Annotated in this window: 54 protein-coding genes and 2 tRNA genes (2 of these 56 cut by a window edge); 23 read left to right on the plus strand and 33 right to left on the minus strand. The window is 68.9% G+C overall.

The features are described 5' to 3' along the window. On the plus strand, positions 1–1457 hold the 3' portion of the coding sequence (glpK, locus tag KZC52_RS03140; protein WP_247622606.1) for a glycerol kinase GlpK. The gene continues 58 nt to the left of window position 1, outside the view; 1457 of the gene's 1515 nt are visible here — the last part of the coding sequence; its start codon lies beyond the left edge, outside the window; it ends in the stop codon at positions 1455–1457. Positions 1458–1517: 60 nt separating this feature from the next. Here the strand turns inward: glpK and KZC52_RS03145 are convergent, their stop codons facing one another. After that, the gene (locus KZC52_RS03145; protein ID WP_247622607.1) at positions 1518–2399 is read right to left on the minus strand and encodes a LysR family transcriptional regulator; all 882 of its coding nucleotides are present in this window, start codon (positions 2397–2399) and stop codon (positions 1518–1520) included. Positions 2400–2477: 78 nt separating this feature from the next. On the opposite strand from KZC52_RS03145, the gene KZC52_RS03150 reads away from it, so the two are divergent. Beyond that, positions 2478–3443, plus strand: a complete 966-nt coding sequence (locus tag KZC52_RS03150; RefSeq protein ID WP_247622608.1) for an EamA family transporter — start codon at positions 2478–2480, stop codon at positions 3441–3443. Here the strand turns inward: KZC52_RS03150 and ffh are convergent. Together ffh and KZC52_RS03160 are read right to left on the minus strand one after the other, a co-directional pair. After that, the gene (ffh, locus tag KZC52_RS03155; RefSeq protein WP_247622609.1) at positions 3340–4896 is read right to left on the minus strand and encodes a signal recognition particle protein; all 1557 of its coding nucleotides are present in this window, start codon (positions 4894–4896) and stop codon (positions 3340–3342) included. The two genes, KZC52_RS03150 and ffh, sit on opposite strands and share 104 nt — an antisense overlap. Before the next feature lie 61 nt (positions 4897–4957). Then, a complete protein-coding gene (locus KZC52_RS03160; RefSeq protein WP_247622610.1) occupies positions 4958–5545 on the minus strand; it encodes a TetR/AcrR family transcriptional regulator in 588 nt (195 codons plus the stop codon). 96 nt (positions 5546–5641) lie between these two features. Here KZC52_RS03160 and lipB point away from each other — a divergent pair, with 96 nt between their 5' ends. Together lipB and lipA are read left to right on the plus strand one after the other, a co-directional pair. Then, a complete protein-coding gene (lipB, locus tag KZC52_RS03165) occupies positions 5642–6280 on the plus strand; it encodes a lipoyl(octanoyl) transferase LipB (RefSeq protein ID WP_247622611.1) in 639 nt (212 codons plus the stop codon). Then, positions 6277–7266, plus strand: coding sequence for a lipoyl synthase (lipA, locus tag KZC52_RS03170; RefSeq protein ID WP_247622612.1), 990 nt, complete (start codon positions 6277–6279; stop codon positions 7264–7266). Before lipB ends, lipA begins: the two co-directional genes overlap by 4 nt. A gap of 15 nt (positions 7267–7281) precedes the next feature. Here the strand turns inward: lipA and KZC52_RS03175 are convergent, their stop codons facing one another. The 3 genes from KZC52_RS03175 to smc form a co-directional block, all read right to left on the minus strand. Beyond that, positions 7282–7782: a DUF2004 domain-containing protein gene (locus KZC52_RS03175; RefSeq protein WP_247622613.1), complete on the minus strand. Its 501-nt coding sequence runs from the start codon at positions 7780–7782 to the stop codon at positions 7282–7284. Between the two features lie 44 nt (positions 7783–7826). Further along, on the minus strand, positions 7827–8699 hold the full coding sequence (ftsY, locus tag KZC52_RS03180) for a signal recognition particle-docking protein FtsY (protein WP_247622614.1): 873 nt from the start codon (positions 8697–8699) through the stop codon (positions 7827–7829). Positions 8700–8768: 69 nt separating this feature from the next. After that, positions 8769–12314 (minus strand): chromosome segregation protein SMC, encoded by a 3546-nt coding sequence (gene smc / locus KZC52_RS03185; RefSeq protein WP_247622615.1) that lies wholly within the window; start codon positions 12312–12314, stop codon positions 8769–8771. A gap of 511 nt (positions 12315–12825) precedes the next feature. Here smc and KZC52_RS03190 point away from each other — a divergent pair. The 5 genes from KZC52_RS03190 to KZC52_RS03210 all read left to right on the plus strand — a co-directional run bounded on the left by KZC52_RS03190 (position 12826) and on the right by KZC52_RS03210 (position 16547). Beyond that, positions 12826–13101, plus strand: a complete 276-nt coding sequence (locus tag KZC52_RS03190; protein WP_247622616.1) for a hypothetical protein — start codon at positions 12826–12828, stop codon at positions 13099–13101. A gap of 13 nt (positions 13102–13114) precedes the next feature. Next, positions 13115–14203, plus strand: coding sequence for a GNAT family N-acetyltransferase (locus KZC52_RS03195; RefSeq protein WP_247622617.1), 1089 nt, complete (start codon positions 13115–13117; stop codon positions 14201–14203). Then, positions 14200–15276 (plus strand): GNAT family N-acetyltransferase, encoded by a 1077-nt coding sequence (locus tag KZC52_RS03200; RefSeq protein ID WP_247622618.1) that lies wholly within the window; start codon positions 14200–14202, stop codon positions 15274–15276. Before KZC52_RS03195 ends, KZC52_RS03200 begins: the two co-directional genes overlap by 4 nt. Before the next feature lie 36 nt (positions 15277–15312). Continuing rightward, complete coding sequence (locus KZC52_RS03205) at positions 15313–15984, plus strand: DMP19 family protein (RefSeq protein ID WP_247622619.1); 672 nt, start codon at positions 15313–15315, stop codon at positions 15982–15984. A 239-nt stretch (positions 15985–16223) separates the two neighbouring features. Next, positions 16224–16547 (plus strand): immunity 22 family protein, encoded by a 324-nt coding sequence (locus KZC52_RS03210; protein WP_247622620.1) that lies wholly within the window; start codon positions 16224–16226, stop codon positions 16545–16547. Between the two features lie 31 nt (positions 16548–16578). Here the strand turns inward: KZC52_RS03210 and KZC52_RS03215 are convergent, their stop codons facing one another. From KZC52_RS03215 to KZC52_RS03245, 7 genes are all read right to left on the minus strand, one after another. Beyond that, on the minus strand, positions 16579–17229 hold the full coding sequence (locus KZC52_RS03215; protein WP_247622621.1) for a hypothetical protein: 651 nt from the start codon (positions 17227–17229) through the stop codon (positions 16579–16581). Between the two features lie 228 nt (positions 17230–17457). Next, positions 17458–18321 carry a bifunctional DNA-formamidopyrimidine glycosylase/DNA-(apurinic or apyrimidinic site) lyase gene (mutM, locus tag KZC52_RS03220; protein WP_247622622.1) on the minus strand — a complete coding sequence of 288 codons (864 nt, stop codon included), beginning with the start codon at positions 18319–18321 and terminating at the stop codon, positions 17458–17460. After that, positions 18314–19006, minus strand: coding sequence for a ribonuclease III (gene rnc, locus KZC52_RS03225; RefSeq protein ID WP_282185349.1), 693 nt, complete (start codon positions 19004–19006; stop codon positions 18314–18316). The genes mutM and rnc overlap by 8 nt, the downstream gene beginning before the upstream one ends. 13 nt (positions 19007–19019) lie before the next feature. Beyond that, positions 19020–19229, minus strand: a complete 210-nt coding sequence (gene rpmF, locus KZC52_RS03230) for a 50S ribosomal protein L32 (protein WP_247622624.1) — start codon at positions 19227–19229, stop codon at positions 19020–19022. A 2-nt stretch (positions 19230–19231) separates the two neighbouring features. Next, positions 19232–19780, minus strand: a complete 549-nt coding sequence (locus tag KZC52_RS03235; protein ID WP_247624698.1) for a YceD family protein — start codon at positions 19778–19780, stop codon at positions 19232–19234. Between the two features lie 63 nt (positions 19781–19843). Continuing rightward, positions 19844–20341 carry a pantetheine-phosphate adenylyltransferase gene (gene coaD, locus KZC52_RS03240; RefSeq protein ID WP_247622625.1) on the minus strand — a complete coding sequence of 166 codons (498 nt, stop codon included), beginning with the start codon at positions 20339–20341 and terminating at the stop codon, positions 19844–19846. A gap of 54 nt (positions 20342–20395) precedes the next feature. Next, positions 20396–22570, minus strand: coding sequence for an ATP-dependent DNA helicase RecG (locus tag KZC52_RS03245; protein ID WP_247622626.1), 2175 nt, complete (start codon positions 22568–22570; stop codon positions 20396–20398). Positions 22571–22631: 61 nt separating this feature from the next. On the opposite strand from KZC52_RS03245, the gene rsmD reads away from it, so the two are divergent. After that, complete coding sequence (rsmD, locus tag KZC52_RS03250) at positions 22632–23237, plus strand: 16S rRNA (guanine(966)-N(2))-methyltransferase RsmD (protein ID WP_247622627.1); 606 nt, start codon at positions 22632–22634, stop codon at positions 23235–23237. On the opposite strand, the gene thiL is transcribed toward rsmD, so the two are convergent. After that, a complete protein-coding gene (gene thiL / locus KZC52_RS03255; protein WP_247622628.1) occupies positions 23207–24202 on the minus strand; it encodes a thiamine-phosphate kinase in 996 nt (331 codons plus the stop codon). The genes rsmD and thiL overlap by 31 nt on opposite strands. A gap of 23 nt (positions 24203–24225) precedes the next feature. Here thiL and KZC52_RS03260 point away from each other — a divergent pair, with 23 nt between their 5' ends. After that, positions 24226–24711 (plus strand): DUF3515 family protein, encoded by a 486-nt coding sequence (locus tag KZC52_RS03260; RefSeq protein WP_247622629.1) that lies wholly within the window; start codon positions 24226–24228, stop codon positions 24709–24711. A gap of 23 nt (positions 24712–24734) precedes the next feature. Next, positions 24735–25364, plus strand: coding sequence for a hypothetical protein (locus KZC52_RS03265; protein ID WP_247622630.1), 630 nt, complete (start codon positions 24735–24737; stop codon positions 25362–25364). 18 nt (positions 25365–25382) lie between these two features. On the opposite strand, the gene KZC52_RS03270 is transcribed toward KZC52_RS03265, so the two are convergent. The 6 genes from KZC52_RS03270 to leuC all read right to left on the minus strand — a co-directional run bounded on the left by KZC52_RS03270 (position 25383) and on the right by leuC (position 31726). Beyond that, positions 25383–26465: a D-alanine--D-alanine ligase family protein gene (locus KZC52_RS03270; RefSeq protein ID WP_247622631.1), complete on the minus strand. Its 1083-nt coding sequence runs from the start codon at positions 26463–26465 to the stop codon at positions 25383–25385. Further along, entirely contained in the window at positions 26371–27504 is a 1134-nt protein-coding gene (locus KZC52_RS03275; RefSeq protein ID WP_247622632.1) for an NAD(P)H-dependent glycerol-3-phosphate dehydrogenase, read from the minus strand. The genes KZC52_RS03270 and KZC52_RS03275 overlap by 95 nt, the downstream gene beginning before the upstream one ends. Beyond that, the gene (locus KZC52_RS03280) at positions 27494–28249 is read right to left on the minus strand and encodes a lysophospholipid acyltransferase family protein (protein ID WP_247622633.1); all 756 of its coding nucleotides are present in this window, start codon (positions 28247–28249) and stop codon (positions 27494–27496) included. Before KZC52_RS03280 ends, KZC52_RS03275 begins: the two co-directional genes overlap by 11 nt. 5 nt (positions 28250–28254) lie before the next feature. Continuing rightward, positions 28255–29622 carry a UDP-N-acetylglucosamine 1-carboxyvinyltransferase gene (gene murA / locus KZC52_RS03285; RefSeq protein WP_247622634.1) on the minus strand — a complete coding sequence of 456 codons (1368 nt, stop codon included), beginning with the start codon at positions 29620–29622 and terminating at the stop codon, positions 28255–28257. 65 nt (positions 29623–29687) lie between these two features. Next, positions 29688–30284 carry a 3-isopropylmalate dehydratase small subunit gene (gene leuD, locus KZC52_RS03290; protein ID WP_247622635.1) on the minus strand — a complete coding sequence of 199 codons (597 nt, stop codon included), beginning with the start codon at positions 30282–30284 and terminating at the stop codon, positions 29688–29690. A 2-nt stretch (positions 30285–30286) separates the two neighbouring features. Then, complete coding sequence (gene leuC, locus KZC52_RS03295) at positions 30287–31726, minus strand: 3-isopropylmalate dehydratase large subunit (protein WP_247622636.1); 1440 nt, start codon at positions 31724–31726, stop codon at positions 30287–30289. A gap of 187 nt (positions 31727–31913) precedes the next feature. Between leuC and KZC52_RS03300 the strand changes: the two genes are divergently transcribed. Both KZC52_RS03300 and KZC52_RS03305 read left to right on the plus strand, forming a co-directional pair. After that, the gene (locus KZC52_RS03300; RefSeq protein WP_247622637.1) at positions 31914–33209 is read left to right on the plus strand and encodes an O-acetylhomoserine aminocarboxypropyltransferase/cysteine synthase family protein; all 1296 of its coding nucleotides are present in this window, start codon (positions 31914–31916) and stop codon (positions 33207–33209) included. Further along, positions 33206–34519 (plus strand): LLM class flavin-dependent oxidoreductase, encoded by a 1314-nt coding sequence (locus KZC52_RS03305; RefSeq protein WP_247622638.1) that lies wholly within the window; start codon positions 33206–33208, stop codon positions 34517–34519. The genes KZC52_RS03300 and KZC52_RS03305 overlap by 4 nt, the downstream gene beginning before the upstream one ends. A gap of 17 nt (positions 34520–34536) precedes the next feature. On the opposite strand, the gene KZC52_RS03310 is transcribed toward KZC52_RS03305, so the two are convergent. Further along, positions 34537–35034 carry a DUF427 domain-containing protein gene (locus KZC52_RS03310; RefSeq protein ID WP_247622639.1) on the minus strand — a complete coding sequence of 166 codons (498 nt, stop codon included), beginning with the start codon at positions 35032–35034 and terminating at the stop codon, positions 34537–34539. A 53-nt stretch (positions 35035–35087) separates the two neighbouring features. Between KZC52_RS03310 and KZC52_RS03315 the strand changes: the two genes are divergently transcribed. Continuing rightward, on the plus strand, positions 35088–35684 hold the full coding sequence (locus KZC52_RS03315; protein ID WP_247622640.1) for an LON peptidase substrate-binding domain-containing protein: 597 nt from the start codon (positions 35088–35090) through the stop codon (positions 35682–35684). Positions 35685–35712: 28 nt separating this feature from the next. Here the strand turns inward: KZC52_RS03315 and KZC52_RS03320 are convergent, their stop codons facing one another. Continuing rightward, positions 35713–36717, minus strand: coding sequence for a TerC/Alx family metal homeostasis membrane protein (locus KZC52_RS03320; RefSeq protein WP_247622641.1), 1005 nt, complete (start codon positions 36715–36717; stop codon positions 35713–35715). Between the two features lie 241 nt (positions 36718–36958). Between KZC52_RS03320 and KZC52_RS03325 the strand changes: the two genes are divergently transcribed. From KZC52_RS03325 to KZC52_RS03335, 3 genes are all read left to right on the plus strand, one after another. Next, the gene (locus KZC52_RS03325) at positions 36959–37516 is read left to right on the plus strand and encodes an RNA polymerase sigma factor (RefSeq protein ID WP_247622642.1); all 558 of its coding nucleotides are present in this window, start codon (positions 36959–36961) and stop codon (positions 37514–37516) included. After that, positions 37513–38637 carry a DUF4349 domain-containing protein gene (locus KZC52_RS03330; protein WP_247622643.1) on the plus strand — a complete coding sequence of 375 codons (1125 nt, stop codon included), beginning with the start codon at positions 37513–37515 and terminating at the stop codon, positions 38635–38637. The genes KZC52_RS03325 and KZC52_RS03330 overlap by 4 nt, the downstream gene beginning before the upstream one ends. A 117-nt stretch (positions 38638–38754) precedes the next feature. Further along, entirely contained in the window at positions 38755–40071 is a 1317-nt protein-coding gene (locus tag KZC52_RS03335; protein WP_247622644.1) for an acyltransferase family protein, read from the plus strand. A gap of 59 nt (positions 40072–40130) precedes the next feature. Here KZC52_RS03335 and KZC52_RS03340 read toward each other — a convergent pair. Further along, a tRNA-Glu gene (locus tag KZC52_RS03340) sits at positions 40131–40203 on the minus strand. Positions 40204–40357: 154 nt separating this feature from the next. Between KZC52_RS03340 and KZC52_RS03345 the strand changes: the two genes are divergently transcribed. Next, positions 40358–40996, plus strand: a complete 639-nt coding sequence (locus KZC52_RS03345; protein WP_247622645.1) for an MBL fold metallo-hydrolase — start codon at positions 40358–40360, stop codon at positions 40994–40996. Further along, positions 40996–41526 carry a GNAT family N-acetyltransferase gene (locus tag KZC52_RS03350; protein ID WP_247622646.1) on the plus strand — a complete coding sequence of 177 codons (531 nt, stop codon included), beginning with the start codon at positions 40996–40998 and terminating at the stop codon, positions 41524–41526. Before KZC52_RS03345 ends, KZC52_RS03350 begins: the two co-directional genes overlap by 1 nt. Here KZC52_RS03350 and pepN read toward each other — a convergent pair. After that, positions 41523–44015 (minus strand): aminopeptidase N, encoded by a 2493-nt coding sequence (pepN, locus tag KZC52_RS03355; RefSeq protein WP_247622647.1) that lies wholly within the window; start codon positions 44013–44015, stop codon positions 41523–41525. The two genes, KZC52_RS03350 and pepN, sit on opposite strands and share 4 nt — an antisense overlap. Positions 44016–44120: 105 nt before the next feature. Here pepN and KZC52_RS03360 point away from each other — a divergent pair, with 105 nt between their 5' ends. Together KZC52_RS03360 and KZC52_RS03365 are read left to right on the plus strand one after the other, a co-directional pair. Continuing rightward, positions 44121–44552 carry a MarR family winged helix-turn-helix transcriptional regulator gene (locus KZC52_RS03360; protein WP_247622648.1) on the plus strand — a complete coding sequence of 144 codons (432 nt, stop codon included), beginning with the start codon at positions 44121–44123 and terminating at the stop codon, positions 44550–44552. Between the two features lie 55 nt (positions 44553–44607). Next, positions 44608–45465 (plus strand): 3-hydroxyacyl-CoA dehydrogenase, encoded by an 858-nt coding sequence (locus KZC52_RS03365; RefSeq protein ID WP_247622649.1) that lies wholly within the window; start codon positions 44608–44610, stop codon positions 45463–45465. On the opposite strand, the gene KZC52_RS03370 is transcribed toward KZC52_RS03365, so the two are convergent. Then, complete coding sequence (locus KZC52_RS03370) at positions 45466–46443, minus strand: DNA topoisomerase IB (RefSeq protein ID WP_247622650.1); 978 nt, start codon at positions 46441–46443, stop codon at positions 45466–45468. A gap of 138 nt (positions 46444–46581) precedes the next feature. Between KZC52_RS03370 and KZC52_RS03375 the strand changes: the two genes are divergently transcribed. Further along, positions 46582–47586 carry a hypothetical protein gene (locus tag KZC52_RS03375; protein ID WP_247622651.1) on the plus strand — a complete coding sequence of 335 codons (1005 nt, stop codon included), beginning with the start codon at positions 46582–46584 and terminating at the stop codon, positions 47584–47586. 81 nt (positions 47587–47667) lie between these two features. On the opposite strand, the gene KZC52_RS03380 is transcribed toward KZC52_RS03375, so the two are convergent. The 8 genes from KZC52_RS03380 to KZC52_RS03415 all read right to left on the minus strand — a co-directional run. Further along, positions 47668–47739, minus strand: a tRNA-Gln gene (locus KZC52_RS03380). 168 nt (positions 47740–47907) lie between these two features. Then, positions 47908–49413 (minus strand): glutamate--tRNA ligase, encoded by a 1506-nt coding sequence (gene gltX / locus KZC52_RS03385; RefSeq protein WP_247622652.1) that lies wholly within the window; start codon positions 49411–49413, stop codon positions 47908–47910. Between the two features lie 12 nt (positions 49414–49425). After that, positions 49426–50196, minus strand: a complete 771-nt coding sequence (locus KZC52_RS03390; protein WP_247622653.1) for a class I SAM-dependent methyltransferase — start codon at positions 50194–50196, stop codon at positions 49426–49428. Beyond that, positions 50193–51461: an MFS transporter gene (locus tag KZC52_RS03395; RefSeq protein WP_247622654.1), complete on the minus strand. Its 1269-nt coding sequence runs from the start codon at positions 51459–51461 to the stop codon at positions 50193–50195. Before KZC52_RS03395 ends, KZC52_RS03390 begins: the two co-directional genes overlap by 4 nt. Continuing rightward, the gene (locus tag KZC52_RS03400) at positions 51458–52234 is read right to left on the minus strand and encodes a fumarylacetoacetate hydrolase family protein (RefSeq protein WP_247622655.1); all 777 of its coding nucleotides are present in this window, start codon (positions 52232–52234) and stop codon (positions 51458–51460) included. The genes KZC52_RS03395 and KZC52_RS03400 overlap by 4 nt, the downstream gene beginning before the upstream one ends. An 84-nt stretch (positions 52235–52318) precedes the next feature. Continuing rightward, complete coding sequence (locus tag KZC52_RS03405) at positions 52319–53419, minus strand: branched-chain amino acid aminotransferase (RefSeq protein ID WP_247622656.1); 1101 nt, start codon at positions 53417–53419, stop codon at positions 52319–52321. Positions 53420–53480: 61 nt separating this feature from the next. Further along, positions 53481–54524 (minus strand): 3-isopropylmalate dehydrogenase, encoded by a 1044-nt coding sequence (locus tag KZC52_RS03410; protein WP_247622657.1) that lies wholly within the window; start codon positions 54522–54524, stop codon positions 53481–53483. A gap of 67 nt (positions 54525–54591) precedes the next feature. Then, positions 54592–55551: the 3' portion of an MFS transporter gene (locus KZC52_RS03415; protein WP_247622658.1), read on the minus strand. 576 nt of this gene lie beyond the right edge of the window; 960 of the gene's 1536 nt are visible here — the last part of the coding sequence; its start codon lies beyond the right edge, outside the window; its stop codon occupies positions 54592–54594.

The raw sequence follows: 55551 nt of genomic DNA on the forward strand, positions 1-55551 counted from the left end.
TCGACAAGAAGGGCAGCATCATCGCGACGGGCCAGAAGGAGCACGAGCAGATCCTGCCGAAGGCCGGCTGGGTGGAGCACGACGCCTCCGAGATCTGGCGCAACGTGCAGGAGGTCATCGGCCTCGCACTGAGCCGCGCCGACCTCACCCGTCACGACATCGCAGCGGTGGGCATCACCAACCAGCGCGAGACGGCCGTCGTCTGGGACAAGACGACCGGCAAGCCCGCCTACAACGCGATCGTCTGGCAGGACACCCGCACGCAGGACATCGTCGACCGCCTCGCGGCCGACGGCGGAGTCGAGCGCTTCAAGCCGATCGTCGGACTCCCGCTGGCGACGTACTTCTCGGGGACGAAGATCGCGTGGATCCTCGAGAACGTCGAGGGTGCGCGCGCGAAGGCGGAAGCCGGGGACCTCATCTTCGGCACCACCGACAGCTGGGTGCTGTGGAACCTCACCGGCGGCGTCGACGGCGGCGTGCACGTGACCGATGTCACGAACGCCTCGCGCACGATGTTCATGGACCTCGAGACGCTCGAGTGGCGCGACGACATCCTCGAGGCGTTCGGCGTGCCGCGCTCGATGATGCCGGAGATCCGCTCCTCCTCCGAGGTCTACGGTGCGGCGGAGGACTCCTCGCTGCTTCGCGAGACGCCGATCGCCGGCATCCTCGGCGACCAGCAGGCCGCGACGTTCGGACAGGCCGCCTTCCAGACAGGTGAGAGCAAGAACACCTACGGAACCGGCTGCTTCCTCATCTTCAACACCGGCGAGGAGATCGTCCACTCGAAGAACGGTCTGCTCACCACCGTCGGCTACAAGCTCGGCGACGCTCCGACGCACTACGCGCTCGAGGGTTCGATCGCCGTCACCGGATCGCTGATCCAGTGGCTGCGCGACCAGCTCGGCATCATCTCCTCGGCCCCCGAGGTCGAGGAACTGGCCGACAAGGTCGAGGACAACGGCGGCGTGTACATCGTCCCGGCGTTCTCGGGCCTGTTCGCACCGTACTGGCGACCGGATGCGCGTGGCGCGATCGTGGGCCTCACCCGCTACGCGAACAAGAACCACATCGCGCGCGCCGCACTGGAGGCCGTGGCCTTCCAGACCCGCGACGTGCTCGACGCGGTCAACGCGGACGCGGGCGTCGACCTCACGGAGCTCAAGGTCGACGGCGGCATGGTCGCCAATGACGCTCTGATGCAGTTCCAGGCCGATGTCCTGGGTGTGCCGGTGGTGCGACCGGTCGTCGCGGAGACGACCGCCCTCGGCGCCGCCTATGCCGCCGGCCTCGCCGTCGGGTTCTGGAGCGGCCTCGACGAGCTCTCCGCAAACTGGCAGGAAGACCGTCGCTGGGAGCCCTCCATGGAGAGCGACGAGCGCGACCGCCAGCTGCGCCTGTGGCGCAAGGCCGTCACCAAGTCGATGGACTGGGTCGACGAGGACGTCAAGTAACGACCGATCACCGCGAGGGGCGGGTCCGGAGGGAACTCCGGGCCCGCCCCTTCGCCGTTGTCAGACGGATGCCTCCCCATCGAGCACCGTCAGCAACGCACGAGCGACACGCCGAGGCGAGTCGAGATCCCAGGCGACGTACTCCGCTCGCCTCGGGCCGTCGACGACCGGCACCGTGCTCACCCCGGCCATACCCGCGGGAACCGCCCCCGGAGTGAGGAGCGCGACCGCGAGTCCCTCGGCGACCAGGCCGAGCATGACTCCGGCCGTGTCGACTTCGAATGCGACGTCGCGATCGACGCCCGCCGCCCGGAAGGCGGCGTCGCTCTGGGCTCGCCCCGACGTCCCGGCCGGGAAGTCCACGAAGACGTCCTCGGCGAGATCGCCGAGTCTCAGTCGGGTGCGCGCCGCGAGTCGGTGGGCACGCGGGAGCACCGCGACGTGATGATCGACGGCGATCTCCCGGTATCCGACACCGCGGGGCTCGGCGCCCGGTTTCAGCCCGAGAAGCGCGACATCCAGATCGCCGCGCCGGATCTTCGCGACGAGCTCATCGCTGTTGCCCATCTCCAGTTCGACCCGTACGGCGGGGTGTGCGGCTCGGAACGACGCGAGGAGGCGCGGAACGCGGACGGCGACGACCGTCGGGATGATTCCGATCCGAACGGTGCCGTCCAGCTGATCGGGCTCGGCGGCCACCGCATCGATGGCCTGCTGCGCAGAAGCGAGCGCGCTGCGCGCCGGTGGGAGGAAGGCCTCCCCCGCTTCGGTCATCCGGACACCGCGGCTCGACCGGATGAACAGTCGCTGACCCAGCTCCCGCTCGAGGGCGGCGATCTGGTGGCTCAGCGCGGACTGCGTGACGAAGCAACGCTCGGCGGCTCGGGTGAAGCTCCGCGTCGCGGCCACCTCGACGACGTAGCGCATCTGCTGAAGCTCCATCTGAACATGATCTCACGTCATGAACAACATGCTCAGAATGCGTTGGATTCATGTTGGCTGCGTGTCCATGCTGAGAACATGAACCGTCTGCGCATCCTGCTCCTCACCGCCCTCGCACCGATGGCCTGGGGAACGACCTACCTCGTCACGACGGAGATGCTGCCGCCGGGGCATCCGCTCTTCGCCGGACTCCTGCGCTCCCTCCCCGCCGGGGTCCTCGCGATCCTGCTCTCGCGCAGACTCCCCCGCGGCGCCTGGTGGGGAAAGGCGGTGGTGCTCGGCGCGCTCAACATCGGGGCGTTCTTCCCCCTGCTCTTCCTCGCCGCCGAGCGTCTTCCGGGAGGGGTGGCTGCCGCGGTCGCCGGCGCTCAACCGCTGATCGTGCTCGCGCTGGGTGCGCTCGTGCTGCACGAGCGCATCCGTCCGTTCTCCGCGGCCGCGGCACTGGGAGGCACGATGGGCGTCGCACTCATCGTCCTCGGGCCGTCGGCGGGGCTCGACGCGTGGGGAGTCCTCGCGGCGCTCGGCGGCGTGACGGCGACCGGCGCCGGAATGGTCCTGACGAAGCGCTGGGGACGGCCGAAGGGGGTCGGTCCCATCACTTACGCGGGGTGGCAGCTCGGCGCCGGAGGTCTCGTTCTCCTGCCCCTCACGCTCCTGATCGAGGGGACGCCCCCGGCGATCGACGCGACGGCCGCACTCGGCTACACGTGGCTCGCGACGGCGGGCGGCATCTTCGCCTACACCCTGTGGTTCGGCGGCATCCAGAAACTGCCTGTGATCGCGCCCGGACTGCTCGCGTTGCTCTCCCCGGTGGTGGCGACGCTCCTCGGCGTCGTCGTCGCCGGCGAGTCGTTCACCGTCATTCAGGGTGTCGGGATCGCCGTCGTCCTCGCCGCATTGGTCGGCGGGCAGTTCGCGGCGATGCCCGGGCGGGCCGTCAGCTCTTGCCGAACAGCTTCTGGATCTCGGCGAGATCGGCCTCGGTCGGCGCCTTCGCGCCGCCGCCCAGACCGAATCCCGAACCGGTCGGCTGCGCGGTAGCGACGGCTCCGGAGTTCTCGGCCGCACGCTTGGCCGGGTTGCCCGAGCGCGATCCGCTCGACGACTTGCCCTTCTTCCCGCGCTTGGACGATGCGCCGGGGCGTCCCATTCCGGGGACCGGGCCCATGCCGGGGATGTTCGGGGTGCCGCCGCGGGCGACGGTCTTCATCATCTTCGCGGCCTGTTCGAAGCGGGCGACGAGCTGGTTCACGTCGGTGACCGTCATGCCCGAACCCCGAGCGATGCGCAGGCGGCGCGAGCCGTTGAGAACCTTGGGATTGCGGCGCTCGCCCGGCGTCATCGACCGGATGATCGCTTCGGTGCGGTCGATCTCGCGCTCGTCGAAGTCGTCGAGCTGCTGCTTCATCTGGCCCATGCCGGGGAGCATCCCCAGCATCTTCTTCATCGAGCCCATCTTCTTCATCTGCTGAAGCTGCTCGAGGAAGTCTTCGAGGGTGAACTGCTCGGTCGCGAGCTTCTCGGCGACCTTCATCGCCTCTTCTTCGTCGAACGCCTGCTGCGCCTGCTCGATCAGAGTGAGGATGTCACCGAGGTCGAGGATGCGGCTCGCCATGCGATCCGGGTAGAAGGGCTCGAGATCTTCGAGACGCTCACCCGTGGAGGCGAAGATGATCGGGCGACCGGTGATCGACGCGACCGAGAGCGCGGCTCCACCGCGCGCGTCGCCGTCGAGCTTCGAGAGCACGACACCGGTGAAATCGACGCCCTCCTGGAACGCCTTCGCCGTGTTGACGGCATCCTGACCGATCATCGCGTCGATCACGAACAGGACCTCATCGGGCTGGACCGCCGCGCGGATATCGGCCGCCTGCTTCATGAGCTCGGCGTCGACGCCGAGTCGTCCGGCGGTGTCGATGATCACGACGTCGTGCTGCTGGCGGCGCGCGTGCTCGACACCGTCCCGCGAGACCTTGACCGGGTCGCCGACGCCGTTGCCGGGCTCGGGGGCGTAGATGGTGGCGCCGGCCTGCTCGGCGACGACCTGCAGCTGGTTCACGGCGTTCGGGCGCTGAAGGTCCGCGGCGACGAGCAGAGGCGTGTGCCCCTCGCCCTCGAGCTGCTTGGCGAGCTTTCCGGCGAACGTCGTCTTTCCCGAACCCTGGAGGCCGGCGAGCATGATGACGGTCGGAGCGGTCTTCGCGAACTGCAGACGACGCTGCTCTCCGCCGAGGATCTGCACCAGCTCCTCGTTGACGATCTGAACGACCTGCTGGGCGGGGTTCAGCGCCTTGTTGACCTCGTCTCCGAGCGCACGTTCGCGGACCTTCGCCGTGAAGTCCTTGACGACCGTGAGTGCGACGTCGGCGTCGAGGAGTGCGCGGCGGATCTCGCGCACGGTGCCGTCGACATCGCTCGCGGTGAGTTTTCCCTTCGTGCGCAGATTGCGGAAGGTCTCGGTGAGCCGATCGGAGAGCGTGCCAAACGTAGCCATGGTGCTCCGATTCTACGCGAGTCGACCGACGCGGATCGTCGGCTCGGCCCGGCTTCTCGAATCAGCGGGACCAGCGGAGGTCGCCGATGAGGTCGAGCGCATCGCGGAGCACGTTCTCGGGTGCCGCACGACCCGCCCCCTGCTCCGCCCAGACCCGGAGCGACGAGAGCACCGCGGCGGCGTGAGCCGCACCGAGGATATCGGCGCGGATCTCATCGATCCCCGAGGCGCGGGCGGCCTGTGCGATCGCCGCGGCCAGCCGCGCCTGGCGCACGCCCGCGTCGCGCGGAAGCTCGTCCTCGAGGCCCATCGCCGCGACGTTCCGCAGTGCGAGGGCCAGGGGGTCGGGGGCGAACTCCCGCACCGCTGCGAGCAGGATCAGGCGCACGTCCGCGTCGCTCGCGTCACGATCGAGGGCGTCGAGAGCATCGGATGCCTCAGCGATGCGAGCGTCGAGCCCCGACCAGAGCACGTCGCTCTTCGACGCGAAGTAGTTGAAGAAGCTCGACCGGCTCACCCCTGCCCGCTGAGTGATCTCGGCGATGGAGGTCGACTCGTACCCCTGCTCGAGGAAGAGTTCGCAGGCGGCCTCGGCGAGCGTCTCGCGAGACGACGCCTTCGGGCGTCCGGCACGACCGGTGGTCTTCATGCCTTCACGGTACCGCGCCGCGCCGATGCGTCGCGGCGAGCATCGAGAGGCGTATTGTTGGACGCGTTACAACAATGCGCTTCGACGGGAGATCGGATGCTGGACATCGTGACGGCCGGACTCGCTCCGGACCTCGTCCCTTACGCCGAGGGATGGGATCTTCAACGACGGATCCACACGGACGTGGTCGACGGCACCCGCCCCGACACGCTCATCCTGCTCGAGCACGAGGCCGTGTACACCGCCGGCAAGCGCACCGAGCCGCACGAACGCCCCGCGGACGGGACGCCCGTGATCGACGTCGACCGCGGTGGGAAGATCACCTGGCATGGACCGGGGCAGCTCGTCGGATACCCCATCGTCCGACTCGAGGAGCCGCTCGACGTCGTCGCCCACGTGCGCCGCCTAGAGCGTCTGCTGATCGATGTCCTCGGACCGCTCGGCGTGGACGGCTACCAGGTCGAGGGCAGGAGCGGCGTCTGGGTGCGCCGCCCGCTGTCCGAGGACAAGGTCGCCGCTATCGGCGTGCGGGTGCAGCAGGGCGTGACGATGCACGGGTTCGCGCTCAACTGCGACAACTCCCTCGCAGGCTTCCGCGGCATCATCCCGTGCGGCATCACCGATGCCGGCGTCACCACCATCAGCGAGATCGTCGGGGCGGACGTCTCCCCCGCCGACGTCCTCTCCTCCGTGATCCGCACCTTCGCCACCGAGTACTCAGGAGTCACCGCATGACCGCCGTCCCCGAGGGGCGCAAGCTCCTCCGCCTCGAAGTACGAAACGCCGAGACGCCGATCGAACGCAAGCCCGAATGGATCCGCACCAAGGCCAAGATGGGCCCGGAGTACACGGCCCTGCAGTCGCTCGTGAAGAGCGAGGACCTGCACACCGTGTGCCAGGAGGCCGGTTGCCCCAACATCTTCGAGTGCTGGGAGGACCGCGAGGCCACCTTCCTCATCGGGGGCTCGCAATGCACGCGCCGGTGCGACTTCTGCCAGATCGACACCGGCAAGCCCGCCGACTACGACACCGACGAGCCGCGTCGGGTCGCCGAGAGCGTGGTGCGGATGAACCTTCGCTACGCGACGGTGACCAGCGTCGCGCGTGACGATCTGCCGGACACGGGAGCCTGGCTCAACGCGGAGACCGTCCGCAAGATCCACGAGCTCAATCCGAACACCGGCGTCGAGCTGCTGGCCAACGAGCACAACGCCGATCCGGCGTTCCTGGGGCAGATCTTCGATGCGCGCCCCGAGGTCTTCGCGCACAACGTCGAGACCGTGCCGCGCATCTTCAAGCGCATCCGCCCGGCGTTCCGCTACGAGCGCTCGCTCGACGTGATCACACAGGCGCGAGACGCCGGCCTCATCACCAAGTCGAACCTCATCCTGGGCATGGGTGAGGAACCGGAGGAGGTCGTCCAGGCGCTCCAGGATCTGCACGACGCCGGGTGCGACATCATCACCATCACGCAGTACCTGCGCCCGTCGCCGCGTCACCTCCCGGTGGCGCGCTGGGTGAAGCCGGCGGAGTTCGTCGAGTTCAAGGACGAGGCCGAGCGCATCGGGTTCCTCGGTGTCCTGGCCGGGCCCCTCGTGCGTTCGTCGTACCGTGCGGGCCGCCTGTGGGCGCAGTCGATGGTGTCGAAGGGACGGGAGATCCCCGCGCACCTCGCCCACATCGCCGACAGCGCGGATCTGGGATTCGCCCAGGCGGTCTGAGCACAGACCGTCGCGTCAGTCGGCGCTCATCACCGACTGCACGCTGCCGTCGGAACCGAGGTTCACCAGGAGCACGTCGTCGGTGGTGGCGGCGTCGAGCGCGTACTCCAGCACCGCGAACGGCTCGGACCCGCCGTGCTCGTCGGCGAGGATCGTCATGCTCATGAGCCGGAGAGAACGGATGATGTCGACGGCGGCGTCGCCCGAGATGTCGACGAGGACATCGGGGAGGTCGTCACCGTAGGCCTCCTGCTGCTGCAGGATGTACTCGGTCACCTCGCTCGTGCGATCGTCGACCTCCGACAGCATCCCGCGACGTGCCGTGTCGTCGACGTTCTCGAGCCCGGCGATCAACGAGGCTGCGATGTCGAGCGCCTCGGACGACACATCGTCCTGATCGGGCGCGGTCAGGTCGACGGTGACGCTCTGGTCGCCGAGTTCGACCGTCTCCGACCAGAAGATCGATCCGTCCGGCCCTGAGGACAGGAGCCCGAAGTAGTCGTGTTCGATCGCCATACCGCTATGAAACCAGCCTCATGCTCGCGACGGTAGTCCCGTCGTCATCCGACAAGTGATTGCACGAACACGTGCGGGGTGAATCCGGTCAGGTCATCGATGCCCTCACCCTGACCGAGGAGCTTGACGGGGATGCCGGTGCGCTCCTGAACCGCCAGAACGAAACCGCCCTTGGCAGACCCGTCGAGCTTCGTGAGGACGAGTCCCGTGACCCCCGCGTGCTGCAGGAAGGACTCCGCCTGCATCACCCCGTTCTGCCCGGTCGTGGCGTCGAGCACCAGCAGCACCTCGCTGATCGGCGCCTGCTTCTCGACCACACGCCGGATCTTGCCGAGCTCGTCCATCAGGCCGCCCTTGGTGTGCAGCCGGCCCGCGGTGTCGATGATCGCGATCTCGATCCCCTCGCGCTGCGCGTACTCGACGGTCTGGAACGCCACCGATGCGGGGTCCTGGCCCTCCTGCTGAGGCCGCACGATCGCGGCGCCACCGCGCTGGGCCCAGGTGGCGAGCTGGTCGACGGCCGCCGCGCGGAAGGTGTCGGCGGCGCCCACGACGACACTGCGCTGGAATCCGCGCAGGAACTTCGTGAACTTCCCGATCGTGGTCGTCTTCCCGACGCCGTTCACACCCACGACGAGCACCACGGCGGGGCGCTCGGTGAGCTTGAGCGTGGTGTCGAACTTCGCGAAGTGCTCCTCGAGCGTCTCGCGCAGCATCCGCTGGAGGTCTTTCGGGTCGGTCGTACGGAACCGTTCGACCTTCGCCCGGAGCTCCTCGACGATGCGCTCGCTGATGTCGGGACCGAAGTCCGCCGTGATCAGCGCCGTCTCGAGGTCGTCCCAGGTCGTCTCATCGATCGTGGGCTTGACGAACATGCCGCGCAGTGCGCGACCGAGGGACCAGGACTTCTCCGCCATGCCCCCCAGCCTACGGGGCGCGAAGCATCGCGGAGTCCGCCGCCGTCCCCGGCGATTCGCTGCGAGACCTCAGCTCGCCGCGGCCGCGCGATCGCCCACGCGCTGCCCGACCACCGCGGAGACGCCGTCCTGACGCATCGACACGCCGTACAGCGCGTCGGCGATCTCCATCGTGCGCTTCTGGTGCGTGATCACGAGCAGCTGCGAGGTCTCGCGCAGTTGCTCGAAGACCGTGAGAAGTCGGCCGAGGTTCGCATCGTCGAGCGCGGCCTCGACCTCGTCGAGGATGTAGAACGGGCTCGGACGCGCCTTGAAGATCGCCACGAGCAGAGCGACGGCTGCGAGTGAGCGCTCTCCGCCCGAGAGCAGGGAGAGCCGTTCGATCTTCTTCCCGACCGGGCGCACGGCGACCTCGATCCCGGTCGTGAGCATGTTGTCGGGGTCGGTGAGCGAGATGCTCCCCGTACCGCCGGGGAACAGCAGGGGGAAGACCTCGCCGAACGCCTCCTGGGTATCCGCGAACGCGCTCGCGAAGATGGTCTGCATCCGCTCGTCGAGGTCGGCGATGATCGTCATCAGGTCTTGACGGGTCTGCGTGAGATCCGCGAGCTGTTCGGTGAGGAACGCGTGACGCTGTTCCAGCGCGGCGAATTCCTCGAGCGCGAGCGGATTCACCCGGCCGAGTTGTGCGAGCTTGCGCTCGGCGTCGGCCAGGCGTCGCTGCTGGATGCGGCGGTCGAACGGAATGGTCAGGTCGACGTCGATCTCGTGGTCGTCCGAGACCTCGGCGATGTCGCGCGGAACGGGCTGATCGGGGCCGTACTCGGCGACGAGGATGTCTTCGTCGAGCGCGAGCTCGGAGGCGACGCGTTCGAGCAGCCCGGTCAGGTGGAGCTTCTTCTCGTGGATCTGCAGTTCGAGGCCGTGCACGCTCTCGGTGAGCCCGGCCAGGCGTTCCCGCAATGAGGACTCCTGCGCCCGCAGTCCGGTGAGCTCCTGGTTCTGGGCCGCCCGAGCCGTCTCGGCCTCGGCCAGCGCCACGCGCGCCTCGGTGACCGAACGGTCGAGCGAGTCGAGGACGCGAGGGAGCTCCTCGGCGACACCGGCGGCCGCCTCGCGCTGCGCGCGGCGGATCACGGCACGGCGGGCAGCTTCGGCGGCGGCATCCCGCTCCTGCTCGCGCTGGCGCTCCAGTGCGGTCACCCGCGACTGCGCCGCACGCACGCGTTCGCGGAGCGTCTCGATCTCGAGCCGCGCCCGCACCTCGCCCTCGCGCGCGGATTCCAACGCCTCCAGCAGACCGTCACGCGCCGAGGCATCGAGCACGGGGCGGGGAGCGGAGACGGCATCGTCGAGCGCGGTCTTCGCGGACTCCGCCTTCGCCTCGGCATCCGCCACGGCCGATTGCGCCTGTGCGAGACCGGTCTCGAGACGCTCGCACTCGGCGACCGCGGCTTCGTGACGCACCGTGATGCGGTTCACCTGTTCGGCGTGCGTGGCCAGGGCCGCGTCCAGCTCGCGCAGTGCGCGCAGGGCGTCCTTCGACTGGCGCCGCGTCGTCTCGACGGCCTCGTTCGCGTCTTCCCGTGCCTCGCGGAGCGAATCCACGATCACCTGCACCTCGGCGAGCCGCTCTGTGGCGGCGTCGCGCTCGGCCGCGAGCTCGAGGCGCGAGCGTTCGCCTCCCGACCCGGTGCGCAGGCTGTGGGCGGTGACGACGTCTCCGCCGACGGTGACGATCGTGGTCGACTCGTCGTCGAGCGCATCCAGAGCGGTGCGCGCAGCGCGAGCAGCATCGAGATCGTCGGCGATGAGGACGTGGGCGAGAATTCCGAGCACTCCCGCGGGCGCATCGACGGCCGAAACCGCCGGGGTCACTCCGGACAACTGCGGGAGTTCGACCGAACGACGCGAGGTCTCGGCCGCGACGAAGTCGACCACTCCCCTCCGCTGGTCGGCCGCTTCGGCAGCCAGCGTGAACGCATCGGCGGCTGTATCGACGAGCACGCCCTCGGCGAGGGGACCGAGCACGGCGGCCACCGCGGCTTCGAAGCCCGATCGGACCTGCACCGCGTCGCCGACGAGACCCCGGATCCCCGGGCCACCCGCCTTCACGATCTCGGCGGAACCACCCGACAGCGCCAGCGCGCTCCCGAGCGCCGCCGCCTTGGCCGTCAACGAGTCGACCTCGCGCTCGGCGGCGTGCAGCCGCTCGCGCAGAGTCTCGCGCTCAGCCTCCGCCGCGGTCGCCGCGCGCTGCGCACTCTCGTACGCCGCAGAGTAATCGGCCGCAGAACCTTCGGGCGCCTCGGCATCCTCGATCGCCTCGAGCGCCTCCGACGCCTCTCGCCGCCGCTCGTTCGCGGCCTCGAGCGCGTTCTCCTGGCGGAGCACCGCGCCGCGCACGGCGGCAAGCGCGGAGGCGGCCGCATCGGCGGTGCCGCGCAGCTCCGAGAGACGCATGTCGTACTCCGACACCAGAGCGCTCTGCTCTGCGATGTCGACGTCGAGCGTGTCGAGCTCGGCGCGGGCGTTCAGGACTTCTCGGCTGGCCGCGACGGCCGCGTCCTGGGCGTCACCGAGACCGGCCGAGATCTCGGTGATGTCGTCCTTGGCCTCGTCGATCGTCGCCTGCGTCACGGTGACCGCGGTGACCGCGGCATCGTCGTCCTCGGTGCCGAGGAGGGCGAGCCGCTGATTGGCGAGCGTGTAGAGACCGCGCATGCGCTCCTGCACCTGCTCCAGCCCGAACGCGACGCCGCGCGCCTGATCGACGGCGACGGAGTTCTGATCCTGTTCGAGCCGGTGGATGCTCGCCCGCACGGTGTCGGCCTGGTCCGAGAGCACGAGGCGCTCGGTGTGTCGTTCCTTCTCCGTGCGCGTGTGGTCGGCCAGCGCCGTGCGCAGGGCCACGACGTCGTCGGCGAAGATTCGTGCCTTCGCATCGCGCACGACGGCAGCGATCGACTGCGCCTCGCGGGCGATCTCGGCCTGACGACCGAGCGGCTTGAGTTGGCGACGGATCTCCCCCGCGAGATCGCTCAGACGCGTCAGGTTCGTCTCCATCGCGTCGAGCTTGCGAACCGTCTTCTCCTTGCGTCGACGGTGCTTGAGGATGCCGGCGGCTTCTTCGATGAAGCCGCGCCGATCTTCGGGCGACGCCTGCAAAACGGTATCGAGACGTCCTTGCCCGACGATCACGTGCATCTCACGACCGAGGCCGGAATCGCTGAGCAGCTCCTGCAGATCGAGGAGCCGGCAGCTGTCGCCGTTGATGGCGTACTCGCTCGATCCGTTGCGGAAGAGCGTTCGGCTGATCGTCACCTCGGCGTACTCGATCGGAAGCGCACCGTCGCTGTTGTCGATCGTCAGCTGAACCTCGGCACGACCCAGCGGGCCGCGCGTCGACGTGCCCGCGAAAATGACGTCCTCCATCTTGCCGCCGCGGAGGGTCTTCGCGCCCTGCTCCCCCATCACCCAGGCGAGAGCGTCGACGACGTTCGACTTACCGGAGCCGTTCGGTCCCACGATGCACGTCACACCGGGTTCGAAGACGAAGCTCGTCGGTTGCGCGAACGACTTGAAGCCCTTGAGGGTCAGGCTCTTCAGATGCATCGGGGCACCGATCGTTCGGGGAGAATCACGCCCATACGTTACCGGAAATGCGGGATTCGGCCGGGAGACCGCGCGGGAGGCACCCGAGACCGACACGCGCGACACGCCGTGAAACTGGGAAAATGCTTGACTCGGTGCCCGAACGTTCGCTAGCTTGGGCCACCGACACCTCAAGAAGGGAGGTTACCGATGATGAACATTCAGCTCTCCGCACAGACCAACGGTCTGGTCGCGCACGCTTCCACTGCGCCGCGCCTTGCGTACTCGGTAACCGACCTCGGCGTCGACGGCAACGCTGTCTCCTAGAACAGCACCTGCCCTCGACTGATCCCCTCGGGGATCCGTCCGCGTCGATCGCCCTGTGCGCCACCGCCGCCGAGCGTCATCGATCCGCGGCTCACGCCTCTCGGCATCCGCTCTCCGCGCCCTCTGCGCATCCGTCCGTCCGGCCGTCCGGCCGTCGACGCCGCGTCTTCCGCGTTTCTGCACACCCCTTTCGAAGGAAACCACCGTGAACATCACGCTGTCCCGCAACATCACCCACCCACCGGATACTCAGGACCGCACGGTCCTGCACATCCCCGAACCCGAAGAACTGCGCGCCCTGTCGCTCGGTGATCGCCTGTCACTGCGGATCGGCCTCTGGCTGCTCCGTCGGACGCAACGCCCCCGCCGACCGAAGCGCGAGTTCGCTCCGGCTGCACCGCTGTTCCTCCACGACCAGCACCGCAGCCCCCAGGAGAGCGCGGCGATCCTCGCCTACCACCTCCAGCGTCAGATGCACTGAGAAGGAGAATCGGATGAGCATCCCCCTCAGCGCAGGCGCGACCCTGCATCCGCTCGTGGTTCCGGCCCGGGCGGATGCAGCGGACGCGGGCGAGTTCCGTGAGCTCGCCCGCGTCCGCAACCTCGTCTACCGCGAACTCACCGGACGCGACGAGCAGGATCTGTCGCCGGCCGAACTCCTCCCCCGACTGCGATCGCGCGAGGAGCAGACGACGCTCGTATGGACCGTCCGACTCGCCGACGAGATGATCGGTCGCGTCGTCGTCGATCTCCCCCACGAAGCGGGGTCGCGTGTGGCGATCGCGACCATCGAGTTGCGTCCGCTCGCCTGGGGGCGCGGCATCGGGCGGGCGATCCTCCCTCACGTCGAGGAGGCTGCGCGAGCGCACGGCCGCGGTGTGATCCAGAACTGGACGGAACAGCCCACCGCTGACGGGGCGCGCCTCGAATCGCCCACCGGGCACGGCAGCGTCCCGAACGATCATGTCGCCCGCTTCCTCACCCGCAGCGGCTTCTCGCTCGAGCAGGTGTACCGGATCAGCCTGCTGGACCTCGACGACGTCGCCCGCGCGCGGAGCGCCGAGCTCCTCGCCGAGGCGGAGGCCGCATCGAGCGACTACCGGGTCGTGCGCTGGACGCTGCCGACACCGGCCGAACACCTCGACGGGTACGCCTGGTTGAAGTCGCGTATGTCGACGGACGCACCGTCGGCCGACCTCGACGCCGACGAGGAGGCATGGGATGCGGCACGCGTGCGCCGCATGGAGCAACGGCAGGCCGAGGCGGGTCACACTCTCCAGGTCACCGCCGCCCAGCACATCGTCACGGGCGAACTCGCCGCGTTCACCGAACTCGGCACCGGCACGAGCGGATCGACGACGACGATCCAGCACGACACCCTGGTGCTGCGCGAGCACCGCGGACACCGACTCGGGCTGCGCGTGAAATGCGCAGCCCTACAGAGCTGGACTGCGATCGCGCCGACCTCCCAGCGGGTGATCACCTACAACGCCGAAGAGAATCGGCCGATGCTCGCCATCAACGAAGCGATCGGCTTCACCGCGCGCGCCTACGAGGGCGCTTGGAAGAAAGAACTGACATGACCACCCCGACGACGGTCGTCCCCCTCGCCGTTCCCCTGACGCTCGACGACCCCGACGCCGCGGGGTTCCTCGCCTATGGCGAACTCGGCCACCGGGTATGCGACGAGATGGTCGGCCTGCCCGATCTCGCACCGACCGCCGCGCAGATGCTGCCCGCGTGGCACGACACGACCGACACACTGCACACGGGCTTCCTCGCCCGACGGGGCGACCGCATCGTCGGCGCCGTCACCGTCGACTACGCCCAGGAGGCGGGGGCGCGGGTGGCCGAGCTCGACCTGCTCGTGCCGGAGGAGCACTGGAGCGAAGGCGTCGAAGAGGCTCTGCTCGATCGCGCCGAGGACGAGGCGCGCGCACGCGGACGCGACATCCTCCAGATCTGGAGCCTGCACCGCCCGATCGAGGCTGATCGGATGCTGGTCCCGAAGACCGGCTGGGGACGAGTGCCCGCGATCGCGCTGACCGACCTGCTGGGGGCGCGCGGCTACCGACTCGAGCAGGTCGAACGCAACAGCGAACTCGATCTCACCGCCGACCCGGCGCCGCTGCGCGACGCTCTGGAGCAGGCGATGAGCCGAGCCGGTTCCGACTACCGCCGCATCGAGTGGAATCTGCCGACCCCGCCGGAGCTGCGCGACGGCTACGCCGATGTGCTGGCACGGTTGGTGACCGATGCACCGAGCGGCGACATGGAGTTCGACGCCGAGGAGTGGGATGCCGCACGCGTCGTGCGTCGTGATGCCCGCCTCACGAGCGCCGGCCAGATGGTCTCCGTCGCCGCGGTGCGACATGTGCCGACCGGCGCGATCGTCGCGTACAACGAGCTGCTCATCGGCGAGGACCGCGCGGGCGTGACGCATCAGTTCGGCACGCTCGTCGCTCGGGAGCACCGCGGGCATCGGCTCGGCACCATCGTCAAGTGCGCAAACCTGCTGCGGTGGCGCGAACTCGCGCCCGACTCGACGCGGGTCTCGACCTTCAATGCCGAGGAGAACCTGCCGATGCTCGACATCAACGAGGCGATCGGTTTCGTACCGGTCTCGTATGTCGGGGCGTGGCAGAAGAAGCTCTGAGGAGGAACGGATGGCCCTGTGGTCGGAGCGCACATCGTGGATGTGACATTCGAGGAGAAGCGTATCCTCGTGCACCTCGATGACGGCCGCGCGTTGGCCGCCCCGCTGACCTCGGTGGGGCCGACGGTCGCGGCGATGAGTGCTGCGGAGCGCGCGGGCTGGATCCTCACCGATTCCGGCCACGGTGTGAACTGGCCCGCTGCCGGGCAGACCTCGGAAGGGGGCGCCCTGAGCGTCTGGAGCATCGAACAGGACGCCCTCTTCGAAGAAGCCCTCGCGGAGCTGGAGTCCGCCGCGTGGAAACCCGATGCCCTCGCCCCCCGTTCGCGAGCGCTGGTTGCGCTCTGGCGGCTGGTCGCCGACGGATACAACGGCGGCCTTATCCAGTTCCTGGGCAACTGGGGCATCGCCGAAGTGCAAACCGCCCGCGCGGCGCTCTCCGAATGCGGGGCGCACCGCACCAACGCCGCGCTCCAGGAGTTCTGGGATCTCATCGGCCCGATCACGGAGTCCGAAGAGGTCAGCACGATAGACGACGTCTACCGCGCGGTCGCGGGCGAGCTCGCCCCTCGTGTCGACGAGATCGACGAGGACTTCTGGGATGCCGCAGAAGAGCTGACGCTGCGTGTGCCGCTGACCTATGGGCCCGCGCGCTCGGCGCTGGAGTCGCCTGCAGCGGAGTCCCCGGCCGTCGGGTACGACGAGTGAGCGCGGCTCCCGATGCCGCGACCGAGGCGTACAAGCGAGCTCTCGTGGACGAAGCGCTGACCCGCACTCCCCGCGGGGGCTTTCCCGAGATCGAACGGCGCTAGGGGCTTCGCCCCGGAACCCTGTTCGATTGGGTCGACGCGTACGGGCCGCCCAAGCTCCCTACCCCCTTCTCCGCACTCCACTTCTGGATCGGCACGACAGCGCAGACCGAAGCGTAGTTCTTCTCCTACTTCGAGGTGCCCGACTCCTATTGGCAGGATGAGGAGGCATCCGCGGTCGATGCCGGTATCGGATTCAGCGTCGATCTCGACGAAGAACACGTGTACGACGAAGACCTGTTGCTCGTCATCCACCACGATGTCCCGCGCTCGGTCGCGGAGCTCGTCGCCGAGAGCACCCTCGAAGCGGAAGTCTCGACAGCAGCGATCGAAAAGAAGTGCGCTGAACTCGGCATCCACGACGCGAATGCCATGTTCGTCTACGGCGATCCGACCCAGGTGGTCACCGATACGACCAAGCTGTACAACGGACTCGCCTACATCGGCCTGTTCGCGGGCTGATCCGGCGATCACTTCGGAGTTCGAACGTGCCTCAGCCGCACGCCCAATCGAAGGCATCGGACTCGAGGTCGATCTGAGCGTTGCCTCCACCACCGAAGTTCGTCCCGACGATCTCTTCGATCTCCAGATACCAGGGAGTCAGCCCGTCCGGCATCGCCTGCACGGGAAACGCGGTTCCACCGAGATGACTCATCCCCCACAGCGGCGCGGCCCACGGGCGCAGTTCGTAACGCTCGTCCAACGGACTCGAGTAGTCATCGGGCGCGACGACACCCGCACCGACCTCTCCGGGGGCGAATCCGGCGTTGGGATCGACGCGCGGAACCAGCCACACGTCCGTCGTCGGTTCGTGAGTGTCCCAGGCGTTGCAGCCCTCGCTCTCGTCGGACCAGGAGCCGGGCAGGCGCAGATCACCTCGCGGTGCCGTGGGCCCTGCGGCGAGCTCGTCTGCCGTCAGCCAGAGCAGCGCGAACTCTCCGTCGATGAGGTCGCGCCGCCGACGAAGGCCAGGATGTTCGACGGCCTCGGCCAGATCACGCAGGAAGGGGTCGGCCGACCCTGCATCCGCGATCACGGGATCGGGCGCGAACTGGCCCTCACCGGCGAAGAACGCGATTCCCGGATACCGGCTCCCCTGCCGCCGATAGTCCTCGGGCAGCCATAGGGTGACGACGTGCATCATCGGGAGTCCGGTCGCAGAGCTTCGCGGCCAGTGCCTCCAATCGACACCCGGGCCATAGCTTCCGGCCCACCCGGCAGGAGGCTGCGGAGGCACCGGCGCAACCGCCGCACGGCCGGGAGCCGCGGCGACTCCATCGTGAGAGCGGAAGAGGAGATTCCATGCGGTGGGCGTCGAGGTCATACCGAGAGACTAGACGCTACGGGGGAGACTGGACTCCGAGCGGAGCGGTCATGGCCTCCGCTGGCAGCGCGGACAGTAGTGCGAGGAGCGATTCATGAAGCTCTCCCGCACGATGGGCTTTCCGCAGCGCGGGCAGGGTTTGCCGCCGCGCCCGTAGGCGTTCAACGAGTGGGCGAAGTATCCCGCCTGGCCGTTGACGTTGACGTACTGCGCATCGAAACTCGTACCACCCTCGGCGAGGGCCTTGGCGAGCACGGAGCGGACCTCGCCGAGAAGCCGACGCGCGGCCTGCGTCGACAGTCGGTCGGCCGGGGTCTCGGGGTGGATGCGAGCGGCCCACAGCGCCTCGTCGGCGTAGATGTTGCCGATGCCGCTGACGACCGTCTGGTCGAGGAGAACCCGTTTGATCGCGCTGCCGCGTTTGGCCAGGGCCGCGCGGAAGATCACGTCGTCGAAGAACGGATCGATCGGGTCGCGGGCGATGTGCAGCACCTGCGATGGCACGGCGCTCGGGCCGTCGGCGACGAGAGCGTCGACGGCGAGTGATCCGAACGTGCGCTGGTCGGCGAACACGACGGCGAGCTCGCCGTGCGTCGGATGTTCGATGTGCAGTCGGATGCGCTCGTGACGCTCGGCCGAAGCATCCGGCGCGCGCAGCAGCATCTGACCGCTCATCCCGAGATGCGCGATCAAGGCGGAGTCATCCGACTCGAGCGGCATCCACAGGAACTTGCCGCGTCGCGAGGCCGTGACGACACGACGCCCTTCGAGGCGACGCACGAAATCCGCAGCGCCGGCCGGATGCCGGGTGAGGGCACGCTCGTCGAACACGCTGACACCCGTGATGATCGCGCCGGTCATGGCGGGAGCGAGCCCCGCTCGGACGACCTCGACTTCGGGAAGCTCAGGCACGTTCGCTGAGGAAGCGCCAGGCGCTGAGCGCCGCAGCCATCTCGGCCGTCTTCTTGCTGCTGCCCAGGCCGTTCATCCGGACATCGCCGACGACGACCGTCGCCGTGAAGCGCCGATCGTGATCCGGACCGCTGGCGACCACCCCGTAGACGGGCGGGGTCGCGCCGATACGTGCGGCCAGCTCTTGCAGGCTGGTCTTCGGGTCCATCGCCGCGCCGTAGCGCTCGGGGTCGTCGAGCAGCGGCCGGGTGAGTCGCAGAACGAGCTCGGTCGCCGCATCCGGACCCGCCGAGAGGTAGGTCGCGCCGATGACGGCTTCCATGGTGTCGGCGAGGATCGAGTCCTTGTCGCGTCCACCGGTCTGCTCTTCGCCGCGTCCCAGGAGAAGGTGACTGCCGAGATCGATTCCTCGTGCCACCTCGGCCAGCGCCACGGTCGACACGACGCTCGCTCGGCGCTTCGCCAGCTGCCCCTCGTCGAGTTCGGGGTGCGTGGTGAACAGCATCACGGTCACCGCCTGCCCGAGCACCGAGTCCCCGAGGAACTCAAGACGCTCGTTGTGCGGGATGCCGCCGTGCTCGTAGGCGTAGGAACGATGAGTGAGCGCCAACTCCAGAAGCTCCGCGTCGATATCGACGCGGAGCTTGGCTGGGAGAGGTCGCTTCCCCTCAGGGACCTCCGTCACGATGACTCGCGACTCAGACGTCAGCGACCTTGCGGCCCTTGTACTCGAGGAACAGCTCGGTGCCCTGCGAGTCGGTGACGACCTTCGCCTGGTGCGGACGGCTGTAGACGACCTTGCCGTTCTCGATCGTCTTCACGAGGGCGACGGGCGCCGCCTTCCACTGCGCGCGGCGCGAGCGGGTGTTCGAACGGGAAACCTTGCGCTTCGGGGGGTTACCAGCCATGACTAGCTCTCTTCTTTCTCGGCGGCGCGGCTCTGTGCCGTTCCGTCTTGGTCTGTGATCTGCTGGAGCGCACTCCATCGAGGATCGATGGGAGCGGCCTGCTCCGTTCCGGTGCTCGCGGTCAGCCTTTCGCCCGTTTCCGGGTCGAGACCCAGGCAATCCGGCTGACACACCGGCTGAAATGGAAGCGCCAAAACGGTCGCATCCCTGACGAGAGTTTCAAGATCCACGTGGTCGTCTTGAACCTCGAAGTCAGTTTCTTCCTCACCAGGATACGCGAAAAGCTCCTGGAACTCGACTTCGACGGGCCGAGCGATGTCGATGAGGCATCGACCGCACACGCCGACGTACTCCGCGTCGGCCGCTCCGGAGACGAGAATCCCCTCGTGCACGGACTCCAGTCGCACGTCGAGGTCAAGGTTCGAGCCCTTCTCGAACGAAACGATCCCCTCGCCCCACTGCTCGGGAAGCGTCACCGTGAAGGTATGCTCGCGCATCTCCCCCGGCCGCCGGACGATGTCGCGGACGGGCAGGATGAAGGGGCCGTTCAGTCGGGATCGCACCCGACAATGCTACCGGCCCTCACCGGCGCGGGGCTGGACGAACGCTCCGTCTCAGATCCCCCGGGCGCCCGTGTCGAGGAACTCGGCCACCACCGGCGGGACGAACGGGGAGATGTCGCCCCCGAGCGAGGCCACCTGACGCACGAGTGAGCTCGACACCAGCGCGTGCGCGGGATCGGGCAGGAGGAATACGGTCTCGATGTCGGCGAGGTGGCGGTTCACGATCGCCATCGGCGACTCGTAGGCCACGTCGATCTGCGATCGGATGCCCTTGACGAGGACTCCCGCATTCACGTCGCGCGCGTAGTCGACGAGCAGCCCCATGCTCCACGAGCCGATGATGATGTTGCCGGGCATCCCGTCGTCGGCGATCGATCGCTCCAGCAAGGACATGCGCTGAGCGATCGGGAGCATCGCCTCCTTGCCGGGGTTGTGCACGACGAGCACGTGGAGCTCGTCGAACAGGGTCGCGGCCCGCCGGATCACGTCGAGGTGTCCGAGCGTGGGCGGATCGAAGGAACCGGGGACGACGGCGATCCTGCTGCTCATGCCCACCAGCCTAGGGCACCTCTCCGATGCACTCCCCGTGCGGCGACATCGAGCTCAGTTCTTCGCGAGCGCGGCTCTGTCCTCGTCACTCACTCGCCGGAGGATCGCGTCGCGCAGACCGGCGTGTCGCGTGAGGTCGGGGTCAGCCGCGAGGATCTCCTCACCCAGCTCGCGAGCACGCACGATGAGGCCCGCGTCCTTCACGACCCGGAGGAGTTTGAGCGAGGAGCGCACGCCCGCCTGGGCGGCGCCGAGCACGTCGCCTTCGCCGCGCAGCTCGAGATCGACCTCGGCCAGCGCGAAGCCATCGAGCGTAGCCGCGACGGCATCGACGCGCTCTCGGGCGACGGAGCCGGACTCGGCCTCCGTGACCAGCAGGCAGAGCCCCGGGACGCCACCGCGACCGACGCGTCCACGCAGTTGGTGGAGTTGGGACACGCCGAAGCGATCGGCGTCGAGCACGATCATGGTCGACGCGTTCGGAACGTCGACGCCGACCTCGATCACGGTCGTCGCGAGCAGGAGATCGATCTCGCCGCGCGCGAACGCCTGCATGACCGCATCCTTCTCGTCGGACGGCATCCGCCCGTGCAGGACCGCACGTCGCAACCCGCCGAGTGTGGGATGGGTCGCGAGCGCCTCATCGAGCTGCACGACGCCCCAGCGCGGGCCGTTCCCGCCTTCCGACGCGATCGCCGGCTGCTCCCCCGCCTCGCCGGTCTTCTTGGTCGTGTCGATGGCCGCGCACACCGCGAAGACCTGACGCCCCTGGGCGATCTCCTCGGCCGCGCGTTCCCAGACACGGTTGAACCACCCGGGATGCTCGGCGAGCGGAGCGACGAAGGACTCGATGCCCGCGCGCCCCGCCGGCATCGTCCGGATGACGGAGGTGTCGAGGTCGCCGAAGACCGTCATGGCCACCGTGCGCGGGATCGGGGTCGCGGTGAGCACGAGTGCGTGCGGGCTCGAGCCCTTCGCGCGCAGCGCCTCGCGCTGCTCGACGCCGAAGCGGTGCTGTTCATCGACGACCACGAGACCGAGGTCGGCGAACGTGGTCTTCTCGCCGAGGAGTGCGTGGGTGCCGACCACGATCAATGCCTGGCCGGAGGCGACGCGCAGGGCGGCCTTGCGTCGCTCGGCAGCCGGCATCTGGCCGGTGAGGAGAGTCGGCATCACGAGCGGAGCCAGTTCGCGACCGAGCATCTTGGTGATCGAGCGCAGATGCTGCCCCGCGAGCACCTCGGTCGGGGCGATGAGCGCCGCCTGTCCCCCGCTCTCGGCCACCTGGAGCATCGCCCTCAGCGCGACGAGCGTCTTTCCCGAACCGACCTCGCCCTGCACCAGCCGGTTCATCGGCCACGCGCCGATCAGGTCTTCGGCGACCTGCGCACCGACCGTCTGCTGGTCGGGCGTGAGCGTGTAGGGCAACGCGGCATCGAAGCGCTCGAGCAGCCCTCCCGGCGACGCGGCGCGGGGGGTCGCGGAGAGCGCGCGCACCGCATCACGCTGCTGGAGCAGAGCGGTCTGCAGGGTCAATGCCTCGTGCATGCGCAGAGTGCGCACCGCAGGATCGATGTCGTTCTTGGTGCGGGGCCGATGGATGAGCTCGATGGCCTCGCGCGCGGTGAGGAGCTCCTCTCGGGATCGCACGGATTCCGGGAGCGGATCGGGCACGTCGACGAGCGCATCGATCACCCGACCGACGAATCTCGCGATCTGCCAGGTCTGTACCGTCGACGTCGCCGGGTAGATCGGGATCGGCACCGAAGCGCGGGCATCCGCACTGCGTCGAGCGGAATCCTCGTCATCGAACAACTCGTACTCGGGATGCGCGAACTGCGTCACGCCGTTGAACTCCCCGACCTTGCCGGAGAACACGCCTCGCCGACCCACCGCGAGATCGTTCGACCGCCACTCCGCCTGACCGATGTTCTTCGCGAAGAACGTCAGCGACATCCGACCGATCCCGTCGCCGATCACGACGTCCACCATCGCCCCGTTGCGATTGCGCATGCGACGAAAGCTCGACGAGAGCACCTCGGCCACGATCGTCACCGTTTCGCCGAGCGGGAGCTCGCGGATCGGAGTCAGCTCGCCCGGATCGGCGTAGCGGCGCGGATAGTGCGAGAGAAGATCGCCCACCGTGCGCATCGAGAACGCCCGATCCAGCGTCTTCGCGGTCGTCGTACCCAACGCGTCGTCGAGCGACGAATCCAGGGTGAGCGACATGCATCGAGTCTAGGGAACGCCACCGACACCCGCGTCACTCCGCCTGTCGTATCGTGAACGGGTGACGAGGATCATCGCCGGTACGGCCGGAGGAACGCGCCTGGAGGTGCCGGACGCCGGCACCCGCCCCACGAGCGATCGGGTGCGGGAGTCGCTCTTCGGAGCGCTCGAGTCGTTCGGCGCCATCGATGACGCCCGGGTGCTCGATCTGTACGCCGGCTCCGGCGCCCTGGGGCTGGAGTCGCTCAGCCGCGGCGCTCGCAGCGCCGATCTGGTCGAACGGGGGCGCGCCGCCGCAGCGATCGTGCGCAAGAACTCCGCGGCCGTCGCACGCGCCGGCGGAGTCGCGGCGGCCCGCGTGCACGAGAGCGCCGTGCATCCGTTCCTCGTGCGTGCGCAGGGCCCGTTCGACCTGGTGTTCACCGACCCGCCGTACGACCTCGATGACGAGGCGATGACCGCGGATCTCGTCGCCCTCGCGCCATTGCTGTCCCCCGACGCACTGGTCGTGGTCGAGCGTGCGCGCCGATCGACACCCCCGGATCTCGACGCCGCGGGGCTCGAGCTCGTGCGCGAGAAGACCTACGGCGACACCACAGTGTGGTGGGGGCAGCCGCTCGACGGCGCGGATCGCGATCAGCCCGCGGCGGAGTCCCAGTCGCGATAGGGGTCCCAACCCCGGACATCCACGGGTTCGCCATCGCACAGCACACCGTCACCGGATCGCTCGACCACGCGTCCGATCACGCGGAAGCCCGGAGCGAGCATCCCCTCGGGGAAGGTGGCCAGAAGGGCGTGGTCCTCGCCTCCGGCCAGGGCACGACGCGCATCCGGCCCGAGCGCGTGCCCGTCGAGTGCGAGGGTGACACCGGAGGCATCCGCCAGGCGACCGGCGTCGAGCGCGAGCCCGTCGGACACGTCCATCATCGCGGTCGCACCCGTCACGGCGGCCATCGGTCCGAGGCCGATCGGCGGTGACGGTCGCAGCTGGGCGGCGACCGCGGCCGCCTCACCGTCGCCGAGCCTCGACGGATCGACGGGGACAGGCGTCTCGCCGTCGCGGAAACGACCGAACAGCACCGCCAGCCCGTGGGCCGCGAGGCCCAGCTCACCGGCGATGGCGACGGATTCCCCGGGCCGCGCGCCCGAGCGGGTGATGGCCGAGCGCCACTCGAGATCGCCGAGGGCGGTGACCGCGACGGTCAGCACATCCGAGACCGTCAGATCGCCCCCGACCACCGCGCACCCCGGCGCGAGCGCCTCGCACGCGTCGCGGAAGCCGTCGGCCAGCCGCTCGACGAACGACAGCCGCAGATCGCGAGGGACGGCGAGGGCGACCAGCAGGGCTGTCGGACGAGCCCCCATCGCGGCGACATCGGCGAGGTTGACCGCGGCGGCCTTCCACCCGAGGTCGTAGCCGGAGGTCCAGGCGAGACGGAAGTCGGGACCGTGCACGAGGGTGTCGGTCGTCGCGACCACCGAACCCGATGGGGCGGAGATCACCGCCGCGTCGTCTCCGGGACCGAGGATCGTGTGCGATCCGGGCGGCGTGCGCGACAGGATCGCGCGCAGGATGCTTCCCTCCGAGAGCTCGCCGAGCAGGGGGTCGTGGTTCTCGGGTCGGGAGGGCATGAACTCAAAGGTAGCCTGGAAGCATGCCCCTCTTCCGTCGCCTCGCTGCTGCCGTCGCGGTCGCCGGCGCCGCTGCGATCGCCCTCGCCGGATGCTCCACGACGATCCACCTCGAGCCCGCGGATGATGCGAACAACCCGGCCTGTGCGAACGTATCGGTGCTGCTGCCCGAGAACGTCGCCGGCTTCGACCGGGTATGGACGGATGCCCAGGCCACGGGAGCATGGGGTGATCCGACGATCGTGCTCCGCTGCGGCGTCGCCCCGCCCGCGCCGTCGGATCTCGTCTGCACGACGATCGGCAGCGTGGACTGGCTCGTGCTCGACCAGGAGGAAGAGCGTCAACGCCTGGTCACCTACGGGCGCGACCCCGCCGTCGAGGTCATCATCCGACGCGGCGCCGAGATCGACTTCCGCACGGTCGTCGAGAAGCTCTCCGCCAGCATCCAGCCCGGGCTCGAGCGGGCGACCGCGAAATGCACCGACCGCGTGGAGTCCCCCGCCGGCTGAGCGCGGTCTCCTAGACTCGCGGCATGAACCCTCAGCCCGCGAATCGAACTCCCGTCATCGCCGCCGTCCTGGTGGGCGTCGGCGCTCTCCTCAGCTCCCTCGCCGGCTACCTCTTCGTGCTCGGCGGCGTGCCGAATGTCCCGCGGGCCTGGATCCTGCCCGATCCGCTCGGGTGGGGCTTCGGCCGCGGAGGCTCTCCGCTGCCGGTCCTGGGCATGCTCCTGGCGCTCGTCGTGCTGAGCGGCCTGACCTGGCTCTTCGTGAGAATGATCGTCCGCGGAGCTCTTCCCGGGCGCGGGGCCGCCGTCTTCTTCGGCACCTGGGGTGCCGTGATGATCGCGTCCGCAGCCGCCGGCCTCGTCCGTGCGCCGCTGACCCTCGCGTACCTCCAGATCGACCCCACGCAGATCGAGATCTACCAGGTGCAGTTCTTCACGATCAGCACCGCGGGACTCACCTGGGCACTCGTCTGGGGGTGGGTCACCGCTCTCGTGGCCGCGATCGTCCACCGCGCTGCAGCCGGCCCGGCGGCGCCGAGCGGTGCGTACGGCGCCGGGCATCCCGCACCTGCGTACCCGCCCCAGCAGGCGTATCCGCAGCAGCAGTACCCGGGCCCGCACCCCGGCCAGCCTCAGCCTCCGACAGCGGGCTGAGGCACCTCGCGTCGCCGATCAGCGGCGCAGGCCCGCCTCGATGAGCTCCGAGATCAGGTCGCCGTAGCTGAGACCGGAGGCCACCCAGCACTTCGGGAACATCGAGATCGGGGTGAACCCCGGCATCGTGTTGAGCTCGTTGACGACGAGGTCGCCCTCCGGAGTGAGGAACATGTCGACGCGCGCCAGCCCGCGACCGTCCACGGCCTCGAACGCGCTCACACCCGCGCTCTGGATCGCCGCGATCTCGGCATCCGTGAGCACGGCCGGGCACACGACATCGACGCCGTCTCCCCCGAGGTACTTGCCCGCGAAGTCGTAGAACCCGCGCGAGGTCAGCACGATCTCGCCGGGCAGCGATGCGCGCACGCCGTCGGCGCCCTCGAGCACCGCCACCTCGATCTCACGTCCGCTGACGCCGGTCTCGATCAGTACCTTGTCGTCTTCGGCGAACGCGATCGCGAGCGCCGCGTCGAGTTCGTCCAGCGCCTCCACCTTCGACACGCCGACGCTCGAGCCCGCACGCGCGGGCTTGACGAACAGCGGGAGGCCCAGTTCGGCAGCCTGTGCGCGCACCTGCGCGGCATTCTGCTCCCATGCACGGCGCCGAACCGTGACCCAGGGCGCCACGACGATGCCGGCTGCCTGCAGCGCGATCTTCATGAAGTGCTTGTCCATGCAGAGCGCCGAGTCGAGCACACCGCCACCGGCATACGGCACCTCGAGGGTGTCGAAGTACCCCTGGATCGTGCCGTCCTCTCCGTGCGGGCCGTGGAGGATCGGGAGCACCACGTCGATCTCACCGAGACCGTCGATCGTTCCGTCGACACGGACGACGCGCAGCGTGCGGTCTCCGCCGGGTTCGGGCCACAGCACGCGGGTGCCGTTGTCGACCACCTCAGGGAGGTGCGCGGCATCGAGCGGGAACTTGGCCGGGTCGTCGTCCTCGAGAACGAAGGCGCCCTCGCGGGTGATCCCGACAGGGATCACGTCGTAGCGACCACGATCAATCGCGCCCAGCACTCCGCCCGCCGTTGCGGAACTGATCGAATGCTCGCTGGAGCGCCCTCCGAACAGCACCACCACCGTCTGCTTGTCCATGGTTGGTCCTCTCCCCCTGCGGGGTGTCGTCGTCCGTCGTCAGGTGGGGTGCGATGTCGCGCGGGCTCATCTTGCCGTCGAGCACCATCTTCACCTGTTCGACGATGGGCATGTGCACCTCGGACTCGCGTGCCAGCTGCAGGATCGGCGCGACGGACGCGAGTCCCTCGGCGGTCTGCTGCATCTGCTTGACGACGTCCTGGAAGCTGTATCCCTGGCCGAGCAGACGCCCGGCCGTGTTGTTGCGGCTCAACGGCGACTGGCAGGTCGCGATCAGATCGCCCAGTCCCGCCAGCCCCTGGAGGGTCTCCGGGTGCGCACCGTTGGCGACCGCGAAGTCGGTCATCTCGACCAGTCCGCGGGTGATGATCGACGCCTTCGTGTTCTCGCCGTAGCCGACGCCGTCGACGATCCCGATCGCGACGGCGATGAGGTTCTTGAGCACTCCGCCGAACTCGGTGCCGATCACATCGGTGTTCACGAAGGTGCGGAAGTAATCGTTGCGCGCGGCACGGGCGACCGTCTCGGCCGTCTCCTGGCTGCGCGACGAGATGACGGCGGCCGTCGGCTGCTCCCGAGCGATCTCGAGCGCGAGGTTGGGTCCCGAAGCGATGGCCACTCGGTCGGGATCGCAGCGGAGCTCCTGCTGGATGACCTGGCTCATGCGCAGTCCGGTGCCGCGCTCGACGCCTTTCATGAGGCTGACGATCTTGGCGTCCGAGCCGGCGAGCAGCGGCCGCAACGCCTTCAGGTTCTCGCGCAGGGATTGGCTGGGCACGGACAGGTAGACCTGATCGACGCCCTCGAGCGCGGTCGCGAGCTCATGCGTCGCGGCCATCGACCGCGGAAGGTTGATGCCGGGGAGGTATCGCGAGTTGCGCTTGGCCTCGTTGATCTCCTGCGCCAGCTCGGCTCTGCGTGCCCACATGGTGACCTGGGCGCCGCCGTCGGCGAGGATCTTGCCGAAGGTCGTGCCCCAGCTGCCGGCGCCGATCACGGCGACGCGCGGCCCCTGGTGCGTCGTTCGCTTAGGAGTCAAGGCGCCCCGTCTCCTTCTGACCGTGCGTCGACGGGTTCCACCGCTCGGCGGGGGCCTTCTCGTCGCGCAGCTCTTCGAGCAGAACGGTGATCGCGTTCATCAACCGCGTGGTGGCTTCGTTCAGGGCGGCTTGATCGCCGCCGCGCCCCTGGAGGTCGGAGACGTCGACGGGGTCGCCGACGATCACGTCCACGGGCTTCCGGAGCGGCCAGAGGCTCAGCCCCTTCTGGTACCGGCCCATGATCTCCTGGGTGCCCCACTGGGCCATCGGGATCAGGGGGATGCCGTCGGTCAGGGCCAGGCGGACCGCGCCGGACTTACCGCGCATGGGCCACAGGTCGGGATCGCGGGTGAGGGTGCCCTCGGGGTAGACGATGACCCCGCGACCGTTCTCGACGATCTCCTTCGACTGCAGCATCGTCTGCTTGGCCGCCGTGGCCGACGATGCCCGCGCCACGGGGATCATCCCCGTCCTGCGCAGGATCCATCCGATAACCGGCACACGGAAGAGGCTCTCCTTCGCCATGAACCTCGGTGCGCGTCCGATCCGCCACACGGCGACCGCCACGATCAGCGGATCGAACTCCGAATAGTGGTTCGGCGCGAGCACGTACGCCCCGTCGCGCGGGAGCTTCTCCGGGTTCTTCACCCGGATCTTCGCTATCAACGAGACGAGCGGGAGGACGATCACTGCGACCGGCCAGAAGATGCTGGGCCGCGTCGTCTCCGGCGACCTGTTGCGCATCGGCGTCACCGGAGGACGTCGAAGTCGGCGCCGAGCGCGTCGAGCTTCGCGAGGAACTTCTCGTAGCCGCGGCTGAGGATGTCGACCCCCGAGACCTTGGACTCGCCGGAAGCGGTGAGCGCCGCGATCACGTGGCTGTACCCGCCCCGGAGGTCGGGCACGACGATGTCGGCGCCGTGCAGCGGGGTCGGCCCCGTGATGACGGCGGCCTGCTCGAGGTCGCGGCGCGGCACGCGGCGCGGTCCGGCCTGCAGCCCGCGCGGGTGGACGACGATGTCGGCGCCCATCTTCACGAGCGCCTCGGTGAAGCCCATGCGGTTCTCATACACCGTCTCGTGCACGACCGACCGGCCGTTGGCCTGGGTGAGGGCGACCACGAGCGGCTGCTGCCAGTCGGTCATGAAGCCGGGGTGGACGTCGGTCTCGACGACCACGGGGCGCAGCTCGCCTTCACGACGGAAGAGGATGCCGTCCTCCTGGATGTCGAACCATCCGCCCGCCTTGCGGAAGACGTTGAGGAAGGTCAGCATCTCCTGCTGCTTCGCGCCGCCGACGAAGATCTCGCCGTCGGTCGCCAGAGCGGCGGAGGCCCAGGAAGCCGCCTCGTTGCGGTCGAAGATCGACCGGTGGTCGTAGCCGCGGAGCTTCTCCACGCCCTCGATGACGATGACCCGGTTGGGCTCGTACGAGATGATCGCGCCCATCTTCTGGAGCACGGCGATGAGATCCATGATCTCGGGCTCGATCGCCGCGTTGCGCAGCTCCGTCACGCCCTCCGCCCGCACAGCCGTCAGGAGGACCTGCTCGGTCGCGCCGACGCTCGGGTACGGGAGGTGGATGTTCGCGCCGTGCAGGCGACCGTTGGGGGTCGACAGACGGATGCCGCTGGGGAGCTTCTCGACGACGGCGCCGAACTTGCGGAGCGCGTCGAGGTGGAAGTCGATGGGGCGGTCGCCGATGCGGCACCCGCCGAGGTCGGGGATGAACGCCTGACCGAGACGGTGCAGGAGCGGGCCGCAGAAGAGGATCGGGATGCGCGATGCACCGGCGTGGGCGTCGATCTCCTCGAAGTGGGCCGACTCGACGTCGCTCGGGTCGAAGACGAGCGCACCGGGCTCGTCGCCCTCGGACACGCGCACGCCGTGCACCTCGAGGAGGGAGCGGACGACCGCGACGTCGCTGATCGCTGGCACGTCGCGGAGGGTGCTGACGGTCTCACCGAGGAGGGAGGCGACCATCGCCTTGGTGGCGAGGTTCTTCGCCCCCTTGACGTCGACGCGGCCGCGCAGCGGGCGTCCGCCTCGAATCGCGAGGACGTCTCCGGTGAGTGCGGGGACTCCGTCCGGAAGAGCGTCGCGCACGGGTGTCGTCATTCGGAGCCTCACTTCAGTTCACTGTGTTCGGGGCGGGTGCCCCTCAGCCACCCGCCTCCACCGCGTTACTGAACGGGAAGGGTCCGGGGCCGCCACGACTCGCGACGGGCCTCGAACTGCGCGATCTTGTCTTCGTTGCGCAGCGTGAGCCCGATGTCATCGAGCCCTTCGAGGAGCCGCCATCTAGTGTAATCGTCGATACCGATCTCGGCCTGGATGTCGCCGATCGACGCGGTGCGCGCCTCGAGGTCGACGGTCATCCGAACCCCGGGATTCCGCTCGATCTCGGCCCAGAAACGCTCGAGATCCTCTTCGGAGATCGTTGCGGCGAGCAAGCCCTGCTTACCCGAGTTGCCGCGGAAGATGTCGGCGAAGCGCGGGCTCAGCACGACTTTGAAGCCGAAGTCGCGCAGCGCCCAGACAGCGTGCTCACGGCTCGAGCCTGTGCCGAAATCGGGGCCGGCCAGCAGCACGGAGGCGCCCTGATACGACGGCTGGTTGAGCACGAACTCGGGGTCCTGCCGCCAGCCGTGGAACAGCGCGTCCTCGAAGCCGGTCTTGGTGACGCGCTTGAGGAAGACGGCGGGGATGATCTGGTCGGTGTCGACGTTCGACCGCTTCAGAGGAGCGGCGATGCCGGTGTGGGTGGTGAACTTCTCCATGATCAGACCTCCAGATCGCTCGGGCTCGACAGGGTTCCGCGGATGGCCGTGGCCGCCGCGACGAGGGGCGACACGAGGTGCGTGCGCCCGCCCTTGCCCTGCCTGCCTTCGAAGTTGCGGTTCGAGGTCGATGCGCAGCGCTCCCCCGGTGCCAGTTGGTCGGGGTTCATGCCCAGGCACATCGAGCACCCGGCGAAACGCCACTCGGCGCCGAAGTCCTTGATGATCCGGTCGAGCCCCTCGGCCTCGGCCTCGAGGCGTACGCGCGCCGAGCCCGGCACCACCATCACGCGCACCCCGTCCGCCTTCTTCTTTCCCTCGATGATCGATGCGAAGGCGCGCAGGTCCTCGATGCGGCTGTTCGTGCACGACCCCATGAAGACGGCATCCACCGGCACCTCCTTGAGAGGCGTCCCCGGCGTGAGGTCCATGTACTCGAGTGCGCGCTCCGCGGCGGCGCGCTCGTTCGGATCGGTGATCGCGGCGGGATCCGGCACCGCCGCCGAGAGCGAACTTCCCTGTCCGGGGTTGGTGCCCCAGGTCACGAACGGCTCGAGGTCGTCGGCGTCGATGAACACCTCGGCGTCGAAGGCGGCCCCGTCGTCGGAGGGCAACGTGCGCCAGTAGGCGACGGCATCCTCCCAATCCTGGCCCTTCGGCGCGTGCGGACGCCCCTCGAGGTAATCGAAGGTCGTCTGGTCGGGCGCGACCATTCCGGCGCGGGCACCTGCCTCGATCGACATGTTGCAGATCGTCATGCGCCCCTCCATCGAGAGGGCGCGGATCGCGCTGCCGCGGTACTCGAGCACGTAGCCCTGGCCACCGCCGGTGCCGATCTTCGCGATGACGGCGAGGATGATGTCCTTGGCGGTGACGCCGGGTCGCAGCGTTCCCTCGACGTTGATCGCCATCGTCTTGAACGGCTTCAGGGGCAGCGTCTGGGTCGCCATGACGTGCTCGACCTCGCTCGTACCGATACCGAAGGCCATGGCGCCGAAGGCACCGTGGGTCGAGGTGTGCGAGTCGCCGCAGACGACCGTGATGCCCGGCATGGTGAGTCCGAGTTGCGGGCCGACCACGTGGACGATCCCCTGCTCGGCGTCTCCCAGGGAGTGCAGGCGGACTCCGAACTCGGCGGCGTTGCGGCGCAGCGTCTCGATCTGGGTGCGGCTGGTGAGATCGGCGATCGGCTTGTCGATCTCCCACGTCGGAGTGTTGTGGTCCTCCGTGGCGATCGTGAGGTCGAGGCGGCGCAGCGGTCGCCCTTCCGAGCGCAGGCCGTCGAAGGCCTGCGGACTGGTGACCTCGTGCACGAGGTGCAGGTCGATGTAGATGAGATCCGGCTCGCCGTTCTCGCCCTTGACGACCAGGTGGTCGTCCCAGACCTTCTCGGCCAGGGTTCTCGGGCGTGAGGAATCGACGTCGACTGCGGGGGTGTTCATGACTCTTCTCCTGAAGCTGGCGGTTCGGCCCACGATGGACTCCGCGACGAGGAGGGGCTCAGAACGAGGTCTCGTCGCGGCCGCTAAGAAGGAGCACGATCCGCATGACGTCAGGTTACCACCGCTTCGGCGCCCGATGACGCGCCGTGACACTCTACTGTTCACCCGAATCATCGAGAGGCATCGCATGACCGCCGACCACGCCCGCTTCGCGACTCGCGCCGTGCACGCCGCGAGGACGCGAGACTCCGCCGCTGCGCGCGCGACGCCGATCTACCTGACCGCCGGCTTCGAGTTCGACGACTTCGATCACGCCGCCGATCACTTCGGCACCGGCGCCGGCTTCGGCTACACCCGCACGGGCAATCCGACCGTTCGGGCCGTGGAGCGGCAGATCGCCGCGCTCGAGTCCGGGGCGGACGCCCTGCTCGTCGCGAGCGGTCAGGCGGCGGTCGTGACCGCCCTTCTGACGGTCGCGGGCGCCGGCGACCACATCGTCTCGTCGACACACATCTACGAGGGAAGTCGCGGCCTCTTCCTCGACAATCTCTCCCGCTTGGGGATCGAGACGACGTTCGTCGACGACATCGCCGATCCGGATGCCTGGCGCGCCGCCATCCGTCCGAACACCCGGGCCCTGTTCGCCGAGTCGATCGCCAACGCCCGCAACGACATCCTCGACATCGCCGTGGTGAGCGCGGTCGCCGACGAGTCGGCGATCCCGTTGATCGTGGACAACACGCTCGCGACGCCGTTCCTCGTGCGTCCGCTCGAGCACGGAGCGGCGATCGTCGTGCACTCCGCCTCGAAGTTCCTGGCCGGGCACGGCTCGGTGCTCGGCGGTGTGATCGTCGACGACGGCCGCTTCGACCCGGCGGTCGCCGGACACAATGCTCCCCATCTCGTTCTCCCGGGCCGCAACGGCGAGCCGAGTGTCGCCGCACGGCACGGTGGGAACGCGCGGATCGCGTACGCCCGGGAGAGCGTGGCTCCTCGATTCGGTGCCTCGCCCTCCCCGCTCAACGCCTTCCTCATCGGTCAGGGCGTCGAGACGCTCGGACTGCGGGTCGAACGGCAGTCGCGCAACGCCCAAGCGGTCGCCGAGTGGCTGTCGGAGCATCCCGACGTCGAGCGGGTGGACTACGCCGGTCTCCCCACCCACCCCGATCACGCGACCGCGGCGCGCTACCTCCAGGGCGGGTTCGGCTCCATCTTCACCGTCACCCTCCGCGGAGGCCTCCCCGCCGCACGCGACTTCGTCGAGAGCGTCGGCGTGTTCATCCACATGACGCACATCGGCGACGTCCGCTCCCTGGTGCTGCATCCGGGCACGACCAGCCACTCCCACCGCACCGAGGACGAGCGTCTCGCCCTCGGCGTGCACCCGGGTACCCTGCGCCTCTCGATCGGCATCGAGGACATCGACGACCTCATCGCCGATCTGTCGCGCGTGCTCGAGACCGTTCGGGAGGTCGTCGCATGAGCCGCCCGCAGCACTTCGGCTGGTTCCTCGCGCGCGGCTTCGGACCGCAGGGCTGGGGCTACCCGTCGCTCGATTGGGACTACGACTGGACACGACCCGAGATCTACCAGGAGGCGGCGCGCACGCTCGAGCAGGCCGGATTCGATCTGGTGATCATCGAGGACGGCCCCTCACTCGGATCGCCCTCGACCATCGATCTGCGGGTGCGCCACGCCTTCGGTGGGCCCAAGCACGACCCTCTGCTGCTCGCCCCCTACCTGTTCCAGGCGACGAAGCATCTCGGCGTGGTGCCCACGGTGAATCCCGCGGCGTCCCTGCCGTTCACGTCGGCCCGCCAGTTCGCCACGCTCCAGCATCTGAGCGGACATCGCCTCGGTCTCAACGTCGTCACCGACACCGGGAGCGCGCGTCATTTCTCCGGCGCGGCGCAGCTCGGGCACGACGAGGCCTACGACCGCGCGGAGGAATGGCTCGACGGCATCCGCGGGCTCTGGCGCAGCTGGGACGACGGAGCCCTCGTGCTCGATCGTGACAGCGACGTCTATGCCGACGGCTCGAAGCTGCGCCCGGTACAGCACCGCGGCGAGTACTACTCTTTCGACGGGCCGCTCAACGCGATCCCCTTCACCGACGGCGAACCGGCGATCGTGTCGCCGGGCGGGTCGGGCCGCGGCCTCGGCTTCGCGGGTGCGAACTCCGATGTGCAGCTCGCGCTCGCGCCACTGAACGAGAAGTCGGTGCGCGCGTATCGGAAGAAGATCCACGATGCGGCGATCGAACGCGGGCGCCGCCCGGAGGACATCAAGATCCTGTTCGCCATCCAGCCCGTCATCGTCTCGTCGCCCGAGGAAGCGGACCGGATCGTCGCCGCCTCGGCCCATCCCGATGACGCCGCCCTCGAGCAGATCGCGCGCAAGCAGTCGAGCGACCTCGAGACCGATCTCACCGGACTCGACCTCGATCGCCCGCTCGATCTCTCGATCTTCGGCGCACACGTGTCACGCGGAAGCATCCAGCGGCTGATCGGCGACCGCGGCGAGGACGCCCCCCTGCGCGCGCACCTCACCGCCCTCGTCCGCGCCGGACGCATCAGCGATCGGAGCGGCTTCGTGGGTACGGCGGAGGAGTTCGCCGACCTGATCGAGGAGCTCGGCGAGTGGGGCAACGACGGCGTACTGCTCTGGGGCGATTTCCACCCGGTGACCCTGCACCGCACGCTCGACGAGCTGGTGCCGATCCTCCGTCGGCGCGGCATCCTGCGCCGTGAGTACGCGGACGGCGGGCTGCAGGCGAACCTGCGGGCGTTCTGATCATCGGCGGGCGGGAACTACCAGCCCATCGAGCCCGGGATCCCCTTGAACGGACCCACCACGGCCGACGTGACCCAGCCGCCGTAGAAACCACCGGGCTGCGGGACGACGATCTCTCCGCCGACCGTGCACTCGTCCATGGGCCCGGCGTACACGGCGACGCGATCCTCGAGCGCTTCGAAACCCCGCGTCGGATCAGGGTAGTTCCATGCGGCGCCCGCGCGCACGACACCTCCGCCGTGGACATCGAGATAGCGCGCTGCACCCTTGAACTCGCAGAACGACGAACCGGCCGCGTCGGTGAGCGCACCCGGTGCGAAGTCGGCGATCGGGAGGTAGTAGACCGGCGGGTGGCTCGTCTCGAGCACTCTCATCGCCCGGTACGTGTCCGCGATCAGTTCGCCGCCGAGCCGGATCGTCACGCGTTCCGCCACCGCTTCCACTCGAGGCGGTCGCGGGTAGTCCCACACCGATTCCTGACCGGGCGCGGGAGTGACGGGGAGCGGTCTGCGCATCTCTTCACTGTACGTCGCTGGCCTCCGCGCGGCGCGGGGTGTTGACTGATCCCATGAACCCGATGCCGATGTTCCCCCTCGGTTCGGTGCTGTTCCCGTACACCCCGCTCCCGCTCCGCGTGTTCGAGACCCGATACCTCACCATGATCGGGCGGCTCCTGGACGAAGAGGATCCGGAGTTCGGCGTCGTGCTGATCGAGCGCGGCGCCGAGGCGGGCGGTGGCGATCAGCGCAGTCGCGTCGGAACCCTGGCGCGGCTCGTCAGCGTGTCCGCCGACACCGAGGTGCTGCACGCACTCGCCGTCGGCACGGAGCGGTTCCTGGTCGAGCAGTGGCTCGACGACGACCCGCATCCACGGGCCGCCCTGACCCCGCTCCCCTCTCTGGAGTGGCACGACGGATTGACTCCCCTGCTCGCCGAGGGCGAGTCGATCGTGCGGCGCGTGCTCGCCCGCGCACCTGAGGCGCGCTGGGATCCGAACACCGAACTCTCCGACGATCCCCTCGCCGCGTCCTGGCAGCTCGCCGCGATCGCCCCGCTCGGCGAGTACGACCGCTATTCGCTTCTGCAGTCGGAATCGGTCGGGGCACTGCTCCGTCAGACGATCGACGCCACCCTCGACGCGGAGATCCTCTGGTCGGCGGAGTGATCCGCGCCCGAGTCGCGTCTCTCCGGGATCACTCCGCGGGCGGTGCCACCTTCTGCGCCCGCTTCTCCCGCGAAGCCGCGATCAGGCTCGCGATGGTCGCCACGGTCATCGAGACCAGGATGACTCCGAGCGAGACCATGTTGTCGATGTCGGGCACCCATTCCACGTGCTCACCGCCGTTGATGAACGGCAGCTCGTTGACGTGCAGCGCGTGCAGGATCAGCTTGATGCCGATGAACCCGAGGATCACCGCGATGCCGTAATGGAGGTAACGCAGGCGGTCGAGCAGGTCACCGAGCAGGAAGTACAGCTGACGCAGGCCCATGAGAGCGAAGATGTTCGCCGAGAACACGAGGAACCCGTTCGTCGTGATCTCGAAGATCGCGGGGATCGAATCGATCGCGAAGATCAGGTCGGTCACTCCGATCGTGATGAACACGATGATCATCGGGGTCCACATGCGCTTGCCGTCGACGGTCGTGCGGATCTTGGATCCGTCGTACGTCTCGCTGATGTCGATCCGGCGGCGCAGCAGGCGCACGATGAAGTTCTCGCGCTGCACCTCGCCGTCGTGGTCGCCCTCGGGCATCGCCTGGCGGATCGCCGTCCACACGAGGAAGGCGCCGAAGATGTAGAAGATCGGGGAGAAGTTCTCGATGATCGTGACGCCGACGAGGATGAAGGCACCGCGCAGGAGCAGCGCGATGATGATGCCCACCATGAGGACCTGCTGCTGCAGACGGCGCGGCACGGCGAACTGGGCCATGATCAGCACGAAGACGAAGAGGTTGTCGACCGAGAGGCTGTACTCCAGCGCCCACCCGGTGATGAAGTCGCCGGCGTTCTGCCACCCGCCGACATTACCCAGGAGGAGGGCGAACAGCAGGGCGAGCCCGACGTAGAAGACGACCCACAGGGTCGATTCCTTCGTGGAGGGGATGTGCGGCCGGAGCCGGATGAGCAGGAGGTCGCCGATGAGGATGACCGTGAGGACGATCATCGAGGTGATCTCGAACCAGAGAGGGATTTCCACGGGGAACGACAGCTTTCGCGAAGGGTCTAGAAGGATCGAGAGTCTCTCCCCCGCACACGGTGCGTCGCGCGCCCGGAGCAGCGGCCTTGGTGCTCGTGATGACGTTACGCGCGGATCCGGGATACTCCCCCTCGCAGACGCAATGCTATCGGAGCGCCGACGATATCGGCGCTCCGAAGATTCTGAGACGATGGGGCATCCCTCGACACTCTCCGGGTGAGAGACACCGAACGGAATCAGGATGCCTACGCAGACGAGTGATCAGAGATGGGCGGCGCAGGCCGCGTCGGGTGACGAGAGCGCCTTCCGCGAGCTGTACCGCGCACATGTCCGACCCGTGTACTGGATCGCCTACGGCATCCTCGCCTCCCCCGCGGATGCCGAGGACATCGCCCAGGAGACTTTCCTGGTCGCCTGGCGCAAGCTCCCCGCACTCGACCTCCAGGGCGAGTCGATCCTGCCGTGGCTCGCGACGATCTGCCGCTTCCAGGCGGCGAATCGTCTGCGGCAACGGCGGCGGGATCAGGCGCACACCTCCGACGCGCTCGATGACTCCCTCCCCGACACGGTGAACGTCGAGGAGCAGGTCATCACGGCGGCGCTCGCGGCTCGGATCGCCGATGAGGTGGGAAACCTCAGCGAGATCGATCGCGAGATCTTCCGCCTCTGCGCCACCGAGGGGTACGCCTATCAGGCGGCCGCGGAGGAGCTGGGTGTGAGTCACGCCGTCGTTCGGAACCGTCTCTCCCGAGTGCGCACCCAGTTGCGGGGCGCCGTCCAGGAAGTGAGAGACGCATGAACGACCAGACCACCCCGGAAGAGCTGCCCGAGCTGTCGGATGAGGCGGTCACGCGCATCGAGACCGCCGTGTTCGCCCAGATCGCCGAGGAGCGCGCTCCCGGCCCGGCCCCGCAGGTGGCTCCTGCGCGTGCCGGAGCGCGCCGCCGTCGCTGGCTGACCGGTGTCGGCGTCGCCGCGGCCTTCGCGGTCGGCGTGCTGGTGACGCCCCCGATCCTCGGCGTCGTCGGTTCCGGCGGCGCCTCGAGCACGGCCGATGGCTTCAGTTCCCCCGCCGTCGATGCGCCCGTCCCGGGTGTCGCGATGCCCGAGCAGGGTGTCTCCGGCGATCGCAGTGCGAGCCTCGACAGCGCGGCGGAATCGAGCTCGATCGCGAGCGGAGACGTCGCCACGGCCGACCGCGAGATCATCGCGAACGCGAACGCCACGCTCGAGGTGGAGGACATCGCAGATGCCGCGGACGCCATCAGCGCGCTGGCCGAGGAGCACGGCGGGTACGTCGAGAGCACCGAGGTTGGCAAGGCCCTGGCCGTCGACGGCACGTCGGAGCCCGCTCCGGCGGATTCGGGGTACGGGTGGATCAGCATCCGCGTACCGTCCGCCGACCTGGCCGCGGTCATCGCCGGGCTCGACGAATCCGGGGAGGTGCTGTCGTCGTCGATCTCCCGCCAGGACGTCACCGACGTCGCCGTGGATCTCCGGGCGCGTGTCGACGCGACGAAAGCCTCGGTCCAGCGGCTCACCGAACTCATGGCGCAGACGGGATCCGTCTCGGAGCTCATCGAGGCCGAGGTCGCGCTGACCGACCGCCAGGCGCAGCTCGAGTCCTACGAGCAGCAGCTCGCCGCGCTCGACGACCAGGTCGCGATGTCCAGCCTCCAGGTGCAGCTGACCCGGACCGCCACGACGACGACGGCCGATCCCGCGGGGTTCGGTGACGGGCTGTGGGCAGGATGGAACGGGCTCATCGTCTCGCTCAACGCTCTCGTGATCGCCGTCGGCTTCCTCCTCCCCTGGGCTGCGATCGCCGGCGTGGTGGTGCTCGCGATCTGGCTCATCCGTCGGGCCCGCCGGATGCGTCGAGACGCTGCGATGGCTGCGGCATCCGACGTCGAGGCCTGACCCGCGCTGATGTCCGAAGGGGTACCCGCACGCTCGGCGGGTGCCCCTTCGGCGCTTTTTCCACAGGCGACGGCACGGGCACCTGGGCGATCGCCTCGCGGCGCTAGAGTCTTCGGCATGACCCGCGCCGCCGCCGACACGACGACCCGCACCGTCCCCGCCGGACGAGACCTCACGCTCGACCTCGCACGTGTGGCGTGCGTGCTCCTCGTGGTCTTCGTGCACATCCTGTTCACCGGCGTCGGCCGAGGCTCGGACGGATCTCTGGTGATCGAGAAGACCGTCGAGCTGCAGTCCTGGTTCGTCGCCGGCACGTGGATCGTCAACATCATGCCGCTGTTCTTCGTCGTCGGCGGATACGCGGCGCGCGCGGGATGGCGCTCCGCGACCGCCCGAGGAGAGACGGCCGACGGTTTCGTGCGCGTGCGGCTCGCCCGGCTCGCCCGCCCCGCACTCCCGGTCTTCGTGTTCTTCACGGTCGCCCTGGGCGTCACACGGCTGATCGACCTCGATCCCGCTTTCGTGGACTCGATCGCGATCGGCGTCGGCTCACCGCTGTGGTTCCTCGCCGCGTATCTGATCGCTCAGGCGTGCGCGCCGCTCATGATGCGTCTGCACGAGCGGTTCGGCGCGCGCGTACTCGTCGTGCTGCTGCTCGCCGGCTTCGCGGTCGATGCCTTCCGGTTCTTGATTCTCGGCGAGCTGCTGGGCATCGATCGCGTGCCGCCGACGGGGTACGGCTTCGGTCAGGAGATCTTCGGCATCCCGAACATCGTCTTCATCTGGCTGTTCGCGCAGCAGGTGGGCTTCTTCCTGTACGACGGCTGGTTCGCGCGGCGCAGTCGGTGGCAGCTTGCGGCGATCTTCGTGGCCGGCTACGGCGCGCTCTGGGCGCTCGTCGCGATCGCGGGATATCCCGCGAGCATGCTCACGAACCAGTGGCCTCCGACCGCGCCGATGGCGCTGCTGGCGATCGTGCAGGCTGCGGGGCTGACGCTCCTGCGCCAGCCGCTGACGGCTCTCATGCGCACGCGACCGGCGCAGGGCGCGGTCTTCCTGATCGGTTCCCGCCTGATGACGATCTACCTCTGGCACTTCCCGGTGATCCTCGTGCTCATCGGGATCGAGCTGCTGCTGCCCCTGCCGATGCCCACCCCCGGAAGCGCCGCATGGTGGTGGACGCGTCCGGTGTTCTTCGCGATCGTCCTCGGCGCCGTGTGGCTGGCATCGCTGTGGCTCGTGCGCTTCGAGAAGGCTCCGCGGCAGACACCCGCGCGCTTCCCCTCCCCGGCAGCGACGACCGCCGCAGTGCTCGTGTTCGTCTCCCCGGTGATCGGCATCACGATGTACGGGCTCGACTTCCCGCTCGCCGCGGCGGCTCTGCTGACGACGGCGGTCGCGCTGTGGCTGACCGGCGCGAAGCGCGCGACCTGAGCACAGACGTCGACGCACGAAGAAGGCCCCCGGAGAACCGGGGGCCTTCTCTTGTTGTGTGACCCCAGCGGGATTCGAACCCGCGTTACCGCCGTGAGAGGGCGGCGTACTAGGCCGCTATACGATGGGGCCGTCTGCGTTTCGTTTCCGTCGCGCGACAACCGTTCAAGTATGCCACGGCATTTCTCACGACGCCAAATCGAGGCCCCGGCATCACGTCGCCCGGGCGTGGCGCGCAGAAAGTCAAGGGTTTGCACGGCGCACGGAGAGGGAGTTGACTCGACGCATGCGCGTGACCAAGTTCGAACATGCCAGCCTCCGCATCGATCAGAACGGTGAGACCCTGCTCATCGATCCGGGTTCCTTCACGACTCCGCTCGACGACCTCGGCGACGTCGTCGCCGTCGTGCTCACCCACGAACACCCCGATCATTGGACGCCGGAGCATCTCGACCGCATCCTGCGGATGGCGCCGGGCGTTCCGATCTTCGGACCGGCGGGTGTCGCCCGCGCGGCCGAGGGCTACGAGATCACCGTCGTCTCCCCCGGCGAGACGCGCACGGTCGGTGGATTCACTCTGCGCTTCTTCGGCGGAACGCACGAGATCATCCACTCGTCGATCCCCGTCATCGAGAACGTCGGCGTGCTCGTGAACGACGAGCTGTATTACCCCGGCGACTCCTACGCCGTGCCGGAGGGCGTCGAGGTCGGCACTCTCGCGGCACCCCTCGGTGCCCCGTGGCTGAAGATCGGCGAGGCGATCGACTACGTCCTCGCGGTGAAGCCCCGCCGGGCCTTCGGCACGCACGACATGACGCTCTCGGTGGCGGGAAAGACCATGCACCGCCAGCGTCTGGAGTGGGCGACGCAGCAGGGCGGCGGCGAGTTCTTCGTGCTCGAGCCCGGCGAGTCGCTCGACATCTGATGTCGACACCCAGCCTCCTCCCCCACCCGACCGAACGCCTGCGGTTCCGGGAGATGGGCGATGACGACCTCGACCGCGTCGCGGCGATGCTCGGCGACCCCGAGGTCATGGCCTACTACCCGGCGCCGAAGACGCGGGCGGAGAGCGCCGACTGGATCGGACGGATGCGCACTCGCTATGCCGAGGACGGCCACGGCCTGTGGATCATCGAGACCCACGAGGGCGAGTTCCTCGGAGACTGCGGACTCACCTGGCAATCGGTGAACGACGAGCGTGTGCTCGAGGTCGGGTACCACGTGCGACGGGAGATGCAACGACGGGGCTTCGCCACCGAGGCCGCGCACGCGTGCGTCGAGCTCGCACGACAGCGCTACGCGCCGATCGTGCTGACGGCGATCATCCATCCCGAGAACCGCGCCTCGCGCGGCGTCGCCGAGAACCTGGGGATGACCCACATCGACGACGACCGCGCGCATCCGTGGATCGTGCGCACGGTGATGGGAATGGCCCTCGAACCGGGGACGCCCTAGCTCTGCGCCGCCCGCACGCGGATCTCGCGGGCGAGGTGATCGCGCTGCTCGAGGACGAGTCGGCGCAGCGCAGCGGGCGCCTCCGCGTTCTCGGCCAACCAGGCGTCGGCCGCGTCGGTGCTGTCCGACGAGGGGAACAGCCCGAGCACGAGGCGCCGCGCGAGTTCGATGCTGCGGCTCCGCCACGCGTCGCCGATGCGGCGGAAGTACTCCGCGTCGAAGCCCGCGATGAGATCACGGCGTCCGCCGGCACGGAACCCCCCGATCTCGGCATCGAGGTGGTCGTTGCTGAGCGAGAGGTCGTTCCACGCCGCCTCCCAGGCCGCAGCACGCACGTCGGCTTCCGGACGGGAGGCCAGCGCGCGACGCGCGGCCGTCCGGCCGCTTCCGGTGTCATCGCGCTCGAGCTCGGCGGCGATCTCCGCGGCATCGGCGTGCCCGGTGGTCGCCAACGCGGTCAGCAGCTGCCAACGGAGGTCGGGGTCGACGACGAGGCCGTCGGGCACGTGCCCGCCCAGCAGTTCCCGCACCTGCTCGGCATGGTGGTCGTCGTACGCGGATGCCCCGGCGAAGGCGCGCGCCCACGACAGCTGTGCATCGCTGCCGGCATCCGCGTCCCACACGGCGACGAGCGACGCCGCGAGCCAGGACCGCTGCTCCGCGTCGCGATCCGCGTCCGCGACGAAGCGGCGGATCGCGAACGCGGCGTTGGCGAGGACGCCGGTGAGGAGCCCGCTGTTGGATTCGAGCGGTGCGTGCGCGCGCACGATGCCGAGATACCGCCGGGGATCGAGATCGCCGTCGCGGGTGGCGTTCCACAGCGACGACCAGACGAGTGCACGCGCGAGCGGGTCGTCGATCGCCGACAGCGACTCCTCGACGGCGGTGAGTGAGCGCTCATCCAGACGCGCTTTCGCATAGGTCAGGTCGTCGTCGTTCAGCAGAACGAGATCCGCCTCGGGGACGACGATCGACGTGCGCTCCTCGCTGATGTCGACGGCGATCTGCTCGCGACGCACGAGCCGCTCCCCCTCGCGGGCGTACAGACCGATGCGCAGGCGGTGCGGACGCGGGTCGGTCTGCACGAGCACACGGGTTGCGGCATCCGCATCGTCCGTCTCCTCCAGCCACAGCGTCGACATGCCCGTCGTCTCCAGCCACGCCCGGGACCACTCGCCCATGTCTCGACCCGAGACGGCGCTCAGCTGCACGAGCAGGTCGTCGAGCGTCGTATTGCCGAACGCGTGGGCCGCGAAGTAGCGGCGGGCTCCTTCGAAGAACGCGTCCTCGCCCACGAAGGCGACGAGCTGCTTGAGGACAGACGCGCCCTTCGCATACGTGATGCCGTCGAAGTTGAGCTTGGCGGCCTCGAGATCGGTGATGTCGGCGACGATCGGATGCGTCGTCGGCAGCTGATCCTGCTGGTAGGCCCAGGCCTTGCGCCGGGCCGCGAACGTCACCCAGGCATCGGTGTAACGGGTCACGGCGGCCGAGGCATGGGCACCCATGTAGTCGGCGAAGGACTCCTTGAGCCAGAGGTCGTCCCACCAGCGCATCGTCACGAGGTCGCCGAACCACATGTGCGCCATCTCGTGGAGGATCGTGTTCGCTCGTGCCGCGCGCTGGGCATCGGTCGCCGCGCCGCGGGAGAGGTACGCCTCGGTGAAGGTGACCAGCCCCGGGTTCTCCATCGCCCCGAGGTTGTACTCGGGCACGAAGATCTGGTCGTACTTGCCCCAGGGATACGGATAGGCGAACGCCTCCGCGAAGAAGTCCAGACCCTGACGGGTGACCTCGAGGATCTCCTCCGCCTCCAGGTACTGGGCGAGTGATCGGCGGGCGAACACCCCGAGCGCGATGCGCGGGTCGCCGCCCTGCCACTCCCCGTCGACACGCGTGTAGGGACCCGCAGCGACCGAGGTGATGTAGCTCGAGATCGGCAGCGTCGGAGCGAACTCGACGCGCTGGATGCCGACGCCCGCCTCGGTGCGCACGGCGGCCTGGTTGGAGAGGACCTCCCAGCCGGCCGGCGCATCGACGACGAAGGTGTACGACGCCTTGATGTCGGGCTGCTCGAAGCAGGCCATGACCCGGCGCGAGTCCGCCGGTTCGTACTGCGTGTACAGGTAGGTCTCGCCATCGGCGGGATCGTGGAACCGGTGCAGACCTTCGCCCGAACGGCTGTAGGCACCGACGGCATCGACGACGACCGTGTTCGTGGCCGCGAGACCGCGCAGAGCGATGCGGGCGCCGTCGTACTCGACCTCGACCTCGTCGCCGTTGACCACGACGCGCTCGACCGACTCCCCGATGAAGTCGAGCCAGGTCTCGGTCGCCGTGGCGTCGAACTCGAGCGTGGTCCGGGAGTGGAAGCCTGTCCGCGCGCGCTCGGGAGCGCCCGCGAGATCGAGCTCGACACGGATCCGGTGCGCGGTGATCGCGGCGGATCGCGCCGCGGTCTCGTCACGGGTGAGGTTGGCGGTTTCCATCCCTCCATCCTCCCATCCGCACCGTCGGGGTGCAGGCCATCCCGTGAGTATGTTGCGGAATGCAACACGTCGGCGTAGCGTTGCATCAAGCAACAGGAGGGTGAGATGGACAAGGAACGTCAGGACCACAGCATGAGCGTGCTCCGCTCTCTCGTCGCGATCACCCGCCGCGGCCTCGCCGACGCGCGCGACGAGGAGACTCCCCTCTCGATGACCGAGCAGTCGATCATGATGGCGATCGCCGAGCAGCCCGGCATCCGTTCCACCGATATCGCCCGCATGTTCCGCCTCAACCGATCGACGGTCTCACGCCAGCTCGCAGCGCTGATCCGTCTCGGACTCGTCCGCGAGACGCCGAACGACACCGGACGCGGACGCCCGCTCGAGCTCACGGAGGACGGCGCAGATGCCTTCCACCGTGCGCTCACGTCGCTCCAGCGGATCGTCGAGGCGCACCTCGCTCCGTGGTCCGACGGTGAGGTCGCCCGCTTCGCGCACGATCTCGAAAGGTTCGACCGCACCGCCGACGCGTCCTGACCCGGACGCGTCGTCCCCGAGAACGGCCCACGAGGCCGCAGAAGAAGGAAGAGAAATGAAGAACATCACCGTCCTGGGCACCGGCGTCCTCGGATCGCAGATCGCGTTCCAGACCGCGTTCCATGGATTCGACGTCACCGCTTACGACATCGACGATGCGGCCCTCGAGCGGGCCGGCGAGCGATTCCGCGGACTGGCCGCGCGGTACGTCGCGGATTCGGTGAAGGGCGCAGCCGACGGCGGCGCGGACGCGGCCATCCCGCGGATCCGTCTGACCACCGATCTGGAAGACGCCGTCGCCGCAGCCGACCTCGTGATCGAGGCCGTTCCCGAGAACCTCGAGCTCAAGCAGGGCATCTACCGGCGCATGGCGGAGGCCGCACCGTCGTCGACCGTCTTCGCGACCAACTCGTCGACCCTTCTCCCGAGCGCGCTCGCCGATTCGACGGGGCGCCCCGATCGCTTCCTCGCCCTGCACTTCGCCAACGAGATCTGGTCGCACAACACGGCAGAGGTGATGGGCACTCCCTCCACCGACCCGGCGGTGTATGCCGAGGTCGTCGAATTCGCACGCCGCATCGGCATGGTGCCGATCGAGATCAAGAAGGAGAAGGCGGGTTACCTCCTCAACTCCCTCCTCGTGCCCTTCCTCCAGGCTGCGGGCGAGCTGCTCGTCGACGGCATCGCGGAGCCGGAGGCGATCGACGCCACGTGGCGCATCGGCACCGGAGCACCCGCCGGCCCCTTCGAGATCTACGACATCGTCGGACTCACGACCGCCTACAACATCTCGCGGATGGGCGACGCGAAGCAGCAGGCATTCGCCGACCTCATCAAGGAGCGCTACATCGACCAGGGCAAGCTCGGCGTGGCCACGGGTGAGGGCTTCTACACCTACCCTCGCGAGAGCTGATCAGCGACGCCGCCTCGTGTCGCCCAGAAGACGGCGGATCGCGGTCTCCGGGGCGACCGAGAGGTCGAGCGTCTTCCCGCGGGAGTACAGCTTGAAGACGCGGGGATCGATGTAACTGCCCCGGGCGACCGCGACCGTATTGCCGAGCGCCGAGGCCGTGGCCTGTACGGCGAGGCGCTCGGCGCGCTCGCGATCCCGACGCGAGTCGAGCGGGCCGATGCGCGCGAGGGCGTCGGCCGCGAGGATCGTGCCGTGGAGGGTGCGGAAGTCCTTCGCCGTGAACGCGTCGCCCGTGACGTCCTTGAGGTAGCGGTTCACCTCGGCGGGCGTGATCTTCACGCGCCGGCGTCCCCGCCGATACGCGAGGAGCGGCGCCCGGTCCGGGCCGGCGGCCAGATCGTCGAGCACGGCCGCGAGCACGTCGTCGGTGATCTCGATCGCCGCGGTCTGCCCGCTCTTCGCCGGGAACGAGAGCGACACGACGTTCCCCTCGACGTGCACGTCACGGCGGCGCAGCGTCGTCAGGCCGCGGCTGCCGTGGCGCACGAGGTAGCGCTCCGACCCGATCCGGAGGGCTCCGTCATCGAGCAACCGGAATGCGGTGGCCAGCACCTTCTCGCGGGAGAGGGTCTCGTGCTGCAATGCTCGGGTGACCCGCCCCCGCGCATGCGGAAGGGCTTCGGCGAGGGCCAGCGCGCGGCCGAACTTGTGGCGGTCCCGTTTGACCCGCCAGAGCGGGTGGTACAGGTACTGCTTGCGCCCCGCTCCGTCGACGCCGACGGCCTGGATGTGCGCGAGCGGGTCCGCGGCGATCCAGACGTCCGTCCACGCCGGCGGGATGACCAGGTCGTGGATGCGCTCCCGATCGGCCTCCTGTACGGCGTCACCGCCCTTGTCGACATAACGGAAGCCGGATCCCGATCGGATCCTTCGGAAGCCGAGGTCTTCACCGGGGATCACGCGCACGAGAGCTGCCATGCCAGCACTCTGCCCGCCGGCACCCGATCCGAGAAGGGGCTGGTCACGTTCGCGTGCGCTCTGCTAGGTCCGGCGGGCATGGGGAGGAATACCCAACCGGATTGTCGCGCGCTGCGGGTTTCTGCCATCATCGCCAGCATGGGCCTGTCACTCGATGAATTCCGTTCGTACCTCCTGAATGCGCAGGCGCGCCAGTCGTTGGGCATCCAGCTCTCGGATGCCGAGGCCCAGCAGGTCGTCGCCGATCCCCAGGCCAGCCAGAGCTGGTACGGGTACTGGCAGTCGATCAGTCAGCCCGCTCCCCCGGCGCCCGAGGCCGCGGCCCCCGCGCCGACAGCCGCACACGAGGCTGCACCCGCGCCTTCTGCCACGCCCGACGGGTATACCGGCGCACCGGTCGGCGGCTTCGCCGCGGCTCCCCCGCCTGCCGCTCCGCCCGCGGAGCCGTCGCCGCCCGTCGATCAGGCACCGGCATCCGATGCCCCGACCGCCGCATACGGAGCCGCGCCCGCTGCGTTCGCCGCGCCGGCCGCCTTCGCCGCGACCGCGCCGCACGACGGCCCGACGGGCGCGCCCTACGGCGGGACCGGGGATCCGTACGCTGCGACCACACCGTACGGAACGCCGGGAGGGGAAGCCCCCGCCAAGAAGAAGCGAACCGGCCTGTGGGTCACCCTCTCGATCGTGGGCGCCCTCGTGATCGCCGCGATCATCGTCGTCGTGATCGCGTTCACGACCGCGCGCCACTGGACCAAGACCGATGTCGCCGAGAAGCCCGAGACGTTCCACACCGAGGAGTACGAGACGGGCCTCTACAACGTCGCTGACGACGGCGTGAGCCCGTGCACGGTCAACCAGGACTGGACCGACTGCATCGGCCTCATGGAGGCGCAGTACGCCGGCGCCTGCGCCGATGTCGAGCTGACGGGTGCGGCGACACTGCTCTGCACGCAGCACCGCACCGAGATCGACCGGATGCGCGGCCTCGACCAGGAGGGCATGTACGTCTCGTCGCTCGGGTCGTTCGGGCATCTGACGAAGACCGCGGAGACCGCGACCCGCGAGGTGTCGAACGATGACTACGAGCCCGCCGTCACCCACGAGGCGGTCTGCTACCTCGAGTTCATCGGGGAGTGCGAGTAGGCCCTCCAGGGCCCGCTCCCCGCGGGCAAAGCAAGAGGCCCGGGTTCCGCATCTCGCGGAATTCCGGGCCTCTTCGTCTTGCTGGGGTACCTGGACTCGAACCAAGAACAACGGAACCAGAAACCGCCGTGTTGCCAATTACACCATACCCCAAGGGCGAAACCGGAGCCTCGCACCGAGAGTCAAGCCTACCGGACGGATCGGGAAGCGCCAAATGGAGCGGCTCGCGCCGCGCGTGTCGCGCTCCCGTGCGCGTGCCCCGAACGCGAAGAGGAGGACCACCGCGAACGGGGTCCTCCTCCAGGCGGTTCGTCGGGCGTCTCAGCCCGCCAGCGTCTCCGACAGCAGACGCAGGCGACGCAGCGTCTCGTCCTTGCCGATCAGCTCCATCGACTCGAAGAGCGGCGGCGACACGCGACGACCGGTGATCGCGACGCGCGGCGGGCCGTAGGCGACACGGGGCTTGAGCTCGAGGTTCTCGACGAGCGCCGTCGCCAGGGCATCCTGGATCTTCTCCGGAGTGAACTCGGTGACGGGCTCCAGCGCCGCGACGCAGGCGTCGAGCACCTCGCCGGCGTTCGCCGGGAGGCCCTTGAGCGCATCGGCCTCGTAGGCGATGTCGTCGGTGAAGAGGAAGCCGAGCATGCCGGGCACCTCCCCCAGCAACTGCACGCGCTCCTGCACGAGCGGCGCGGCGCGGAACGCCAGCACGAGCTGCTCATGGGTCGGCTCGTCGAAGAGCCCGGCCGCGGCGAGATACGGGATCGTGCGCTCGGCGAAGTCCTTCACGTCGAGCATGCGGATGTGGTCGCCGTTGATCGACTCGGCCTTCTTCTGGTCGAAGCGGGCCGGGTTCGGGTTGACGTTCTCGATGTCGAACGCGGCGATGAACTCGTCGAGCGAGAACACGTCACGATCGTGACCGATCGACCAGCCGAGCAGGGCGAGGTAGTTGAGGAGACCTTCGTGGATGAAGCCGCGCTCGCGGTGCAGGAACAGGTCGGCCTGCGGGTCGCGCTTCGAGAGCTTCTTGTTGCCCGTCTCCCCCAGCACGAGCGGCATGTGGGCGAAGCGCGGCACGAACGTCGTGACGCCTGCGTCGATGAGCGCGGCGTAGAGCGCGAGCTGACGGGCGGTCGAGGGCATGAGGTCTTCGCCGCGCAGCACGTGCGTGATGCCCATGAGCGCGTCATCGACCGGGTTCACGAAGGTGTACAGCGGGATGCCGTTCGGGCGCACCACGACGAAGTCGGGGAAGGAACCGGCGGGGAAGGTGACCTCTCCGCGGATGAGGTCCACGTACGTGAGGTCTTCATCCGGCACCTGCAGACGCAGAGCGGGCTGGCGGCCCTCGGCGCGGAAGGCAGCCTTCTGCTCCTCGGTCAGCGTGCGGTCGTAGTTGTCGTATCCGAGCTGCTTCGCACGACCGTTGGCCTCGTTGCGGGCGTCGATCTCCTCGGCGTTCGAGTAGCTCTCGTAGAGCGCACCCGAGGCGAGGAGCTTGTCGATGACACCCCGGTAGATGTCGTGTCGCTGCGACTGGCGGTACGGCTCGTGCGGTCCGCCGACCTCGACGCCCTCGTCCCAATCGATCTTCAGCCACGTGAGGGCTTCGACGAGCTGCCGGAAGCTCTCCTCGCTGTCGCGCGCCGCATCGGTGTCTTCGATGCGGAAGACGAGCTTGCCGCCGTTGTGGCGCGCGTACGCCCAGTTGTAGAGAGCGGTGCGAACCATGCCGACGTGCGGCAGGCCGGTGGGCGACGGGCAGAAGCGGACGCGGACGTCGGCACCGCTGGCGGTCGTGGTGAGGGGGTGAGGAGTAGCCATAGCCCTTCGATTCTAGAGCGCGCGCCCCACCGCCACTGCCGCCGAATGACGCAGGGGAACCATCCCGCCGCGCGCATGGACGGCACACGCCTCATCGAAACCGGATCGGAAGCGCGCACGCTCTTCGCGATCGAGGCTGCGGTAGAACTGGCCCGCCGAGGCGACGCCGCCCTCCGCCGACGTCCACAGGGTCTCCGGCGCAGCCTCCCACGTCCATGTCTGTTCGATCGTCGACGTGTCCCGCCAACCGGCATCCGTCAGCATCGCGGAGAAGCCCCCGACGGTGCGCTCGAAGTCCTTGTGCGCCGGAAGCCGCTCGCCAGCGGCAGGCGCCACGCCTGCCCGCTCGCACACCTCGAGCCAGAACCACGACGGAGACGATGTCCAGATCGTGCCGGCGAGCACACCACCGTGCGACGCCACCCGGGTCATCTCCTGAGCCGATGCTCGCGGATCGACGACATGGTTGAGCACGAAGTTCGCCGTCACCGCATCGAACGACGCTGACGCGAACGGGAGTTCGGGGAGCGCCGCGGCGAGGAACGACAGTCCGGGATGGGCGCGCCCGGCGACCTCCCGCATCGTCGACTCGGGCTCGCAACCGGTCGCCGTCCACCCGGCTCCTGTCGCGCGGGCGACCAGGTCTCCGGTTCCCGCGCCCACGTCGAGCAGCGAGCGTCCCCGAGCCGGCCCGAGGGCGTCGAGCAGGGTGTCGACCGTGCCCGCGCAGAGCGATGCGTACGAGGTCGCGTACGCCTCCCCCACTCCCGCCCAGGACTTCACGAGCGTGCGCGGCGGCCGAGAGGTGACAGCGCGACGATGATCAAAACCAGGACGGATGCCGCGATCCCGAGTCCCGCGTACTGGAAATTCGACAGGATGACCCCGGCCAGCACCGCGCCGGCGGCCGCCGACAGGCTCATCAGCGAGTCGCTGCGCCCCTGCCGGCGCGTGCGCAGCTCGGGTGCACTCGACTCGGTCAGCAGCGCGGCACCGGCGACGGTCGCGGCGCTCCAGCCGAGACCGAGGAGGATGAGGGCGACCATGACGCCCCAGGCCCGGTCGTTGGCGAAGATCGCGAAGATCAACGACCCGCCCAGCAGCACCTGCCCGAACAGCACGACCTGCAGCCGCCCCCAGCGGTCGGCGAGGATGCCGAAGACCGGGGAGAGCGCATACATGCCGGCGACGTGGAGCGCGATCGTGATCCCGACCAGCTGCGAGACGTCGGCCGCGGCAGCCGCCGCATCGTGCCCCGCATGCATGCTGTGCGCCATGTGAGAGAGATGGATCGGGGTCATCGCCATCACGGAGGCCATCACGACGTGGGAACCCGCGATCGCGAACATCGCGTAGCGTGCGACGACGGGGCGGTCGACGGCCTGGACGCTCGAGGCCGCCGCCGCGACGGTCGCGATGCGCTGCGCGGCCAGCAGCGGATCCGGTCGCAGCGCGACGAGGTAGAGCACGAGCGCCGCCGACTGCGCCACGAACGAGAAGACGTACGACCCGGTCTGCGGCGGCATCCCGATCGCGGCGCCGACGATTTCCCCCGGCCCGAGCAGCAGCGGGCCGGCGACGCCACCGATCGTCGTCGCCCAGACGACGATCGACAGGTCGCGGCCTCGATGGGCGGGAACGGCGAGATCGGTCGCGGCGAAGCGCGACTGCAGGTTGCCCGCGTTGCCCGCGCCGATCATGAGGATGCCCGCCAGCAGCAGCGGGAAGACGCGCAGCGACGCAGCGAGGATGACGACCGCGATGCCGACGAGTGCGAAGAGGTTGCCGAGGGTCAGTGCCCTTCGACGGCCCACCCGCGCAGCGAGACGCGCCAGCGGGATCGCGCAGAGCGCCGCGCCGAGCGTGACCGACGCCGTCGCGAGCCCCGACAGCGCGTCGTCTCCCGAGATGTCGGCGGCCAGGAGCGCGCCGAGCGACACCGTCGCGCCGAAGGCGATCCCTCCGAGAACCTGCCCGAGGGAGAGGACGAGGACCGTGCGGCGCTGCACCGCCGACTGCTGCGCGGCGGTGAGGGCCGGCGCGCTCATGCCGCGGGAACGGCGTCGCGCACGGCGCTGCGCAGGATGCCGAGACCCGTGATCTCGACCTCGACCGTGTCACCGGCCGCGAAGGTGCCCACGCCCGCGGGCGTTCCGGTGAGGATGACATCACCCGGGAGCAGTGTGAAGACGGCCGACGCGTAGGCGATGATCTCCTCGACCGAATGGATCATGTCGGTCAGCGGCGCCTTCTGGCGGACCTCTCCGTTGACGCGCGTCTCGATCGTCGCCTCGGACGGGTCGAAGTCGGTGTTGATCGTCGGGCCGAGCGGGCAGAAGGTGTCGAAGCCCTTCGCTCGCGCCCACTGGCCGTCCTTGCGCTGCAGGTCGCGGGCGGTCACGTCGTTGCCGATCGTGTATCCGAGCACGTAGTCGAGGGCATCCGCCGCCGAGACGTTCTTCGCGACCTTGCCGATCACGACGGCGAGTTCGCCCTCGTACTCGGTCTGCCCCGAGATCGCCGGGCGCACGATCGTGTCGCCCGGGCCGATCACGGCGGTGTTCGGCTTGAGGAAGAGCAGCGGCTCCTCGGGGGCCTCTCCGCCCATCTCGGCGGCGTGGTCGTGGTAGTTCTTGCCGACGCAGACGATCTTCGATCGCGGGATCACCGGGGCGAGGATGACGGCGTCAGCGATCGGCACACGGTCACCGGTCGGCTCGTAGCCTGCGAAGAGAGGGTCGCCCGAGAGGACGACGAGGTCTTTCTCGTCGACGATCCCGAAGAGGATGGCGTCGTCATGGCTGAATCGGGCGATCTTCATGACTCCAGCCTATCCAGCGGCCCCGACGACGAGACCCCGCTTTGCCGGTTCGGCGAAACGGGGTCTCGGGTAGTTGGCGAGCGGTCAGGCGTCGAGGCGCAGCAGCCAGCCGTGGCGGTCGTCACGGCGCCCGTACTGGATGTCGGTGAGCTCTTCGCGCAGCGACAGAGCGAGCTCGCCGATCGGCTGGGGCTCGTCGAAGCCCTCGCCCACGAGCGCACCGATCGGGGTGACGACGGCGGCCGTACCGCACGCGAACACCTCGGTGATGTCGCCCGAGGCGACGCCCTCGCGCCACTCGTCGATCGAGATCGCCCGGCGCTCGACCGTGTACCCACGGTCCTCGGCGAGCTGCAGCAGCGAGTCGCGCGTGATGCCGTCGAGGATGCTGTCGGACTCGGGGGTGACGATGCGGCCGTCCTTGAACACGAACACCACGTTCATGCCGCCGAGCTCCTCGACGTCGTTCTTCTCGTTGAGGAAGACGACCTGGTCGCAGCCCTTCGAACTCGCCAGCGCCTGCGGCAGGAGGCTCGACGCGTAGTTCCCACCGGTCTTCGCCTTGCCCGTACCACCGCGACCCGCGCGGGAGTGCTCCTCGGAGAGCCAGATGCGCACGGGCTTCACGCCTCCGGTGAAGTACGCGCCCGCGGGACTCGCGATGACGTAGTAGGCCACCTTCTGCGCGGCGCGGACGCCGAGGAACGCCTCCTTGGCGAACATGAACGGCCGGAGGTAGAGGCTCTGATCGGCACCGGACGGCACCCAGCGTCCGTCGACGGCGATGAGCTGACGCAGCGACTCGATGAAGTACTCGGTCGGGAGTTCCGGGAGCGCGAGGCGACGCGCACTCGCCTGCAGGCGAGCGGCGTTGCGGTCGGGACGGAAGGTGTGGATCGACCCGTCGGCGTGGCGGTAGGCCTTGATGCCCTCGAAGATCTCCTGACCGTAGTGCAGCACGGATGCCGCGGGGTCGAGCGGGATCGGGCCGTAGGGCTGCACGCGCGGTCGGTGCCAGCCGCCCTTGAGAGACCAGCAGATGTCGACCATGTGGTCGGTGAAGACGACGCCGAAGCCGGGGTTCTCCAGCACTTCGGCGACTCGCGCGGGCGAGGCCGCGGCGAGGTTCTTGGTCACAGCGAAATCGAGCGGAGCCACTGCTGCCTGTGCGTCGATGGTCGTCATGGTGATGTTCCGTTCTGAGGGGTGTACGCGTCCTCGCGCGGTTCCAGCCTACGCCTGCGGATCAGAGGCGTGCGGCGATCGCGGAGCCGATCTCGGCGGTGGTGCGCGCGCCGTCACGGCTCGCGATGTCCGCCTCGACCGCTGCGCTGACGCGTGCGGATTCGGCCGTGAGGCCGAGGTGGTCGAGCAGCAGCGCGATCGAGAGGATCGCAGCGGTCGGATCGGCCTTCTGCTGCCCCGCGATGTCGGGCGCCGAACCGTGCACCGGCTCGAACATCGACGGGAAGGCGCCCGAGGGATTGATGTTCCCCGAGGCGGCGAGTCCGATTCCGCCGGTGACGGCACCGGCGAGATCGGTGAGGATGTCACCGAAGAGGTTGTCGGTGACGATGACGTCGAAACGCGCGGGATCCGTCACGAGGAAGATCGTGGCGGCGTCGACGTGGAAGTACTCGACCGCGACATCGGGATGCTCGGCCGCGACCTCGTTCACGATCCGCTGCCAGATGGCACCGGCGTGCACGAGCACGTTCGTCTTGTGCACGAGCGTGAGCTTGTGGCGACGGCGCTCCGCGAGTTCGAACGCGTAGCGGACCACGCGCTCGACGCCGAACGCCGTGTTCACCGAGGTCTCGTTGGCGATCTCGTGCGGGGTGCCCTGACGGATCGCTCCCCCGTTGCCGACGTAGGGACCTTCGGTGCCCTCGCGCACGACGACGAAGTCGATGTCACCGGGGTTCGCGAGCGGTCCCGCGGCGCCCGTGAAGAGCTTGGAGGGGCGCAGGTTCACGTAGTGGTCGAGCGTGAAGCGGAGCTTGAGGAGCAGGCCCCGCTCGATGTTCGCGTCCTTGAGCCGCGGGTCGCCCGGCGTCCCGCCGACCGCGCCGAGCAGGATCGCGTCGTGGGCGGAGATCGCGGCGAGGTCGTCGTCGGTGAGCGTGTCTCCGGTCTCGAGGAACCGAGCGGCTCCGAGCGAGAAGCGGGTCTTGTCGAACGTCACGTCCGTCTCGGCGGTGACCGCGTCGAGCACCTTCTCGGCTTCGGCGATGACCTCGGGACCGATGCCGTCACCCGGGATGACGGCCAGCTTCACGACACGCGACATGACACTCCTTGCTTCGGGAACCGAGCCGCGAGTCGGTGTCGACGGCTCGGTTCCCCCAGCGTACTGGTCAGCGCGGGTTGCGCGTGCGCAGTGTGACGGCGGCGATGACGCCCGCGACCACGACGAGTCCCGCACCGATGAGCGAGGTGATGAAGACACCCGAGCCGAAGGCGTCCGCCGCCGCCTGCCACAGCTCGTCGCCCAGCGTGCCCGAGAGCTCGTTCGAGGCGGTATAGGCACCGGCGAGCGTCTCGCGCGCGGCATCCGCGGTCTCGGCGGGCAGCCCCGCCGGAAGCACGATCGCAGCGCGGTAGAACGCGGTGATGATGCCGCCCAGCACCGCGGTACCGAGCACCGCACCGAGTTCGTACGCGGTCTCCGAGACCGCGCTGGCCGCACCCGCCTTCTCGGCCGGCGCGCTGGAGAGGATCAGCTCGTTGGAGATCGTCTCGGCGGCGCCGATGCCGATGCCGAGCACCACGAAGGCGATGATGAGCGGAGCGACACCGTGCTCGTGGGTCGTGAACGCCACGATCAGGTACCCCGCCACCGAGAACGCGAGACCCATCGGCACGACGAGGTGCGGCGCCACGCGTCGCGAGATCGGTACGACGCCGAGCCCCGCGACGATCATCACGGCCATGCCGGGCACGAGGGCCAGACCGGCCATCATCGGCGACAGGCCGAGCACGAGCTGCAGATGCTGCGACACGAAGTACAGGAATCCGACGAGCGCGACGACGCTGAGGAGGTTCACCAGGATCGCCCCCGAGAAGGTGCCGCGCCGGAAGAGCGCCATGTCGAGCATCGGGATCTCCGCGCGGAGCTGGCGGCGCACGAACAGCACGCCCATCACGACCCCGAGCAGCGCCCATGCACCGGCGACGACCGAGGGTCCGTCGACCGCGAGCGACTTGATCGCGTAGACGACCGGGATCATCGCGGCCATCGACAGGGCGATGCTGAGCAGATCGATGCGTCCGGGGTTCGGGTCGCGGCTCTCGGGAACGAGCAGCGGCGCGGCGAT

This window comes from Microbacterium galbinum (assembly GCF_023091225.1).
GTDB lineage: Bacteria > Actinomycetota > Actinomycetes > Actinomycetales > Microbacteriaceae > Microbacterium > Microbacterium galbinum.

What these genes read in the sequence shown, in the direction of transcription:
- KZC52_RS03195 (WP_247622617.1), top strand. Translation starts at nt 13,115, where the DNA reads ATGAGCATCCCCCTCAGCGCAGGCGCGACCCTGCATCCGCTCGTGGTT.
- KZC52_RS03145 (WP_247622607.1), bottom strand. Translation starts at nt 2,399, where the DNA reads ATGGAGCTTCAGCAGATGCGCTACGTCGTCGAGGTGGCCGCGACGCGG.
- KZC52_RS03410 (WP_247622657.1), bottom strand. Translation starts at nt 54,524, where the DNA reads ATGTCGCGTGTCGTGAAGCTGGCCGTCATCCCGGGTGACGGCATCGGT.
- KZC52_RS03245 (WP_247622626.1), bottom strand. Translation starts at nt 22,570, where the DNA reads ATGTCGCTCACCCTGGATTCGTCGCTCGACGACGCGTTGGGTACGACG.
- KZC52_RS03215 (WP_247622621.1), bottom strand. Translation starts at nt 17,229, where the DNA reads ATGATGCACGTCGTCACCCTATGGCTGCCCGAGGACTATCGGCGGCAG.
- ftsY (WP_247622614.1), bottom strand. Translation starts at nt 8,699, where the DNA reads ATGGCGGAGAAGTCCTGGTCCCTCGGTCGCGCACTGCGCGGCATGTTC.
- KZC52_RS03160 (WP_247622610.1), bottom strand. Translation starts at nt 5,545, where the DNA reads ATGAAGACCACCGGTCGTGCCGGACGCCCGAAGGCGTCGTCTCGCGAG.
- leuC (WP_247622636.1), bottom strand. Translation starts at nt 31,726, where the DNA reads ATGAACACCCCCGCAGTCGACGTCGATTCCTCACGCCCGAGAACCCTG.
- lipB (WP_247622611.1), top strand. Translation starts at nt 5,642, where the DNA reads ATGCTGGACATCGTGACGGCCGGACTCGCTCCGGACCTCGTCCCTTAC.
- lipA (WP_247622612.1), top strand. Translation starts at nt 6,277, where the DNA reads ATGACCGCCGTCCCCGAGGGGCGCAAGCTCCTCCGCCTCGAAGTACGA.
- smc (WP_247622615.1), bottom strand. Translation starts at nt 12,314, where the DNA reads ATGCATCTGAAGAGCCTGACCCTCAAGGGCTTCAAGTCGTTCGCGCAA.
- coaD (WP_247622625.1), bottom strand. Translation starts at nt 20,341, where the DNA reads ATGAGCAGCAGGATCGCCGTCGTCCCCGGTTCCTTCGATCCGCCCACG.
- KZC52_RS03305 (WP_247622638.1), top strand. Translation starts at nt 33,206, where the DNA reads ATGAGCCGCCCGCAGCACTTCGGCTGGTTCCTCGCGCGCGGCTTCGGA.
- KZC52_RS03175 (WP_247622613.1), bottom strand. Translation starts at nt 7,782, where the DNA reads ATGGCGATCGAACACGACTACTTCGGGCTCCTGTCCTCAGGGCCGGAC.
- KZC52_RS03370 (WP_247622650.1), bottom strand. Translation starts at nt 46,443, where the DNA reads ATGGCAGCTCTCGTGCGCGTGATCCCCGGTGAAGACCTCGGCTTCCGA.
- KZC52_RS03200 (WP_247622618.1), top strand. Translation starts at nt 14,200, where the DNA reads ATGACCACCCCGACGACGGTCGTCCCCCTCGCCGTTCCCCTGACGCTC.
- KZC52_RS03405 (WP_247622656.1), bottom strand. Translation starts at nt 53,419, where the DNA reads ATGACGACCATCGACGCACAGGCAGCAGTGGCTCCGCTCGATTTCGCT.
- KZC52_RS03330 (WP_247622643.1), top strand. Translation starts at nt 37,513, where the DNA reads ATGAACGACCAGACCACCCCGGAAGAGCTGCCCGAGCTGTCGGATGAG.
- KZC52_RS03265 (WP_247622630.1), top strand. Translation starts at nt 24,735, where the DNA reads ATGAACCCTCAGCCCGCGAATCGAACTCCCGTCATCGCCGCCGTCCTG.
- leuD (WP_247622635.1), bottom strand. Translation starts at nt 30,284, where the DNA reads ATGGAGAAGTTCACCACCCACACCGGCATCGCCGCTCCTCTGAAGCGG.
- murA (WP_247622634.1), bottom strand. Translation starts at nt 29,622, where the DNA reads ATGACGACACCCGTGCGCGACGCTCTTCCGGACGGAGTCCCCGCACTC.
- KZC52_RS03280 (WP_247622633.1), bottom strand. Translation starts at nt 28,249, where the DNA reads ATGCGCAACAGGTCGCCGGAGACGACGCGGCCCAGCATCTTCTGGCCG.
- KZC52_RS03395 (WP_247622654.1), bottom strand. Translation starts at nt 51,461, where the DNA reads ATGAGCGCGCCGGCCCTCACCGCCGCGCAGCAGTCGGCGGTGCAGCGC.
- KZC52_RS03325 (WP_247622642.1), top strand. Translation starts at nt 36,959, where the DNA reads ATGCCTACGCAGACGAGTGATCAGAGATGGGCGGCGCAGGCCGCGTCG.
- gltX (WP_247622652.1), bottom strand. Translation starts at nt 49,413, where the DNA reads ATGGCTACTCCTCACCCCCTCACCACGACCGCCAGCGGTGCCGACGTC.
- KZC52_RS03300 (WP_247622637.1), top strand. Translation starts at nt 31,914, where the DNA reads ATGACCGCCGACCACGCCCGCTTCGCGACTCGCGCCGTGCACGCCGCG.
- ffh (WP_247622609.1), bottom strand. Translation starts at nt 4,896, where the DNA reads ATGGCTACGTTTGGCACGCTCTCCGATCGGCTCACCGAGACCTTCCGC.
- KZC52_RS03150 (WP_247622608.1), top strand. Translation starts at nt 2,478, where the DNA reads ATGAACCGTCTGCGCATCCTGCTCCTCACCGCCCTCGCACCGATGGCC.
- KZC52_RS03350 (WP_247622646.1), top strand. Translation starts at nt 40,996, where the DNA reads ATGTCGACACCCAGCCTCCTCCCCCACCCGACCGAACGCCTGCGGTTC.
- KZC52_RS03345 (WP_247622645.1), top strand. Translation starts at nt 40,358, where the DNA reads ATGCGCGTGACCAAGTTCGAACATGCCAGCCTCCGCATCGATCAGAAC.
- KZC52_RS03310 (WP_247622639.1), bottom strand. Translation starts at nt 35,034, where the DNA reads ATGCGCAGACCGCTCCCCGTCACTCCCGCGCCCGGTCAGGAATCGGTG.
- KZC52_RS03270 (WP_247622631.1), bottom strand. Translation starts at nt 26,465, where the DNA reads ATGGACAAGCAGACGGTGGTGGTGCTGTTCGGAGGGCGCTCCAGCGAG.
- KZC52_RS03315 (WP_247622640.1), top strand. Translation starts at nt 35,088, where the DNA reads ATGAACCCGATGCCGATGTTCCCCCTCGGTTCGGTGCTGTTCCCGTAC.
- rpmF (WP_247622624.1), bottom strand. Translation starts at nt 19,229, where the DNA reads ATGGCTGGTAACCCCCCGAAGCGCAAGGTTTCCCGTTCGAACACCCGC.
- KZC52_RS03260 (WP_247622629.1), top strand. Translation starts at nt 24,226, where the DNA reads ATGCCCCTCTTCCGTCGCCTCGCTGCTGCCGTCGCGGTCGCCGGCGCC.
- KZC52_RS03375 (WP_247622651.1), top strand. Translation starts at nt 46,582, where the DNA reads ATGGGCCTGTCACTCGATGAATTCCGTTCGTACCTCCTGAATGCGCAG.
- KZC52_RS03365 (WP_247622649.1), top strand. Translation starts at nt 44,608, where the DNA reads ATGAAGAACATCACCGTCCTGGGCACCGGCGTCCTCGGATCGCAGATC.
- KZC52_RS03400 (WP_247622655.1), bottom strand. Translation starts at nt 52,234, where the DNA reads ATGAAGATCGCCCGATTCAGCCATGACGACGCCATCCTCTTCGGGATC.
- KZC52_RS03360 (WP_247622648.1), top strand. Translation starts at nt 44,121, where the DNA reads ATGGACAAGGAACGTCAGGACCACAGCATGAGCGTGCTCCGCTCTCTC.
- thiL (WP_247622628.1), bottom strand. Translation starts at nt 24,202, where the DNA reads ATGCCCTCCCGACCCGAGAACCACGACCCCCTGCTCGGCGAGCTCTCG.
- pepN (WP_247622647.1), bottom strand. Translation starts at nt 44,015, where the DNA reads ATGGAAACCGCCAACCTCACCCGTGACGAGACCGCGGCGCGATCCGCC.
- KZC52_RS03335 (WP_247622644.1), top strand. Translation starts at nt 38,755, where the DNA reads ATGACCCGCGCCGCCGCCGACACGACGACCCGCACCGTCCCCGCCGGA.